Annotated in this window: 53 protein-coding genes and 1 pseudogene; 35 read left to right on the plus strand and 19 right to left on the minus strand. The window is 57.9% G+C overall.

What is annotated here, in order from left to right; genetic code table 11:
• Nucleotides 1–130: 130 nt before the first annotated feature.
• From SMC7_RS04695 to SMC7_RS04720, 6 genes are all read left to right on the plus strand, one after another.
• On the plus strand, nt 131–1,468 hold the full coding sequence (locus SMC7_RS04695) for an HD-GYP domain-containing protein (RefSeq protein ID WP_119089194.1): 1,338 nt from the start codon (nt 131–133) through the stop codon (nt 1,466–1,468).
• A gap of 1 nt (nt 1,469) precedes the next feature.
• Nucleotides 1,470–2,048 (plus strand): DUF5317 family protein, encoded by a 579-nt coding sequence (locus tag SMC7_RS04700; RefSeq protein WP_119089195.1) that lies wholly within the window; start codon nt 1,470–1,472, stop codon nt 2,046–2,048.
• Between the two features lie 132 nt (nt 2,049–2,180).
• Nucleotides 2,181–2,777 carry a DUF5317 family protein gene (locus SMC7_RS04705; RefSeq protein WP_119089196.1) on the plus strand — a complete coding sequence of 199 codons (597 nt, stop codon included), beginning with the start codon at nt 2,181–2,183 and terminating at the stop codon, nt 2,775–2,777.
• 95 nt (nt 2,778–2,872) lie between these two features.
• Complete coding sequence (locus tag SMC7_RS04710) at nt 2,873–3,979, plus strand: Nif3-like dinuclear metal center hexameric protein (protein ID WP_119089197.1); 1,107 nt, start codon at nt 2,873–2,875, stop codon at nt 3,977–3,979.
• Nucleotides 3,980–4,213: 234 nt separating this feature from the next.
• Nucleotides 4,214–5,371, plus strand: a complete 1,158-nt coding sequence (gene alr / locus SMC7_RS04715; protein ID WP_119089198.1) for an alanine racemase — start codon at nt 4,214–4,216, stop codon at nt 5,369–5,371.
• A complete protein-coding gene (locus tag SMC7_RS04720) occupies nt 5,368–6,204 on the plus strand; it encodes a serine hydrolase (RefSeq protein ID WP_119089199.1) in 837 nt (278 codons plus the stop codon). The genes alr and SMC7_RS04720 overlap by 4 nt, the downstream gene beginning before the upstream one ends.
• Here SMC7_RS04720 and SMC7_RS04725 read toward each other — a convergent pair.
• The 5 genes and pseudogenes from SMC7_RS04725 to SMC7_RS04745 form a co-directional block, all read right to left on the minus strand.
• Nucleotides 6,201–6,905 (minus strand): anaerobic ribonucleoside-triphosphate reductase activating protein, encoded by a 705-nt coding sequence (locus tag SMC7_RS04725; RefSeq protein ID WP_119089200.1) that lies wholly within the window; start codon nt 6,903–6,905, stop codon nt 6,201–6,203. The genes SMC7_RS04720 and SMC7_RS04725 overlap by 4 nt on opposite strands.
• 103 nt (nt 6,906–7,008) lie before the next feature.
• A pseudogene (nrdD, locus tag SMC7_RS04730) lies at nt 7,009–7,161 on the minus strand (anaerobic ribonucleoside-triphosphate reductase); the annotation flags it as partial.
• An 84-nt stretch (nt 7,162–7,245) separates the two neighbouring features.
• Complete coding sequence (locus SMC7_RS04735) at nt 7,246–8,679, minus strand: hypothetical protein (protein ID WP_119089201.1); 1,434 nt, start codon at nt 8,677–8,679, stop codon at nt 7,246–7,248.
• A gap of 14 nt (nt 8,680–8,693) precedes the next feature.
• Nucleotides 8,694–10,745: a ribonucleoside triphosphate reductase gene (locus SMC7_RS04740; protein WP_119089202.1), complete on the minus strand. Its 2,052-nt coding sequence runs from the start codon at nt 10,743–10,745 to the stop codon at nt 8,694–8,696.
• Between the two features lie 192 nt (nt 10,746–10,937).
• Nucleotides 10,938–11,198, minus strand: coding sequence for a DUF4129 domain-containing protein (locus tag SMC7_RS04745; RefSeq protein ID WP_119089203.1), 261 nt, complete (start codon nt 11,196–11,198; stop codon nt 10,938–10,940).
• A 276-nt stretch (nt 11,199–11,474) separates the two neighbouring features.
• On the opposite strand from SMC7_RS04745, the gene SMC7_RS04750 reads away from it, so the two are divergent.
• Nucleotides 11,475–12,317 carry a DegV family protein gene (locus tag SMC7_RS04750; protein WP_119089204.1) on the plus strand — a complete coding sequence of 281 codons (843 nt, stop codon included), beginning with the start codon at nt 11,475–11,477 and terminating at the stop codon, nt 12,315–12,317.
• A 130-nt stretch (nt 12,318–12,447) separates the two neighbouring features.
• Nucleotides 12,448–13,314, plus strand: a complete 867-nt coding sequence (locus tag SMC7_RS04755; RefSeq protein ID WP_119089205.1) for a DegV family protein — start codon at nt 12,448–12,450, stop codon at nt 13,312–13,314.
• Here the strand turns inward: SMC7_RS04755 and SMC7_RS04760 are convergent.
• From SMC7_RS04760 to SMC7_RS04780, 5 genes are all read right to left on the minus strand, one after another.
• Entirely contained in the window at nt 13,274–14,173 is a 900-nt protein-coding gene (locus tag SMC7_RS04760; protein ID WP_119089206.1) for a DMT family transporter, read from the minus strand. The genes SMC7_RS04755 and SMC7_RS04760 overlap by 41 nt on opposite strands.
• Nucleotides 14,174–14,317: 144 nt before the next feature.
• The gene (locus SMC7_RS04765) at nt 14,318–15,760 is read right to left on the minus strand and encodes a sigma-54-dependent transcriptional regulator (RefSeq protein ID WP_207798715.1); all 1,443 of its coding nucleotides are present in this window, start codon (nt 15,758–15,760) and stop codon (nt 14,318–14,320) included.
• Nucleotides 15,761–15,796: 36 nt separating this feature from the next.
• On the minus strand, nt 15,797–17,194 hold the full coding sequence (locus SMC7_RS04770) for a sensor histidine kinase (protein ID WP_119089207.1): 1,398 nt from the start codon (nt 17,192–17,194) through the stop codon (nt 15,797–15,799).
• A gap of 25 nt (nt 17,195–17,219) precedes the next feature.
• Nucleotides 17,220–18,179: an ATP-dependent 6-phosphofructokinase gene (locus SMC7_RS04775; RefSeq protein ID WP_119089208.1), complete on the minus strand. Its 960-nt coding sequence runs from the start codon at nt 18,177–18,179 to the stop codon at nt 17,220–17,222.
• Nucleotides 18,180–18,181: 2 nt separating this feature from the next.
• A complete protein-coding gene (locus SMC7_RS04780) occupies nt 18,182–19,201 on the minus strand; it encodes a 6-phosphofructokinase (protein ID WP_119089246.1) in 1,020 nt (339 codons plus the stop codon).
• Nucleotides 19,202–19,574: 373 nt separating this feature from the next.
• On the opposite strand from SMC7_RS04780, the gene SMC7_RS04785 reads away from it, so the two are divergent.
• Complete coding sequence (locus SMC7_RS04785) at nt 19,575–20,228, plus strand: flavodoxin family protein (RefSeq protein ID WP_119089209.1); 654 nt, start codon at nt 19,575–19,577, stop codon at nt 20,226–20,228.
• Between the two features lie 115 nt (nt 20,229–20,343).
• Here SMC7_RS04785 and SMC7_RS04790 read toward each other — a convergent pair whose 3' ends face one another.
• On the minus strand, nt 20,344–20,907 hold the full coding sequence (locus tag SMC7_RS04790) for a flavin reductase family protein (RefSeq protein WP_119089247.1): 564 nt from the start codon (nt 20,905–20,907) through the stop codon (nt 20,344–20,346).
• 166 nt (nt 20,908–21,073) lie between these two features.
• Between SMC7_RS04790 and SMC7_RS04795 the strand changes: the two genes are divergently transcribed.
• On the plus strand, nt 21,074–21,517 hold the full coding sequence (locus SMC7_RS04795) for a VOC family protein (RefSeq protein WP_119089248.1): 444 nt from the start codon (nt 21,074–21,076) through the stop codon (nt 21,515–21,517).
• 73 nt (nt 21,518–21,590) lie between these two features.
• On the opposite strand, the gene SMC7_RS04800 is transcribed toward SMC7_RS04795, so the two are convergent.
• A complete protein-coding gene (locus SMC7_RS04800; RefSeq protein WP_119089210.1) occupies nt 21,591–23,039 on the minus strand; it encodes a copper amine oxidase N-terminal domain-containing protein in 1,449 nt (482 codons plus the stop codon).
• A gap of 320 nt (nt 23,040–23,359) precedes the next feature.
• Here SMC7_RS04800 and SMC7_RS04805 point away from each other — a divergent pair, with 320 nt between their 5' ends.
• The 14 genes from SMC7_RS04805 to SMC7_RS04870 all read left to right on the plus strand — a co-directional run bounded on the left by SMC7_RS04805 (nt 23,360) and on the right by SMC7_RS04870 (nt 35,593).
• Entirely contained in the window at nt 23,360–24,046 is a 687-nt protein-coding gene (locus SMC7_RS04805) for an SdpI family protein (protein WP_207798716.1), read from the plus strand.
• Between the two features lie 13 nt (nt 24,047–24,059).
• Nucleotides 24,060–24,593 carry a PH domain-containing protein gene (locus tag SMC7_RS04810; RefSeq protein ID WP_119089212.1) on the plus strand — a complete coding sequence of 178 codons (534 nt, stop codon included), beginning with the start codon at nt 24,060–24,062 and terminating at the stop codon, nt 24,591–24,593.
• 17 nt (nt 24,594–24,610) lie between these two features.
• Nucleotides 24,611–25,144, plus strand: coding sequence for a PH domain-containing protein (locus tag SMC7_RS04815; protein WP_165845146.1), 534 nt, complete (start codon nt 24,611–24,613; stop codon nt 25,142–25,144).
• A 106-nt stretch (nt 25,145–25,250) separates the two neighbouring features.
• Nucleotides 25,251–25,979, plus strand: a complete 729-nt coding sequence (locus tag SMC7_RS04820; RefSeq protein WP_119089249.1) for a class II glutamine amidotransferase — start codon at nt 25,251–25,253, stop codon at nt 25,977–25,979.
• A 125-nt stretch (nt 25,980–26,104) separates the two neighbouring features.
• The gene (locus SMC7_RS04825) at nt 26,105–26,920 is read left to right on the plus strand and encodes an undecaprenyl-diphosphate phosphatase (RefSeq protein ID WP_165845147.1); all 816 of its coding nucleotides are present in this window, start codon (nt 26,105–26,107) and stop codon (nt 26,918–26,920) included.
• A gap of 74 nt (nt 26,921–26,994) precedes the next feature.
• Nucleotides 26,995–28,698 (plus strand): formate--tetrahydrofolate ligase, encoded by a 1,704-nt coding sequence (locus tag SMC7_RS04830; protein ID WP_119089215.1) that lies wholly within the window; start codon nt 26,995–26,997, stop codon nt 28,696–28,698.
• A 102-nt stretch (nt 28,699–28,800) separates the two neighbouring features.
• The gene (gene rbr / locus SMC7_RS04835) at nt 28,801–29,379 is read left to right on the plus strand and encodes a rubrerythrin (RefSeq protein WP_119089216.1); all 579 of its coding nucleotides are present in this window, start codon (nt 28,801–28,803) and stop codon (nt 29,377–29,379) included.
• Nucleotides 29,380–29,472: 93 nt separating this feature from the next.
• The gene (locus SMC7_RS04840) at nt 29,473–30,144 is read left to right on the plus strand and encodes a peptidylprolyl isomerase (protein WP_243620303.1); all 672 of its coding nucleotides are present in this window, start codon (nt 29,473–29,475) and stop codon (nt 30,142–30,144) included.
• A 9-nt stretch (nt 30,145–30,153) separates the two neighbouring features.
• Entirely contained in the window at nt 30,154–30,639 is a 486-nt protein-coding gene (locus SMC7_RS04845) for a peptidylprolyl isomerase (RefSeq protein ID WP_119089217.1), read from the plus strand.
• Nucleotides 30,640–30,658: 19 nt separating this feature from the next.
• On the plus strand, nt 30,659–31,501 hold the full coding sequence (locus SMC7_RS04850; protein WP_119089218.1) for a DegV family protein: 843 nt from the start codon (nt 30,659–30,661) through the stop codon (nt 31,499–31,501).
• Between the two features lie 64 nt (nt 31,502–31,565).
• Entirely contained in the window at nt 31,566–32,408 is an 843-nt protein-coding gene (locus tag SMC7_RS04855; protein WP_165845148.1) for a DegV family protein, read from the plus strand.
• A 64-nt stretch (nt 32,409–32,472) separates the two neighbouring features.
• Nucleotides 32,473–33,315 carry a DegV family protein gene (locus SMC7_RS04860; protein ID WP_165845149.1) on the plus strand — a complete coding sequence of 281 codons (843 nt, stop codon included), beginning with the start codon at nt 32,473–32,475 and terminating at the stop codon, nt 33,313–33,315.
• Nucleotides 33,316–33,417: 102 nt separating this feature from the next.
• Nucleotides 33,418–34,266: a DegV family protein gene (locus SMC7_RS04865; protein ID WP_165845150.1), complete on the plus strand. Its 849-nt coding sequence runs from the start codon at nt 33,418–33,420 to the stop codon at nt 34,264–34,266.
• A gap of 22 nt (nt 34,267–34,288) precedes the next feature.
• Nucleotides 34,289–35,593 carry a tetratricopeptide repeat protein gene (locus SMC7_RS04870; protein ID WP_207798717.1) on the plus strand — a complete coding sequence of 435 codons (1,305 nt, stop codon included), beginning with the start codon at nt 34,289–34,291 and terminating at the stop codon, nt 35,591–35,593.
• A gap of 75 nt (nt 35,594–35,668) precedes the next feature.
• On the opposite strand, the gene SMC7_RS04875 is transcribed toward SMC7_RS04870, so the two are convergent.
• On the minus strand, nt 35,669–36,175 hold the full coding sequence (locus SMC7_RS04875) for a hypothetical protein (RefSeq protein ID WP_119089222.1): 507 nt from the start codon (nt 36,173–36,175) through the stop codon (nt 35,669–35,671).
• A gap of 199 nt (nt 36,176–36,374) precedes the next feature.
• Here SMC7_RS04875 and SMC7_RS04880 point away from each other — a divergent pair, with 199 nt between their 5' ends.
• Entirely contained in the window at nt 36,375–37,034 is a 660-nt protein-coding gene (locus SMC7_RS04880; RefSeq protein WP_119089223.1) for a hypothetical protein, read from the plus strand.
• 12 nt (nt 37,035–37,046) lie between these two features.
• Nucleotides 37,047–37,787, plus strand: a complete 741-nt coding sequence (locus SMC7_RS04885; protein ID WP_165845151.1) for a hypothetical protein — start codon at nt 37,047–37,049, stop codon at nt 37,785–37,787.
• Between the two features lie 114 nt (nt 37,788–37,901).
• On the opposite strand, the gene SMC7_RS04890 is transcribed toward SMC7_RS04885, so the two are convergent.
• Complete coding sequence (locus SMC7_RS04890; protein ID WP_119089224.1) at nt 37,902–38,294, minus strand: protease inhibitor I42 family protein; 393 nt, start codon at nt 38,292–38,294, stop codon at nt 37,902–37,904.
• A gap of 147 nt (nt 38,295–38,441) precedes the next feature.
• Here SMC7_RS04890 and SMC7_RS04895 point away from each other — a divergent pair, with 147 nt between their 5' ends.
• The 3 genes from SMC7_RS04895 (at nt 38,442) to SMC7_RS04905 (ending at nt 41,798) form a co-directional block, all read left to right on the plus strand.
• Nucleotides 38,442–38,768 carry a cupin domain-containing protein gene (locus SMC7_RS04895; RefSeq protein WP_119089225.1) on the plus strand — a complete coding sequence of 109 codons (327 nt, stop codon included), beginning with the start codon at nt 38,442–38,444 and terminating at the stop codon, nt 38,766–38,768.
• Between the two features lie 198 nt (nt 38,769–38,966).
• The gene (locus SMC7_RS04900) at nt 38,967–40,859 is read left to right on the plus strand and encodes a phosphoenolpyruvate carboxykinase (GTP) (protein WP_119089226.1); all 1,893 of its coding nucleotides are present in this window, start codon (nt 38,967–38,969) and stop codon (nt 40,857–40,859) included.
• 180 nt (nt 40,860–41,039) lie between these two features.
• Nucleotides 41,040–41,798, plus strand: coding sequence for a class I SAM-dependent DNA methyltransferase (locus tag SMC7_RS04905; RefSeq protein WP_119089227.1), 759 nt, complete (start codon nt 41,040–41,042; stop codon nt 41,796–41,798).
• A 94-nt stretch (nt 41,799–41,892) separates the two neighbouring features.
• Here the strand turns inward: SMC7_RS04905 and ptsP are convergent, their stop codons facing one another.
• The 4 genes from ptsP to SMC7_RS04925 form a co-directional block, all read right to left on the minus strand.
• Nucleotides 41,893–43,518, minus strand: coding sequence for a phosphoenolpyruvate--protein phosphotransferase (gene ptsP / locus SMC7_RS04910; RefSeq protein WP_119089228.1), 1,626 nt, complete (start codon nt 43,516–43,518; stop codon nt 41,893–41,895).
• Nucleotides 43,515–43,784, minus strand: a complete 270-nt coding sequence (locus tag SMC7_RS04915) for an HPr family phosphocarrier protein (protein WP_119089229.1) — start codon at nt 43,782–43,784, stop codon at nt 43,515–43,517. Before SMC7_RS04915 ends, ptsP begins: the two co-directional genes overlap by 4 nt.
• A 131-nt stretch (nt 43,785–43,915) precedes the next feature.
• Nucleotides 43,916–44,971 carry an amidase domain-containing protein gene (locus tag SMC7_RS04920; RefSeq protein WP_165845152.1) on the minus strand — a complete coding sequence of 352 codons (1,056 nt, stop codon included), beginning with the start codon at nt 44,969–44,971 and terminating at the stop codon, nt 43,916–43,918.
• Between the two features lie 136 nt (nt 44,972–45,107).
• A complete protein-coding gene (locus SMC7_RS04925; RefSeq protein WP_207798718.1) occupies nt 45,108–46,385 on the minus strand; it encodes an Nramp family divalent metal transporter in 1,278 nt (425 codons plus the stop codon).
• Between the two features lie 215 nt (nt 46,386–46,600).
• Between SMC7_RS04925 and cas6 the strand changes: the two genes are divergently transcribed.
• From cas6 to SMC7_RS04955, 6 genes are all read left to right on the plus strand, one after another.
• Nucleotides 46,601–48,253 carry a CRISPR-associated endoribonuclease Cas6 gene (gene cas6 / locus SMC7_RS04930; RefSeq protein ID WP_119089231.1) on the plus strand — a complete coding sequence of 551 codons (1,653 nt, stop codon included), beginning with the start codon at nt 46,601–46,603 and terminating at the stop codon, nt 48,251–48,253.
• 157 nt (nt 48,254–48,410) lie between these two features.
• On the plus strand, nt 48,411–49,871 hold the full coding sequence (locus SMC7_RS04935) for an MATE family efflux transporter (RefSeq protein WP_119089232.1): 1,461 nt from the start codon (nt 48,411–48,413) through the stop codon (nt 49,869–49,871).
• A 9-nt stretch (nt 49,872–49,880) separates the two neighbouring features.
• Entirely contained in the window at nt 49,881–51,353 is a 1,473-nt protein-coding gene (locus SMC7_RS04940; RefSeq protein WP_119089233.1) for an MATE family efflux transporter, read from the plus strand.
• A 119-nt stretch (nt 51,354–51,472) separates the two neighbouring features.
• On the plus strand, nt 51,473–52,696 hold the full coding sequence (locus SMC7_RS04945; protein WP_119089234.1) for a magnesium transporter: 1,224 nt from the start codon (nt 51,473–51,475) through the stop codon (nt 52,694–52,696).
• A 9-nt stretch (nt 52,697–52,705) separates the two neighbouring features.
• A complete protein-coding gene (locus SMC7_RS04950) occupies nt 52,706–53,983 on the plus strand; it encodes an Nramp family divalent metal transporter (RefSeq protein ID WP_119089235.1) in 1,278 nt (425 codons plus the stop codon).
• Nucleotides 53,984–54,055: 72 nt separating this feature from the next.
• Nucleotides 54,056–55,378: an MFS transporter gene (locus tag SMC7_RS04955; protein WP_119089236.1), complete on the plus strand. Its 1,323-nt coding sequence runs from the start codon at nt 54,056–54,058 to the stop codon at nt 55,376–55,378.
• On the opposite strand, the gene SMC7_RS04960 is transcribed toward SMC7_RS04955, so the two are convergent.
• Complete coding sequence (locus SMC7_RS04960) at nt 55,318–57,600, minus strand: PAS domain-containing sensor histidine kinase (RefSeq protein ID WP_165845153.1); 2,283 nt, start codon at nt 57,598–57,600, stop codon at nt 55,318–55,320. The genes SMC7_RS04955 and SMC7_RS04960 overlap by 61 nt on opposite strands.
• Nucleotides 57,601–57,671 lie beyond the last annotated feature (71 nt).

Raw genomic sequence — 57,671 nt, forward strand, 5'->3', positions numbered from 1 at the left:
GCCAACATGAAGTGGCATTAGCCGCCAAGCTGACAGATCGATAGCTCTGACGTCGTTGACAAACGGCAGACTGGCAGCACAATTAGAGGTGCTGGTCGATGCCTGACGTCGCATCGGTGGAGGTCTGCCATTGAGTGACCGTGTTTCTGCTCGCGGGATTGTCTATATATGTGCGGTTGCACTGATAGGCGTAGCCGTGGTTGTGTTCAGCCCGAGGCTTTTGGGGGCCACACCGCTGTTTTCCTGGTTCTGGGCTGCGTTCTTCCTTGCAGTCGCAATCCTCGCGGAGACGTTCCCTATCGTGTGGCAGGCTTATGGTGTGTCGAAGATGGAGATCTCGGTTTCCATGGCTGTCACCTTTGCAGCCGCCTGTCTGTTTCCACCCCAAGTTGCTGCAGGCATTGCCGTCGTTGGGACACTGGTGGGCGATCGGCTGACGCACAAAGAGGGGATCAAGACCATCTACAACATGGCCGAGTATGCCATAGCAGTTGGCGGGGCAAGTTTTGTTTATCATCGTTTTGTAGACGTATCGCTGGACTTTCTGGCCATAGAGAACGGGCGGGCACTTGTGCTCTCGGCCGTCTGGTATCTTGGAAGCGAGTACCTGCTTCTTGCTGGTTTGTTTTTACTGCTGTCTCGTGGTAGCTTCGTCCGTACGTTGGGTTCGCTTGTGAGGACGACATGGCTCACCAACCTGACGTTGCTTCTTCTCGGGATGGTCATCACCGTTCTGTACTGGCAGGACCCATGGACTGTCCTGTTTCTGGTTCCTGTCTTCGTCGTACTGTCCTATGCTCTCAAAAGAGAGCAGACCCTACGAAGCCAAACACAGACGATTCTTGAGAAGTTGGTTGATGTCCTGGAAAGCAAGAGCCCCGAGACCGCACAGCACTCGAAGCGCGTGCGGGCGTGGGTTGAAGATATGTGTGATGAGCTTGGCATGGAGAGTGGCGAAGCGGACATGGTACTGCAGGCTGCCGTGCTGCACGACCTGGGGAAGGTCGGGCTGGACGACAACTTGCTGCGCAAACCTGGTCTCAGTGCAGAGGAGTTCCATCAGATCATGGAACATCCCGCGGTGTCTGCCGGCTTGCTTGAGGGGCTGACGCTGTTCCAGGGCGGACGGGACATTGTCCTGCACCACCATGAGCGATACGATGGCAATGGTTACCCGGACCATCTCGCGGGCGAGAGCATTCCTCTTGGTGCGCGTATCATTACTGTTGCAGATTCATTCGATGCCATGGTGAGTATGCGACCCTACCGGGCCAAGAGCCTCACAGTCACTGAAGCTCTGAAGATCCTGGACCACGAGCGCGGGGCACAGTTCGATCCAGAGCTCGTGGTCACATTCACGAAGCTTGTTCGTGAACACCTTGCGACAGGAGACATGACCAATTTTCCCTCCGCCGTTCAGATCGACTCGACGGACGAAGTCAGCATCGCAGCGGGCGCTCAAGTCTAGCATGCTGGTTCTGGCTGTCCTGGGTGTTGCACTGGTTTCCAGTCTGCTCACCGGGGGACGGCTGGAGTATGCCCGAAACTGGCAGCTCAAGGGACTATGGATGGCTCTGGGGGCGTTTGCGGTCCAGACAGCTCTGTTCACTCAGTGGGGAACAGGTTTCGTCGGCGAGGCGCTGGTCCCTGTCGTTTACGTCGTCACGCTGAGCGCTTTGGTGGTATTTCTGGTTGTCAATCGACGTGTTCTGGGTGTTCCGATTCTCTTGGCCGGGTTGATGCTCAATATGCTTGTCATCAGTGCCAATGCTGGACGGATGCCTGCTTCTGTGGCGGCACTTACCGGAGCGGGCCGCGTCGAGGAGGCGGATTTGCTGCGATTGCGTGGAGCAGCTGCCAACTGCATCCTGATGAGTGATTTCACAAGGCTGAACATGCTGGGGGACAACATCGTGATTCGACTGGGTGGGCCAGTCGGTTCAGCATACAGCGTCGGTGATCTGGTTGCACTTGCTGGTGAAGCCGTGGTCGTGTTCGGCGTGTTGAGAGCGAAACCGGCAGGTCATCAATCGGAAGAAAGGGTGTGACTAGCCTACTTTCACTATAGCGACGGAAACTGTTCGGAAGTTCTACCATATCGGAGAAAACTGGGGTGCGAGGATGATGACTGAAAACGCGTTTCTTGTGAGTGATGCTGTTCCAGCAGGGGAAGGCTAACCGTGTTTGTCCTTGTCGTTCTCGCGTCTGCCCTCTCCCTGAGTCTGGTTACCGGCGGACGGCTGCGCTACATCGAAAACTTTCACCTGAAGGCCCTGCCTCTCGGAGTGGGGGCGTTCGTGGTTCAGCTGCTCATTTTTACGTCCCGCGGGGAATCTCTGCTTGGCACGCTGCTTCCCGCAGTCTATGTCCTGACCCTTCTTGCGCTCCTGGCGTTTCTGCTGGTGAACCGCAGGGTTTTTGGCGTTCCGTTCCTCCTGGCCGGGCTGGTGTTGAACGTCGTTGTCGTCGGCGCAAACCATGGGCGTATGCCGACTGATCCGCAGGCACTTGTCGCCACTGGACAGGGCTCCCATGCAGAGGAGCTGGTCAGGGATGGTGCCGCAGCCAACGTTGTTCTCATGAGTGACCGGACGCACCTCAATTTTATGGGAGACTATATCGTCCTGCCGTTTCTCGGCGACATGGGTTCGGCCTACAGCGCGGGCGATCTTCTGGCTCTTGCGGGAGAAGCCGCTCTGGTGTACGGGATGGTACGAGCGGGCAGAACAGCACACGCTGGTTCAACCGAGGACCGGCTTTCTGAAACCGGAAGCTAGTCCTGGGTCTTTTCCCCTGGCAGGTCGCTTGTCGGTTCGGCCGTTCGTGGCGTATACTCTTGTCGAAAGCAATGTGCTGACACAGGAGGTGCGCAATGCGCATCCGGGAATTGTATGATCTCATCGATATTGTGGCCCCGTTTCGGCTGCAGGAGGAGTATGACAACGCAGGACTGATCGTCGGTTCAATGGACGACGAGGTACGTGGGGTCCTCCTTTGTCTGGATGTCACGCACGAGACGGTCGAGGAAGCGGACCGGGTTGGCGCCAATCTCATTCTGTCCCATCATCCCCCCATCTTCAGGGCGATCAAGAAGCTGGACCCGATCCAGCACTCGGCGCTGTTGGCCGCCATTCGTATGGACATGGCTCTGTTGGCAGTACACACGAACTTCGACGCTGCGCCGGACGGTCTCAACACATTTGTGGTGCGTCAGATGGGCCTCACTGACCTGTGTATCCTTGAGCTTCACGAGTCGGAACGGTTGTACAAAGTCGTCACCTTTATTCCTCCCGAATTCAGGGAACAGGTCCTGGAAGCGATGTTTGCCGCCGGGGCAGGGCACACCGGTTCCTATTCGCATGCGTCGTTCCGGGCCACTGGGACGGGCGGGTTCGTGCCTGACCCCGGGGCGCATCCCTTCGTGGGTGAGGAGAATGCTATGACCAGCGTGGCCGAGGACCGCGTCGAAACCATCGTGTCCGGCCGGGACCTGGCATCTGTCCTGAAGGCCCTGCGCGGGGCTCACCCATATGAGGAGCCGGCAGTCGACGTTTTCGAGGAACATCTTCCCGGGGGCCCAGTTGCTGGGTTCGGACACATGGGGAGGCTGCCTCATGTCATGGATCCGGAAGAGTTCATCACGTTCATCAAGTCGTTCTTCGCTCTTGCGGTGTTGCCGGTGGCGGGGACTCTACCGAAGGCCATCGAACGCGTGGCCTTCTGTTCCGGAGCGGGATTGTCGCTTCTCCCAGCTGCAAGCAGAGCGGGAGCCCAGGTACTGATCACGGGAGATGTCACATATCACGAGGCGCTCGACGTGTCTCAGGGAGGAGGCTGTGTAGCTATTGTCGACCACTACAGCTCTGAGTGTTTCTTCGCAGCTGCGATGGAAGAAGCGTTGCGGAGCGCGGCAGGAGACAGGGAGTTGCCACCACTGCACCAGTCGACCATAGACTATCAGCCCGTCAGGTTCTGGTAGGACGGGCAGCAAAGAAAACAGCCCGAAGCGCGATTGCGGTCCGGGCTGTTTTCGAAGGAGGGCATGTAACCGATAACAAAGTTACCGATTACACCGCTACTATACGGAATACCTGATTCTTGTCAATGGCAACGTTTGCATAGTTGGCGGTGGCCATGGACAGTATGCCTGCAGAGTGTGTATCAGTGAGTATTCTTGTGTTGAACGCCCTCTGAATCGTGCTATGGTTTTGTCATGAAGAGAGAGGACAGTGTTTTAGTCGAGCAATTCGGGCGTCCTACGTGGCTGGAGATCGATCTGGCTTGCGTACGGGGTAACTATCATGTCATCCGTGGGATGGTGCCGGCGAAGACCCATGTTCTGTGTGTCGTCAAGGACGATGCCTATGGGCATGGGGCGGTAGATGTGGCGCGAGTCCTCCAGGAAGAGGGTGCCGACTGGTTCGCGCTTGCCACGCTGGAAGAGGCTCTTGAGCTTCGACGGGCCGGCATCAAAGGTCACATGCTCGTGTTTGGCTATATCCCCGCATCAGGAGTTCAGGAGGCAATCGCTCAGGGTATTACACTCAGCATCCCCAACGACGACGTGGCACGCGAACTCGTCGGAGCAGCTGCCGGAAAGCAGTTGACGGTCCATCTCAAGGTGGATACGGGCATGGGAAGAAACGGCGTTCTTGCAGAAGGGGCGCTGGACGTGCTGCACAAGCTGAACGGCATGAAAGGTCTTGTGGTAGAGGGGATCTATTCGCACTTTTCCTGTGCGGACTCTGACGAATCCTACTCGTCCATGCAACTGCGCAGGTTCGAGAAAGTTCTCCATCAGTCGACCGTGGAGGGCATGCGCCCTCCTGTTGCCCATTTCTGCAACTCGGCAGGCATCCTGACCATGAAGGCTGCGACCTTCGAAGGGGTTCGTCCGGGGTTGCTGCTCTATGGTTGTTCGCCCCTCGAAGGTGTGCCGATCGCGGGATTGCGGCCCGCGATGTCGATGAAGTCCCGGGTGATAGCGTTCAAACAGGTTCCTGCCGGCTACGGCATCAGCTATGGGCGCAGCTACTTGACCTACAAGCCGACGATGGTGGGAATCCTTCCAGTCGGCTACACGGATGGGTATTCCCGCATGTTGTCCAACAAGGCCTCGGTGCTCATCCGTGGCAAGCGAGCGCCGGTCATAGGACGGGTGACCATGGATCAGACCATGATCGACCTGTCGGACGTGCAAGGTGTGACGGTGGGCGACGAAGCTGTGCTCATGGGTGAAGCCGGAAACCAGCGCATCACCGCGGGTGATCTGGGATCACTCGCCCAGACGATCAGCTACGAGGTCCTCTCCACAGTCGGCAAGCTGGTTCGCCACGTATACCGCGACCGGCCGAAGCCCGAGACGGAATGAACCAGGACACCCGGTACCTTCCCGTTCAGAAAGCGCTTCGAGGGGTTCTTGCGACGGTGGCATTTCCATGCGCCGTGCACGCTGAGCTCTTGAGCACAGAAGACCGCTGTCTCATCTTCTCTCAGAACAGCAATCTCCCGTTCGGAGCTGCGTCGATCATCAAGCTCCCGCTCCTGGTCTGCGTTGCGCAACTGGTGGAACTGGGTGAGCTAGCATGGGACCGGGCTATTCGTCTGACAGTAGCAGCCCCTCACGGGACCGGCCTTCTCGAGTATCTGGACAAGTCTGGCCCGTGGTCGGTCCAGGATTTGTGCATCATGATGATGGGTGTGTCCGACAACATGGCCTGCAACCAGCTTATCGAGGAGATCGGCATAGAGCGTCTGAACGATGTCCTGCACGATCTTGGGTATGAGGCGACAAGTATCCGACGTCAGATGATGGACCGTGAGACGCTCGCTCGTGGAATCGACAATAGCGTGACCGCCGCCGATATCGCCGACATGCTGGCGCGACTACATGCCCATCGTCTGGTCTCGAACGCGGCGAGTGAACGCATACTTGGCTATCTGCGCATGAACCAGCTGAGAGACCTGGTCGCCTGGCCGCTTCCTGGCAGTGCTGCCCTGGCGGGAAAGACGGGTGGCATGAGTGGTTCGCTTCTCGACGCAGAGCTCATCACCGTGTCGGGAGGACCCACTTATTCGCTCTGCGTTTTTGCGTCAGGTTTTGAACGGGCCGCTCAGGCGAAACGCGTCATGGCCGAGGTGTCGGAGATGATCTACAGCGCCGTCTCAGGCAGCAGGAGCGGTGAACGAGCCGGCTCAGCCTAAATGCCGCCTCGTGTGCTGATGTGGAGGAGAGGGTAGAGCAAGCGCGTGTGGTCCGCAATGGTCTCGAGGTCTCCGGGCTCAAATCCTCTGGCGTGGAGAAGGTTCGGGTCGAGGGTCTTGGTAGGGACGAAGTTCTGGATGACGTAGCGCGATCCAGGGGGCAGCATGCGGGCGATATTGTCGACGTCGACTTCGCTGAACAGCAAAGGCAAGATGGTCGTCCGGTACTCATGGACGGTGTCACATTGGGCCAGAAGCCGTATTGAGGTCTCCGCGAGGACGAGAGCATACGGGTTGCCCGTCACGTCACTGTATCGTGAGGGAGGGGCTTTCACATCCATGGCAACGTAGTCCAGAGAGCCTGTTTCCAGAAGGTGCCCAAGCGTCTCGGGGTTGGATCCGTTGGTATCCAGCTTGACAGCGTAGCCTAAAGCGCGGATGCGGCCGACGAATCCGGCCAGATCGGCATGAAGCGTCGGTTCTCCCCCGGTGATGCAGACGCCGTTGAGTTTGCCCCTGCGGCGTTCGAGAAAAGCGAAGAATGCGTCTTCAGTCAGTTGCGGCGTATCCTCCATCGCGGTGACGAGCTCAGGGTTGTGGCAGTACGGACATGTGAAGTTGCAGCCGACCGTGAACACGGTTGTGGCCAGTCTACCCGGGAAGTCACTGAGCGATAGTGGTTCATAGTGCGCCAGTCTCATGTCTCTGTTTTCTCACCAATGGGTGCTTCCCGCGTGACGATATGAAAACGTCGCTGACAGTCCTGCAGGAGGACCATGTCCAGCGGCGTTTCACCCATTACGTTCATTGTGCCGTGTTGTGTTGGGTCTTGACCTCGAAGCATATTCTGTCGGCCCACTCCGCCTTCTTTCCCTTGTTCCACTGGGAAACAGGCCTCAGATAGCCAACCACGCGGCTGTAAACCTCAGTCCTTGTACGCCTGCACGCTGGTACTGTCATTCCATTGTCCAGCAACAGGTCCCCATTCTCTAGTTCCTTCACTCGCCACCTCCTCTCACCGAGTAGAGTATAGTCAGAACGTCAATTGGATACAGTGACACTGCCCGTTGCTACGAACGCCTTCGTTCCCGACGGCAGCAGAATTTGGATTGCCCGTTTGTCCGCAGTCATTCCCAGCGCAACGACGTTGTCGCCTTTTGCAAGTACTGTCGTAGCCGTTCCGCTGAGACTCTCGTCGAGGTAGACCTTGACGGATGTGGAGGCCGTCACCCTGGCAAACGGCACATACGTTGTCGATCCACGCGTTATTCTGGCGTATCCGCCATAGACCCAGCCGGTCTTTCCCTTCGCCTGACCGAGTCCCTTCGCCTGAACCCAGCCCTGGCCCAGCCCAAGTGCAGTTCGGGTCTCCGTGGGCGCGGCTACTTCGAGGACGGTGCTGTCGATTGTAATGGGTCGGTCCCTGAACATGAGTCCCGTTTCGGTCGTGAGCGTCGCGCCCGGTTGCTTGCCGGCGGCAACGGGTGCACTGCCGCCCGTGAACTGATAGGCGAATAGCGATGGGACGCTGCTCTTGACGATGAGCTTGGGGCTGCGGGAGCCCTCGACGTACTGCCATGTCTCATAGGTCAGCGGGGCGGTCTTGCCATCGGCGCTCGTGCCGGAACCGTAGATGCCAAGTTCGTAGACAAGTGTCTTGCCATCGGTTGTCCGTGACGCGCCACGGACGAACGGCTGGAGGATTCCGGTTGAGGTGGGCGGGGGAGTCACGCTCGTGACCTTGCCGTCCTTGGTCTTGATGCCGAGGAACGTCCCCTTCGTATCCTGCATGGGGCCAAAGAACGTGCCGTCGGCAAACGTGACTCCTGTGGGGCCGAGAAAAGTATGAGTCGTGTCGAAGCCGAGGCTTGAGGTGATGATAGTGATAGTCCAGATGCCGCCGGGAGAGACGATGAGAGGTGTCGATCCGTCCAGAATCAGTCGCGTGGTCCGATCAAACTGCTCTTTTGTCAGTGGAACCTGCGTCCAGAATGAGCCATTGGTCGTGCCATCATAGCTCACAGAGGTTATGTTCAGTTGCAGCAGCCGCGGAGTCGTCGTCGACGAAGCCTCGACCAGCAGGACGCCGCTTGAGGAGCACAGCACCTTGGGCGACATCTCGGTTTTTCCTTGGTAGATTACCAGTTCCTGCTTGGACGCGAGCTTGCGGTCGACAGCCTTGTACGAACCGTCGGCTTCGCTGGTCATGTAGACGAGCTCTCCTCCGGCGGGGTGCCAGTCGAAGGCGATGATCGTGCCCACCTTGGTCAGCTGTGTCTTGCGCCCATTCACCCATTGCCAGAGGTCGCCCTTGTCCAAATACACGCCGACATCGTTCTTCGAGGGGCTTGCCGTGGTCCCTGGTGTGCTGTTCGAATTCAGGTTGTGTGCGACGAGGAGCACAGAGACAGTAAGAAGCAGAACGGCGACGGCAAGGAAAATGGCTTTCTTCTTGAGACGACGAAATCTTCTCATGGGAAAAACACCTCTTAGCGTTCAGGACGGGTTGCAAACGAGACGTCTCCAGAGGCAGGGCCCGCAGCCACCTTTTGTGCCTCGACGACCAGCTCTTCGTCGCACCTGGGGCAAAATGGATGGTTGCCGACGATGTACCCGTGTTTGGGGCATACGGAGAACGTGGGTGTAAGCGTGAAGTAAGGCAGTCGGTAGCTGTTCGTGACTGAGCGGACCAGCTGCTTGGCCTGGTCTGCGCTTTCCAGGCGTTCGCCGAGGAACAGATGGACGACCGTGCCTCCTGTATATTTGACCTGAAGAGGATCCTGGAGGTCAAGCGCTTCGAACGGGTCGGTCGTGTACGCCACGGGCAACTGCGTGGAGTTCGTGTAGTAGGGGTCAGCACCGTTCTTGACGGCCTCTTCGTTTGCCACGAGGATGTCCGGGTACAGAGCCTTGTCTTGTTTGGCCAGCACATAGGTTGCTGATTCGGCGGGAGTCGCTTCAAGGTTATAGAGTTGTCCGCTTTCGTGCTGGAACTCCTCGAGCTTGCCCAGCATGAAGTCCATGATCTCAAGCGCCAGACGTCGTCCATCGGGTTCGGCAATCGTGACGCTGGCGAAGTTAAGGAGGAGTTCGTTCATACCGTTGATGCCGATCGTGTTGAAATGGTTGGTCCAGTAAAGCCCGTTGCGCTGCTTGACTGCATCAAGGTAATGACGCGAATAAGGGTAGAGCCCTGCCGCCGTCAGGTTCTCGATGATCTTGCGCTTGATCTCGAGCGATGTGCGAGCGACGTTCATGACGTGGGACAGGCGCTCAAACAGTTCGTCCTTGCTGTGAGAGAGGTAGCCGATGCGCGGGAGGTCGATGGTGACCACCCCAATGGAGCCGGTGAGAGGGTTGGACGCAAACAGTCCTCCTCCTCTCTTCTGCAGTTCGCGCGTGTCCAGGCGAAGCCTGCAGCACATGGAGCGTGTGTCGTCCGGATCCATGTCGCTGTTCACGAAGTTGCTCCAGTACGGGATGCCGAACTTGGCGGTCATCTCAAAAATGGGGTCGTAGACAGGGTTCTGCCAGTCGAAGTCCTTGGTAATATTGTACGTGGGGATGGGGAACGAGAAGACACGGCCCTTGGCGTCGCCGGCAAGCATGACTTCGGCGAACGCACGGTTGAACATGTCCATCTCTGGCTGGAAGTCCGCGTAGGTCTCGGGAACAGGCTTTCCGCCGATGATAGCTGCCTCGCGGGCCGTCGCGCCGTGCGGGTGCAGATCCAGGGTGATGTTGCTGAAGGGGGACTGGAAGCCTGACCGTGTGGGGACATTCATGTTGAACACGAATTCCTGCACGGCCTGCTTGACCTCGTCGTAGCACAGGCGATCGTAGCGGATGAAGGGCGCGAGATAGGTGTCGACCGAGCTGAACGCCTGTGCGCCGGCCGCCTCGCCCTGCATGGTGAAGATAAAGTTGACCATCTGCCCGAGCGCCGAGCGGAAATGCTTGGCAGGCTTGCTTTCGACCTTACCGTACACGCCCCCGAGTCCTCTCAGGAGAAGGTCCTTGAGGTCCCAGCCGACACAGTAGGCAGCCAGGTACCCCAGATCGTGCATGTACATGTCGCCGTTGACGTGCGCATCCCGTACTTCCGGCGGATAGACCTCGTTCAACCAGTACCGGCTCACGACACTGGTTGCAAGGTGCATGTTGAGCCCCTGAAGAGAGTAGCCGGTGTTGGAGTTCTCGTTGACCCGCCAGTCGAGTTTCTCCAAGTACTTCTGGATGGTCTCGCGTGGGTCGAGAAGCGTTTTGAGGTCGCGCAGCTTTCGGTGCTGCTCGCGGTAGAGGATGTAGGCTTTGGCTGTCTTGTGATGGCGCGACTCCATGAGCGTCTGCTCGACGAGGTCCTGGATCTGTTCGACCGTGGCGATGTCGTCGGGGATTTGGGCGACGATGATGCGCGTCAGGCGTTCCGGTTCAGTTTCGTCGAATTCTTTCGTAGCCTTTCCGGCTTTCGTGATGGCCATGCGAATTTTGGCTTGGTCGAAGGGTACTTTCTCACCTGTGCGCTTGATTACATATCGCATGCGTATCGCCCCCAGCTACTGTTGATGGTCTTGACTTATTCTGCGCCAGATACTTCAGACTGTCGCACCCTCAGCAGGCACATCACCATTTTATGGTGGCAGGGGAGTGCGTCAAGCATTGTGAAGAGGCGGCTCGGGGGCTTGACAGAACCAAAATACCTGTTCTGAGAAGGACATCCCGCGCTGAATTATCTACTTGATTGTGACGACGCGCGAATCGGAGGACCGCTTGCTCTCAATCTCGGTCTTGACGGCGGCGGCGACGAGACTCCTGTACGCATCCCGGCACGCGATAGCCTGCTGGGGCTGAACGTCCTGATCGGAGTAGCGGGCCAGGTAGAATGCCGTCACAAGGAGGTCCAGAAAGGAAGCGACGGATTCGGACTGTTCACGGGCCCGTATCACCAGCTCTTCGGGGGTCTCGCCGCAAGCGAGGATATAAGGATTGCGCATCCTGCGACGCGGAGAATTCTCCTCATGCCGCCCTCACGCGTCCACGCCCTGCCTTGTATATAGTCCCGAGTGCCTCATGCCACGACCACCTCTTTGCCAGTCGGTCACGTGCTGCAGACTACGGGTATTGTACGGCGCCGGGGCTGATTTGCAATGCTGGAGCGGTGTAAGAGGATGTCACAGTGGCACCGGGGGCGAGTTCCCAACCTTGGCTGGTTGTTGTGGATCGTCTTTTCTGGTAAACTATACAAGTAAATACGCGGAGGTGAACGACACATGATACGAGTTGTCATGGACACGACGACAGGCATGACCAGACAGGAGTTCGACCAGTCCGGCATAACGATGATCCCTCTCTACGTCCGGGACGGTGACAAGCTCTACCGGGAACAGATGGATATTTTTCCCGACGAGTTCTACCGGCGGGAAAGGGCGGGTCTCATTTATGAGACCGCTCAGACGAATCCTGCAGACCTGGTTTCCGTGTTCAAGCCCATCGTGGAAGCTGGCGACGAAGTCGTATGTGTGCTCATCTCAAGCGCCATTTCGGGTTCTGTGAACGCAGCACATGTCGCTGCCCAGATGCTCGGGGCCGAAGAAAGGATCACGATCGTAGATTCTCTGGAATCCGGCTACGGTGAGGCATACCTTGGTCACACGGCAAAGAACATGGCCGATGCCGGCGAAAATCGCGTGGAAATTGTTCGGGCTCTTGCCGACATTCGGAGTCGGACGCGCACGTACTTCATCATGGAATCACTCAAGTGGCTGTTCCACGGGGGTCGCCTGACGGGAGCACAGTACTTCGTTGGATCCGTGATCAAGCTGAACCCGATTGTCTGGTTCGACGAGGCTGGACGCATGACGTCCTACGACAAGACACGAACCATCAAGGTTGCCAAGGATCACATGCGCCAGCTTGTCGCAGACTGCGGTAAGAACGGGGTCGAGGCTGCGACCCTGCATTGGCCGGACAATCTGGATGAGGCTCAGGGGTTCCACGCCGAGATGGAGGAAATCCTCCAGGCTCCCGTGTCATATACCAAGCTGTCGTGTGTACTGGGCGTGCACACGGGCCCTGACCTTCTCGGGCCTTGCATCGTCATGAAGGCGTCGTGACCACATCATCCAGTCGGACCAGCCGGCGACGCCGACCCTCATGCTGTCGTGTAGCACGATGGACGCGTTTGCAAGTGACAACAGAAAATGGTGACAGGCGGTCCATAGAGGGGCCCTGGAAAGGAGTCGAATGATCAGAATCGTCATGGACTCGACGTGTGGCATGACTATCGAGGACTTCGAGAAGGCAGGCATTGTCATGGCGCCTCTCTACATCCGTGAAGGAGAGACTCTCTATCGCGACGGCGTGGACATGAAGCCGGCCGAGTTCTACAAGAAGGAGCGGGAGGGCGTCATCTTCGAGAGCGCGCAGACCAATCCTGACGATTTGGTGCGGATCTTCGGGCCAATCCTGGAGGTTGGAGACGAGATCGTCTGTGTCATGATATCGGGAGCAATTTCGGGGTCCGTCAATGCGGGGCGCGTTGCCGCCCAGACGCTGGAGGCCGAGGATCGGATTTCCATCGTGGACTCTCGCCAAAGCGGTTACTGCCAGCTTACGATGGGCAGGCTGGCCAAGAGCATGGCAGATGAGGGCAAGAGTCGTGCTCAGATCGTCGAAGCGCTCAGCGAGCTGCGGGACCGCACGTGGGTCTACTTCATAATGGAATCGCTCCACTGGCTATACAAGGGCGGCCGTCTCACAGGGGCGCAGGCCCTCATCGGGACGATCATCCAGCTCAAACCTATCGTCTGGTTTGACGACCTTGGCCGCATGGTAACACACGACAAGATTCGCACAATCAAAGCGGGCAAGGAACGGCTCAAGGAGCTGGTTCTGGAAATGGCCTCGTATGGTGTAGTGTCTGCAGGGTTACACTGGGCCGACAACTGGGATGAAGCCAAAGAGTTCGGAGACTGGATGGAATCGGTGCTCCACGTACCAGTCGAGTACAACAGGGTCTCCTGTGTCGTCGGCTGTCACGTGGGGCCGACGGTTCTGGGGCCCGTCGTCGTCATGAAGGAGAAGCCAAAAGCGAAGAATCGCGTAGACTGAGCAGGACGCCCAGAAGGACGACGGCTCCGCCGGCCAGCTGCATCACTGTCACTGTTTCGTGCAGCACGACCCAGGAGGTCAGCACACCGAAGACCGGGATAAGGTTGAGGATGTTGACCGCTTGGGTCGATGCCATTCGCGCGACCCCATAGTTGTACAGGGAGTACCCTCCGACCGAACAGAAGACCGCCAGATAGATGACAGCCCAGACAGCTGCGGCGGGGACTGGGAAGACCGGCCGCTCGAATACCCCTGCCAGAGGAAGCAGGACGACACTGCCGAACGCCATTTGAAACATCGCAGTCCTGCTGGCTGAGCTGTTTGTGGACAGGTTCTTGACCAGGATGCTGTAGAATGCCCAGCAGATGCCCGAGAGGATAATGAGTCCATCGCCAAGCAGGCGTTTCCCTCCCAGGGTCCCTCCCAGCGAACGTGGGTCGACGATGAGGACGACGCCGACGACGGACAGCGCAATGCCCGCGACGGTGGTATGGGAGAACCTCCTGTGGTACGCCAGACCCTCCACCAGGAGTGACAGCACGGGAAAGACGCCCATCATGAGCGAGATCTCGGAGGCCGTCGACAGGACAAGTCCCACGTTCTCGAAGAGGTGGTTCAGCGCATAGCCCAGAACTCCTCCCAGCATCATGGCGCCGAATGCCCGGCGGTCCAGGCGGAGGTTTTCGTGACGAAAGAGCAGCCAGACGAGCAGGATCGTGCTTGCAAGTACGAAGCGTATCCACGCGAGCCAAAGCGGGGGAATAGAGCGCAGAGCCAGCTTGGAAACGGCGAAGGACGTTCCCCAGACGAACGCCGATCCAACGACGGACGCTATGCTGCTGGTTCTGCTTGTTCGCATGATTGAACGATGGTACCTCTCTCAGCAGCTCTTGTCAAAGAGTAGGACGCAAGGCTGCACCTGCACTGCCGAGAACGAGAGAAACCCCGGCGGTTCATGTTCGGGGCTTCGTAGTGTGAGGAGATCAGTTGCAGGATGTTGTCGCTACTGGTCCCGCTCCTGCAGCTTGTAGTCCCGGATTTTGTTGAACAGCGATTTGCGGGAGATGCCGAGGATCTGGGCGGCCTTGGTCTTGTTGCCGCCGGATTCGTGCAACGCCTTGCGAATCATATTGATCTCCATTTGCTGGATGGCGTCTGACAGGCGAAGCCCACCGTTCCCGTCTGCGGCGACGGGCTGCGGCTGCCCGGGTTGTGCCACCAGCGGCTGATCCTGAGGAGCCGGAGACTCCTCGCGCCGGCGCAGAATAGGCTGAGAGCAAAGGTCCACTGTTTCGGGAAGGAGCACGTGTGCCTGGGAGATGATGACTGCCCGGGCGATGACGTTTTCCAGCTCCCTGACATTCCCTGGCCAGTCGTATGCATCGAGGCGCTCCAGGGTTTGATCCGCAATCTCGGTGACATCGCGCCCGTACTTGGCGGTGTATTTTCTGAGGAAGTGGCGAGCCAGCAACGCGGTATCACCGCGCCGGTCGCGCAGCGGGGGAAGCCGTAGCGTAATCACGTTGAGCCGGTAGAACAGGTCCTCGCGGAACTTGCGTTCAGAGACTAATCTGGTCAGGTCCTGGTTCGTGGCCGCGATGACGCGTGCCGAAGACGTCAAGTGCTCTCGGCCGCCGACGCGTTCGAAGCCTCCGTCCTGCAGGATTCGCAGCAGTTTGGCCTGAAGTGGCAGAGACATGTCGCCGATCTCGTCGAGGAAGATGGTGCCACTGGATGCTTGCTCGAACTTGCCGATGTGTGTCTCGAAGGCATCAGTGAAGGCTCCCTTTTCGTGACCGAACAGCTCGCTCTCGAGAAGGTTCTCCGGGATGGCCGCGCAGTTGACGACGACGAACGCACGGTCCTTCCGATGGCTGTTATTGTGAACAGCCTTGGCGACCAGCTCCTTGCCTGTGCCTGACTCGCCGAGAACAAGAACGGTCGCGTCCGAGCTGGCGACCTTGCCGATCTGCTTGTAGACTTCCTGCATGAGTGGACTCTGGCCGACCAGCTCGTCGCTGTTGATGATGGGAAGGTCCTCGGGGCGGGTCCGTCCTGAGAGGGATGACAGCTCGCGAAGCTCGAGAGCCCTCTTCACCTTGATTCTGACCTCATCGATGTCAAACGGTTTGGTCAGGTAGTCATAGGCGCCGGACTTCATGGCGGAAATGGCGAGATCCGACGAGCCGAACGCTGTCAGGAAAATTACGGGGAGATCGGGCTGGGACTCCTTGATCTTGAGAAAAGCATCCATGCCGCTCATGACGGGCATCTTGACGTCCATCAGGACGGTGTCCGGACTCATGGCTCTGACCTTCTCGACTGCTTCCTGGCCGTTCTTGGCGACGTTGACGCGATAGCCCTCGTCTTCAAGTGATTCGCGGAGCAGTTCGCGTATGTTTTCCTCGTCGTCTACGACCAGAATGAGCTTGGTTTGGATTTTCATAGGCAATTGCATAGTTTACCGGTTTCGAAGTTCGAGTCAAACATCAGGATTGATGATTCGCTGCATGTTGACAGTGAAAGTGGTGCCTGCTCCCTCCGTACTCTCATAGGTGATGGCTCCATTGTGAAAGGACGCGATTTTCTGGGAAATGGGAAGGCCAAGGCCTGTGCCGTGTTCCTTGGTCGTGAAGAACGGGGTGAACATCTTGGGCCTGTCCTCATTCCTGATACCGACACCGACATCGCATACCTCGAGGATGACGCGATCCGCTTCGGTTTTTGCAGTGACGGTAACGGTTCCGCCGTTCTTGTCCTGCATCGACTGTATGGCGTTCTGCAGCAGGTTCATGAACATCTGCTCGGTCTGGCGCGCATCCCAGGTGACCATGACGTGTGGCACCTGGAGGTCGAGCGTCGCGTGGCCGTCCTCGAACTGCTGTGCCATGAGCTCTCCCATCGATTCGAAGAACCCGCGCAGGTCAAACTCGACCGGCTGCGGCGGCGCAGGGCGCCCGAAGGTGAGGAGGTCCTTGACCAGCAATTCGAGACGGTCGGCTTCGTTGCGGATGGGGATGATGTACTTGGCTTCGGGACGCCCCTGCAACTTCTTCTCCAGAAGACTTGCATATCCCTTGATGCTTGTGAGCGGGTTGCGTACCTCGTGGGCGATGCCGGTCGTAAAGATGCCGAGCGTCTTGAGGGCCTCGGTCTGTTTCGCTTCTTCGATACTCCGCTTGAGTGAGTGTGCCAGGTCGGCGACAGCGCGCGAGATCTCTCCCAGCTCCCCTCCACCGCGTGGCACGCGCGTGTCCAGGTTGGTCTTGAGTCGGACGACGCTGCGGCGCAGAGACAGCAACCGTATCAGGAAGAAGGTCAGCAAGACTATTGTCGCTGCGCCGCTCAGCCCGATGGAGACAGTTGAAGTCTTGAAGGCCTCGAAACGGACGCGCTGCAACGGAGCGAGGACCTGAGGCATGTCCCTGTCGACGACCAGATAGCCGATAGTTTGTGTGCCTGCCTTCAAGGGAAGAGCGACGGTCAGCCTAGGTAGTGGGTTGCGCGACCCGTCGGTCAGGTAGACGAGACTTGGTGTGAAGAGGTTGATCTGGTACCCGATGCTGATACTGGGGAAGTTGTCCTTAAAAACGTTAATGTAGTCATAATAGGGCTTGGAGAGGAAGATGCTCACCAACTCGTTCTGCTTGTTCTGGCTCAACTTGTCGAACTTATAGCTGTTGGACAGTTCGCGGTACATTCGGTTCCAGCGGTCGACAGCCTGCGACCCTATAGCCTGGAGGGTCTCGTTTTCCTTCTTGATGAGCTCGTCCTGAAACTCAACAATGAGGCGGTTGCTCAGAATCGCCATCGAGACGCCCACGATGAGCAGGGCAGTCACAATAATCTGGAAGGTCAGCGACTTGAAGACTCGACCCAATTGGTCCTCCCGGGATGAAGCAAGACTAGATGGATACTCTCTTCAGTAGTTCCACAAGCTCTGGCTTGAGAAGGTTGCGCCGCGTGACTGCTTCGAGTGTTTCCTGAAGGACAATATGTCCGTCGCGTGTTCCTGCGACGACACCCGAGTGGCCTTCATTGAGGGCGACAACAGCCGCTTCGCCCGATGTGCTGGCCAGGATGCGGTCGAAACGTGTAGGGCTCCCTCCTCGCTGGACGTAGCCAAGGACGGTCGCCCTGCATTCCACCGGCAGGTTGGCGCTGATGTAATGAGACAGCTCTTCCGCATGTCCTGCGCCTTCTGCCATGACGATGATGTGGTGTTTCTTGTGTGCCATGACGTCGTCGTGCAGGCGTGTGATGAGTTTGGGTATGCTGAAGGGTAGTTCTGGGGTCAGAACGATGTCGGCGCCCGTCGCCAGAGCGGCTTCGAGTGCAATGGAGCCGTTGTCTCTGCCCATGACCTCGACGACGAACACGCGGTCGTGAGACTCCGCCACGTCGCGAATGCGGTCGATGGCATCAATGGCAATGTTGACGGCAGTGTCGAACCCGATGGTGTAGTCGAATCCATACAGATCATTGTCGATGGTCGACGCGACCCCGACGACGGGAACGCCCAACTGACCGAGCAGGTAACCACCAGTCTGTGAGCCATTGCCCCCAATGATGACCATGCCGTCCAGCCGGTTCTGCTGGACGACGAGGGCCGCCTGCTTGCGACCTTCCTCAGTTCGGAACAGTTCACTGCGGGCACTCTTGAGCATTGTGCCTCCGAGTTCCAGGATGCCGGAGACGCTGCGTGCGTTGAGTTCTACCCATGTGTTGGATACCAGTCCGTCGTAGCCGCGCTCGAACCCGACAGCCTCGACTCCCATAGACGCCGCCGTGCGTGCAACTGCGCGGATGGCAGCGTTCATGCCGCTGGCATCGCCGCCGCTCGTCAGAAGTCCGATGCGTTTCATGACTACTTTGAGAAGACCTTCAGGAGGTCGACCCACTCCTGAGGGACTGTCTTGAGCTTGCCGACAGCCTCGGTGAGCGGAATTGCGATCACTTCGGTGCCGCGGAGGGCTGCCATCTTGCCAAAGTCGCCGTCATGGACCATCTCGACGGCTTTCACACCGACGCGGGATCCCAGAATGCGGTCGAACAGAGTGGGGCTGCCTCCCCGCTGGATGTGCCCTATCGTGGCCGAACGCGTCGAGACCCCCGTCTTCTCCTCGAGGATCCTGGCCACTTCTGGCCCCACACCCCGGTTCTGCAGCAGCATGTGGCCAAAGTCGTCCAGTTTCTCGACGCTGGCCTGCGTCGTGACTTCTACTCCCTCGCTCACGACAATGAAGGCGTACTTCTTGCGCTTGTAGGCGGTCATGACCTGTCGCACCATGACATCCCAGTCGACGGGGACCTCGGGGATGAGTGTGTAATCGGCTCCTGAGCCGATGCCGGTGTAGAGCGCAACCCATCCGGCGTGCCTGCCCATGACTTCCAGGACGATGATGCGCCGATGGGACAGTGCAGTGTCCTTCAGCCTTCGCGAAGCGTCGAGGGCAACATTCACTGCCGTGTCGAATCCGAATGTGAAGTCCGTTCCTGACAGGTCATTGTCCATCGTCTTCGGAACGCCGACGACCTTGACGCCCAGCGCTGCAAGCTTGGTGGCTACACCCAGCGTATCGTCCCCGCCGATGGCGATGACGGCATCCAGACCCAGGGCCGCGATGTTGGTGATCGTCTGCTGGACAAGAGTGGTGTCCTTGAACGGGTTGGTCCTGGAGGTGCCCAGAATCGTGCCACCCCGGTCGATGATCTCGTCGACGCGGACCAGGTCAAGGGGCTCCGTCTCACAGGACAGCAGTCCTTGCCAGCCTTCAACGATACCGACACACTCGTCTCCATAGTCGAGCGCTCTGAACACCGCACCGCGTATCGCCGGGTTGAGCCCGGAGCAATCCCCGCCACCTGTCAGGATTCCGATTTTCATCTGTAAGTCGACCCCCATTCGTACATACAAATAGTAGATGTAACGCGCCTCCATTGTAGGGTAGCGTCAGGATGAGTCAAGGCGACGTTGTGTAGTGCGAATCTCGTGGTCGATCGTCGGTCAAAGGGGCGTTCATGTCGGTTGGGGAGGTTGCCACGAATTGTAGATGGGTTGTTCTGGTCCTGCTCATAATTACCGCAGCAGGCTGCAGACCAGGGACCGTACGTACCTAGGTGTAGTGCATGTTGTCCCTTGATCCTAACTCAAAACTCAAGGCACAAAATGCATCCTTGCCTCTTTGTTCCTTACCAGCATAATGATATTGTCGATCATAACGTAAATTAGGCGTATTGACAGAAGAGGGTGAATTGCTATGAAAGTAATCGCCGTCAACGGAAGTCCGAGAAAAACCTGGAATACCGCTACATTACTACAAAAAGCTCTTGATGGAGCCAGATCTGTGGGAGCGCAAACGGAATTCATCCATTTGTATGACTTGAATTTCAAGGGTTGTATCAGCTGTTTCACCTGTAAAAGGAAGGGCGCTGTGCATGCTGGGCGCTGTGCTATGCGGGATGACCTGACGAATGTCCTCGAAAGAATTCTGGGATGTGATGTTCTCCTGCTGGGTTCACCCATCTATTTCGGCAATATCACCGGAGAAATGGACTCTTTCTTAGAACGCCTGCTGTTTTCAAATCTTTCTTATAACAGCACCAGTCATCGATCCGTTTTTCAAGGCAAGCTGTCTTCGGGTTTCATCTATACGATGAACGCTCCGGAGGAGTTCCTGAAACAAACCAACTACCAAGAAGCGGTATTCCACCATTACAGAGATCTCCTGCAAAGATTATTCAACGGAACTTCAGAATTCTTGCTCTCCACCGATACCTATCAGTTTGTGGATTACTCCAAGTATGAAGCATCCAACTTCAACGAAAAACATAAGTCTCAAGTGAGAGCGGAACAATTCCCAATTGATAGTCAGAAAGCCTTTGACATGGGTGTCAGGCTGGCAAGCATCTAAGACCTAGGTGAACAGGAGTTTTCACTAAATCCTGCAACCCGCCGAGGGTTGCGGATTGAACCTGTCATTTGACCTATCTGCTCGCTTTTGTATAAGATTAAGACCGCGCGAGCGGTCACACGTAGGTTGGCCACTTCACCATTTTTCTCTTGAGGTTGATGGTTCTGCCGTCGACCACGAAGGTGCCGTCCCCGTTGTGATGGATCGTCCGGCGTTCCTTGCGCTCCGGATCAGTCCAGGCCTTGACTACTTCCAGGATGAAGAGATTGTACTTGTCGACCAGGCTGTTGTCTGACACCCGGCATTCGAGATTGGCGAGACACTCGGCCACGAGTGGCGACTTCACCTTTTGGGCTGACACCGGCGTCAGACCAAAGGCATCGAACTTGTCGACGTCATCACCCGAACAGTTGCCGATCTCGACCACTTTGGATGCGAGATCGACCGTGGGAACAGCGATCACGCATTCTCCGGTCGTGCATAGTGCCGTGAAACTGTGATCCCAAGGTCCGATGCTGCAGCCGATCAAAGGCACGCTGCCGTCCTCGCTGCCGTCCTGTATGATCATGTAATAACTCATCGTCATGATGTTAGTGTTCCCTTTATACGCAGTCGTCACCAGTACGACCGGACCCGGTTCAAGGAAGCGGTATGCCTTAGATAAAGAAAGTTCGTTCATAATGACCATCTCTCTTTCGACCTCAGTTATGAAATAATCGTAACAGCGTAAGAGACAAATTACAATTTTGGGGACACACCTGGTTTTGTAACATTTATAAATTGCATGCCAGGGGCTCCATGGTAGGATGCTTGTGGAACATTCGCAGTCCGGCAGAGGTGCCTATATGAAACCAGTTATTGACCATATTCATGTTACTGTTGCTGATCTTGAACGCGCAGAGAGATTCTATGATAGGCTCCTGCCGTTGCTGGGATTTGATCTGGCGAACAAGGAACGCAACGCTGTTCCTGAACACGAATACGCCATCGTCGAATACCACCACAGTAGTTTTTCCTTCGGCATCGTCAGCCCACGGTCTGCATACACCAATGAAACGATAAGTAGAAGGAAGCCGGGTGCGCTCCATCACCTTGCATTCCATGCAGACTCGCGTGCGGAGGTAGACAGACTTTATCTGCAAGTAAAAGCCCTTGGTGCAGAGATCGTCCATGAGCCGCGGTTGTATCCGGAGTATTGCAAGGATTACTACGCTTTCTTTTTCAAGGATTCCGAGGGCATCGAATATGAGATCGTGCGTTTTGATCGGGCAGACTATTTTCCCCTGTAACATTAACTAGCGGAGCAGCAGCGATCTTGACACATGCCGGCGTCTGAAGACAAAGGGCGTAGCTGCTGTTAATCTAGTACGCTAGGTAGGTTATCGTGATCGTTCTGGCTGTCTGGTTGTAGCCAACAGTGGCCCCCAGCGATTCTGCGACAAAGCGGACTGGAAGGAGCATACGTCCTGCGACGATGAGCGGGACGACCTTCGTATTTGTATCGATAGGAGTGTCCAGACCATTGACAATGGCGGTTGCTTTGCCAAGGGTCAACTTGAGGGTGCTTATGCCTCCTGTTATGGTCGCGGTGCGCGCTGTTGCATCCCAGGCGACGGTGACGCCAAATGCTTCAGCGACAGCCCGCAGAGGCACCAGCGTTCTGTTGCCTGTACCTAGGAGCGGGGCGGCATCCAGCGTTGTTGTCGTTGCACTTCCATCCCGCGGGGCCACGGTCATTCGCTTGTCGTTCAGGATAAGTGTCAGAGTAACGTCAAGCGAGGGAGTCATCACGGCGGCACGACGGAAGAGCTTATTGTCGTCAGTCCTCCAAGCATAGGCGGTCGCGTTGGATCCTGTTCCAACTGTCATATTCCATAACCATATGTTCTGCGCCGTCAGGCCCGTGAAGGCGGAAGCCCAGTGACCGCCGTTGTCGTCGGAGCGAACAATACCGGCTGCCGTCGCTGCATACAGTGTGCGATCTCCTTTCGCGTCGACGGCTAGATGGAGAAGGATCGATTGACCCCAGATTCTTGTCCAGTGAGACCCCTGATCATCCGAGCGGAGGATCGAATAGTCTCCCGGTGGGGTCGACGTCCCTACGTAGATGGTAGCGGGCTTCACGGGGTCGACAACGATTTGTGCAACATATGTGGGGCCAGACGTGCTGAGCCGTTTCCAATGAGCACCCCGGTCCGTAGACCGCAGCACGCCCATCTGGTCTCCAGCATAGATTGTTGTTGGCGTTGTGGGGTCGACGGCCATCACGTCTGCCGATATGGCTGTCCAATGGGTACCGCTGTCGGTAGATCGCCAGAAGAGGGCTCCCTGTGTACTGAGCGTCATAGCGTACAGAACAGCGGGCGTCAATGAGTCAACGACAATGTCATTGATGTTCTTCCCCTGAAGGCTGCCCGAGCAGTTCGTCCAGTGTGCCCCTTGATCTGTGGAACGGAAGATGCCCTTGTCTGTCGCCGCGTACATTGTGTTTGGCTGTGTTGAGGCAGCGGCAATAAAGCCGACCTTCCCTCCTGTAAGGCCAACCGAGATATTCGTCCAGTTGAGGCCACCATCATCAGAACGGAAGGCAGCAGCACTTGTCCCGCTCGAACCTCCGGCATACAGCCTATCCGAGTTCGTTGGATCGGCTGTCAACGTCGTCAAAGACGTGACTGGAACTGTCGAAACCTGCTCCCAGTGGTCGGCAGGAGTAGCCTGTGCTGCCAGAGCAGTAGTGTTCGGCAATAGCAAAGCGCCGGCGAGTACGAAAACCAAAACAACCTGCAAGACCCAAAGAATTTTATGTTGCATGTGTTCCGCCTCCTTCGTGTATCTCAACTCTTCTATATATTACAGGGAGTGTTTTAAGTCAAGTAAAGCAAGCATAAAGTGATGAAGACGGATGGCTTGGATACACCGTCTCCAACCACTTTGGTGCATGTGTCAGAGCTCTGATACATATACAACTCCTTTCCTCCGGGACTTGGCGAAGAGCCCCGGAGGTCTTCGTTTGCAGGAGTCATCGTGGTTTCCACGCCAAGGATGTGTATAGTAATATATATAATGTCAGGTGGACGTGATGAGCAAGCACCATGTCGGGGTCCGGGGCTCCGGCGAGGAGATGAATGCTGATGGAGAATGTTCTAGCAAGCCTTGGGCTGGCGCTGCTGTTTATAGTTCTTGGGGTTCCACTCATGCTGGGCAAGGTGAAGCGCAACAGCCTGTACGGCGCCCGGTTCCCTGCCACTATGGCGGACGACCGCGTCTGGGACGTCGTGAATCGGAAGACGGGACTTATGTTTGTCGCGGGGGGAGCGGTGGCAGGGATCGTCGACCTGCTTGCGGTCGCCGGGGTCGTCACGCGGGATGTGGGGCAATACGTTGTAGGAGCTCTTGTCGTGTACATCCTCATCGCGAGTGTCTGGTTGTGGCGCTATTCCGAACGGGTCGCGCGGGACAGGGGCGTTACTGCGCGTGACATGGAGGTCGGCAGGACCACACCTCTCCTGGTCGCCATCGGCTGTTTTGCCGTCGCCGTCGCCGGGGTTCTGTCAGCATTCTCTACACCCAACCCATGGCTTGGGTTTCGCGTGCCTGCGACGTTCGCCGATCCGGCTGTCTGGCATCAGGTCAACCTCAAGGCAGGCCTGACTCTTTCCGTTTTGTCCGGCGTCTTCGGGTTCATGTTCCTCGGCCTGCGCAGCATGACTGAGAGCGAGCGCAAGCGGCTGTTCTCGGGACTCTTCATCGGCTGGCTCGCCGCAATCCTCCTCGTGGCAGTCGCCGGCACCTTGTTTGCAAACAGCCTCGCACGCTGAGAAGGAGACTACTATGCGCTTCGGGCTATCACTTAGTGGTGGTGCTGCGGTTGTGGCGGCATTTTCCATTGGCTTGCCGCTCCTCATCTGCCTCGCGACAGTATTCAGCCTGAGAAGCATCCCGCGGTCCCAGCGTATCGCCGTGACCACGTTTGTCGCCTGCGTCACCTTGTCCGTCGGTGCTCTCGGTGCGTTCTTCCTGGTCGGTGAACTCCGTACGGGAGTCGTCGTCGGTGACCAGATGGTCGTCGAGACCCCTCCGTTTGCCTCGGTCAGTGTCGAGCGGGCCAACATCCTTCGGGCCTATATTGTAGCCGATCGGGCGCAGGAACCGGACTTGGCCATTGCCATCAGAACAAACGGCACGGCCGTCGGTTCGTATCTCGTGGGGAACTTCAGACTCGAGGACGGGCGCTCTGCTGTCCTGATGCTGTCTGGACCAGCATGTGTTGTGATCGAGCTTAAAGACAGGGTCCTGATGCTGGCTCCTGACGACCTTGACGGGTTTGTCCGGGCATTGCGGGCATGGGGAGTCCTGGCGCTGTGACCGGGGAGGAGACAGGCATGGTTGAACTGACAGAGGAGGGCCGCGTCTTTCGTCCGCGCGTGAGTGGATGGACCCATGCTTCCACCTGGCTGCTTGCAGTCGTGCTGACAATTCCGTCCATCAGCCTCATCATCGCGGCGCATGATGCCTGGGGCGAGGTATGGTGGGCGGTTCTCATGATAGCTGTCATGGCGGTCGCCGCGATCGCGGTGTCGGTGAATACGGTCGGCGTCGTCCGCACGCTGCGCTACATCCTGACCACAGAAGCAGCGGAGATACGTGCGGGGCGCAATCTGCGCCGGATACCATACAAGGACATCGTCCGCGTCGAGGTGGTCAATCTCGCGTTCAACCTCATTTCCAGCTATCGTCTTCCCGGTCTGGCACTGTATGATGTTCTCTATAGTGACGAGGGCATCGTGACTATGTTTTCGACACACGCCCTCAGGGACGTCGTCCTCATAGAGACCGCCGATCATCACAAATACGGCATCTCGCCTGATGACGAAGCCGAATTCGTGACTGATCTGCGTTCCCGACTCCAATTGTGAACACCATTGTACCAGGTACTTTCGGTATTCACAATTGTACTATGACGCTGTCGACGTATCCTGAACGCAAGGCGGCCGTGGATAGCCTGCCTGTGGAGGAACGCTGATGTGCAGGATGTTCGGAATGGTCACCACGACACCACAATCCATAGCTCCATGGATGACTGACACTCAGCCCTCACTACGTTCACTGGCGGTTGCCGACAAATCTGGTGAGGCCAATCCTGACGGTTGGGGTATCGGATGGTATGACGGTGAACAGGACTGTCCCCATGTTGTCAAGAATCCGGAACCTGCCGACGAATCGCCGCTCTTCGAGCTGACCGCGCGCGAAGTCAATGCTCGCATTGCTCTTGCTCACATCCGCCGCAGCAGTGGTACGTCTCGCCGGCTGGTCAACACGCACCCGTTCGTCGCGGGACGCTGGACATTCTGCCATAACGGGCACTGCTCGCGCGAACGTCTGATGGAGCATCTGCTGCCCAGGTTCAAGAATGGCATCAAGGGTGAAACCGACAGTGAAGTCTACTTCGCGTTGCTGTTGCAGCACCTTGAGTCGGCGACCGACCCCCTCAACGCTCTGAGAAGTGCTGTCCGCGAGGTGGCGTCCGTCGGGGACTTCACCGGCCTCAACTTCCTCCTGTGCGACGGACGACGCATGTACGCCTTCCACTACAGCACCGATCCGGACCGACATAGCATGTACCTGCAGCATCAGAGTGGCAAGGAACTCGTGGCCAGTGAACCCCTTGGCGCCGGTTCCTGGGAATGGTTGCCCAACGGCTCGCTGGCTGTCCTGACGCCCGCAGGTCATACACTCGTCTCGCTGGTCTGAAGCTAGGCCACAGGGGCCGGCCTGCAGAAAGATTCGGCGGTTTCCTGGAAGCTGCGCCTTTGCTTTTTGGAAGCGTTTGTCTACCATATGTCATGTGGTTGACGTCATACCTGGAGGCACCACTGATGGTACTGTGGAAAAGCATTGTGCTCGGAATTGTACAGGGGTTGACCGAATTCCTGCCTGTCAGCAGCTCGGGGCATCTGGTCGTGTTCTCGGGACTCCTCAAGGCCGGTTCGACGCTGGCCTTTGACGTGGCTTTGCACTTCGGCAGCCTGATCGCACTGGTGATCTTCTTCTGGGGTGACATTGCGGGCTTGTTCCGGGGATTCCTTTGTACCTTCCGCGGCAAACTGTCTCATGAGGAAGCGCGCAAGCGCAACATGTTCTGGCTCATTGTCGCGGCCATTATTCCGTCTGGAGTTATTGGTGTCATGTTCAGTGCGACCATAGAGAAGGCTTTTGCCAGTCTGTATGTCGTGGCGGCCATGTTCCTGGTCACTGCCGCCCTGTTGTTTCTGCAGTATTTTGCGTCGACGACCAGAACTATCCGTGAGGTCGGCTGGAAGGATGCACTGGCCATCGGAATCGGCCAGGTATTTGCGCTGCTGCCGGGTCTTTCGCGCAGTGGCACGACGATGTCCGTGGGCGTCTACAGGGGTCTCAAGCAGGAGGATGCCGCCCATTTCAGTTTCCTCATGGCCATCCCGACCATCGCGGGCGCTGCGATCTTCAAGCTCAAGGATTTCCTGCAGGCGGGGATGTCCTCAGGTGCCCTCACCGAAATCGGCACCGGTGTCGTCGTCAGCGTACTGACTAGCCTCGTCGCGATCGGGTTGCTGCTCAAGGTTGCGCGGAAAGGCAAGATGCAATGGTTTGCGCTCTATTGTGTTGCCGCGGCAGTTTTCACGTTTGCAGCTCACTATTTTGGATTTATCTGAGTCCTGCCCGGTGCGCAGGAACCGGATTGAAGGTACAATAATGAAACGTACCACGTGAAAGGGGAGTGTGACCTATGTTTGAAAAGGCAACTGACAAGAAAGACATTGGCAGTCTTGCGCTGTCGCTCGGTATCCGTGATGAGGAAGTCGATTTCTTTGGCAGGTACATGGCCAAGATCGATTACCATATCCTCAATCGCTTGCAGGATAAACCGGATGGCAAGTACATCGATGTGACAGCTATCACGCCGACACCGTTTGGTGAAGGAAAGACCGTCACAACCATTGGGCTGGGCATGGCGCTGAACAAGCTTGGATTCAAGACGGTCAACACACTGCGCGAACCGTCCATGGGTCCAGTCTTTGGTATCAAGGGCGGTGGAACAGGTGGTGGTAAGTCGTCTCTCTTTCAGATGGAGCAGATCAACCTGCACTTCACGGGGGACATCCATGCAGTAGAGACAGCGACCAACCTGCTGGCCGCCGTGGTGGACAACCACATCTTTCAGGGAAACGAACTGGACATTGATCCTCAGAGCATCAGCTGGCGCCGGACCATGGATGTAGAGGACCGGTCGATGCGCAAGCTCACGATTCAGTTGACAGAGAAGAAAGATGGCGTCAAGACGGAGACGTCGTACGACACCGGTTTCGACATTGCTGCCGCTTCGCCGATCATGGCCATCATGGGCCTGACGACAGGATTTGAAGATCTGCACCAGCGTCTATCGGAGATTGTCGTTGCGCACAGCCGCAGTGGAAAGGTCATAACGGTCGCGGACTTGCGGGCAACCGGGGGCCTGACTGCTGTCCTCAAGGATGCTATCTATCCCAATCTGGTTCAGACCGAAGAAGGCACGCCCTCCTTTGTTCACATTGGACCATTCGCCAACATCGCTTTTGGCAACAACTCGGTGCTGTCCGACCGTATTGCACTGAAACTTGGTGACTATGTCGTGACAGAGAGTGGGTTTGGTGCCGACATGGGTTTCGAGAAACTCATGGACATCAAGCTTCGACAGGCCGGTATGAAGGCGCCTGACTGTGTGGTCATCGTTGCTACGATCCGCGCGCTCAAGATGCACGGCGGTGCGTATACCATCAAGCCAGGCAAGAAGCTTGATCCTGCTCTTGTTTCAGCAGTCAATATGCCGGCACTCGAGCTGGGCTGTGAGAACCTTCGGGTGCATATCGAGAATGTTCGTTCCTATGGCCTGCCAGTTGTTGTCGCTGTCAACAGATTCCCGGATGACACGGCCGAAGAGGTAGCGATGGTCCAGGCCAAAGCCCTGCAGTTTGGTGCATTGGCCGCCGTTCCGCACACGTTCTTTGTGGATGGCAGCGAGGGTGGTCTGGAGCTGGCACGCGCTGTCCAGGAAGCGGCATCGACATTCAAGGTGGGCGCTGTCCACTATCCATATGAATTGACCGATACCATCGAGGACAAGATGCGCAGACTGGTCCGCATGATCTATCGTGCCAGTGATATCGATCTGACGCCTGTGGCGGCCGAGCGCATCAAGGAGTTCACCGCGGCCGGCTATGACAAGTGGCCCATCTGCATGGCAAAGACACATCTGTCTATCAGCCATGATCCCGATGTCAAGGGCGCACCCTCCGGGTACCTGTTCCCAATTCGCGACATTCGTGCTGCGACCGGGGCGCGTTTTCTGTATCCATTGGGTGGAACGATGCAGACGATGCCGGCACTCTCCAAGGTCCCTGCACTGGTGAATATTGACGTGACCGGAGACGGGGTCATCACCGGCCTTCGCTAACCGGTAGAATTGTGCCTGGTACCATGAAGGATGGCTTCTGTGCCAGACGACCGGACTGTGTATACTGTTTTCAGTACTAGAGCTATGACAAGGAGGTTAGCGTTGAAACAGACATTTCTCAATCTGGGTGCAGCTTTTGTAGGTGAATCCATGGCTCGCAACCGGTATACCATGTACAACAAGGTGGCCCGGACCGAGGGATATGAGCAGATAGCTGGGATCTTCGCCGAGACAGCTGATCAGGAACGGGAGCATGCCAGCATCCTGTTTCATTTTCTCCAGGACATCAAGAAAAAGAACGGTGGCGAACTGAAGCTCGCAAACGTGGAAGTTCCGCTGGTGCTGGGGACAACGGCCGAGAACCTGCAGGCGGCCATCGACGGTGAACACTATGAGACGACCACGATGTATCCGGACTTTGCAGACGTCGCCGATCAAGAAGGCTACAAGGCAATCGCGGAGCGCCTGCGCGCCATTGCGGTAGCCGAGGCCCACCATGAGGAACGGTACAGGAAGCTCCTCAAGGAAGTCAAGGCCCACTCCGTTTTCAAGAAGGGGCACAAGGTGGTCTGGGTCTGCCGCGAGTGTGGGTATGTTCATGAAGGGGTGGAGGCACCGGATGTGTGCCCGGCGTGTCACCATGCGCAGAGCTTCTACCAGGTCAAGTCGGAGGACTACTAGCGTCAGAAAGACAGTCATGGGGCCTGCAGAAGCAGGTCCCTTTGCGTCAGACCGAAATGGTCAACTTGGAGACTGTCAGGAGCACAACCACGGATGAGTACCAACAATAGGAAAGCTACACCGAAGACGAGTCGGACGCAGGAGCTGCAGAAGAAGTATCCGGACCACAAGCCCATTCCGCTGAGGACGCGGACAGTAGTCATCACGCTGGCAGCGACAGTCATCGTGTCGATGTTGCTGGTATTCGCCTTCCTCGAGGAGGCTCAGGCCCCACAGGTGGTGGGCAACAAGTACGTTGTGCTGGAGACAAGCATGGGCACGATCAAGCTTGAACTCTACGGGGACAAGGCTCCCAGGACCGTCACCCAGTTCCTCGAGAACGTCGTGGCAGGCAAGTACGATGGACTTACCTTCCATCGGGTCATGAAGGGATTCATGATCCAGGGCGGGGACCCAAATGGCAACGGTATGGGAGGCGGAACGGCCTCCTTTGAGAAAACCGGCATCAGCCACGTCCGGGGCGTCATCTCCATGGCAGCGTCACAGGCTGGCATAACGCAGTCGGACATGCAGTTCTTTATCATGCAGGGAGACACAACCTCTCTGGATGGGAAGTATGCTGCGTTCGGCAAGGTCATCGATGGTATGGATGTCGTCGACAAGATTGCGAATGTGCCGGTCGGAGAGAATCCCAGTGTACCCGGCGAGATGTCGGCCCCTCTCACCAAGATCACCATCATCCGGGCGACCGAAGTCGCCAACTAGGAGCGTCACATGGAAGAAAAGAACAGAGTTGTCCGTATGGAGACGTCCAAGGGCACGATGACACTCGAGCTGTACGCCGCTCGGGCGCCCAAGACCGTCGAGCGGTTCATGGCGGCTGTCAACGCCGGCAAGTATGACGACCTCAAGTTCCATCGCATCATCAAGGACTTCATGGTTCAGGGCGGCGACCCACAGGGCACCGGCATGGGTGGCGGCAACGTCAAGTTCGAGGGCTCCGATGTCAAACACGTTCCCGGAGTCATCAGCATGGCGGCTCAGCAGGCCCACGTTGACCAATCCGACATGCAGTTCTTCATTATGACCAGCACGTCTGACCAGCTGGATGGCAACTATACCGCGTTCGGACACGTCACTGAAGGTATGGACGTTCTTGGGGCCATCGCGGCGACACCCGTCGCCCAGGCGCAGCGGGGCGAACGTTCACGTCCCGTCGAGGACGTGTGCATCGTTAAGGTGTCCGAGATTCTCGACTAGGAGGAATTGGAAGACCCTTATGGCTATTCAGATTGTAACGGACTCCACAAGCTATCTTCCCATTGGTTTTGCCGAACAGCACGACCTTCCCGTCGTGCCGCTCAAGGTTTCGGTTGACGGAGTATTCTTCCGCGAGTTCGTGGAGATATCTGCTGATGTCTTCTACGCGAAGCAGAGAGCTGGAGCCAAGTCTGGCACCACGCAGCCCGGCCCTGAGGAGTTCATCGCGGTCTACACCAGGTTGCTCACAAACCCGGACGACCAAGTGCTGAGCATTCATCTGTCATCCGGCATGAGTGGGACACTCAACAGCGCGTACATTGCAGCCGAGCAGACCGATCCCACGCGCATCCGTCTCTACGATGTGCGGACGTCAGGTCTCGGACTCGGGTTCATGGTCATGCAGGCCGTTAAGCTTGCTGCGAGTGGAGCCGGCATCGACAGCATCATCACGATGCTGGACGGGATGCAGCCACGCACGCACCTCTACTTTCTCGTTGGCACAATGAAGTATCTCATCGAGGGCGGGCGCATCGGCAAGGCAGCGGGCGTCGCAGCCAGCATTCTGCAGATCAAGCCCATCCTCACGGTCAAGGACGGTATCGTTGACGTCTTCGAACGGCCGCGCACCATGCGGACAGCCCGAGACCGCATGTGGGCACTCATCGACCAGGCGGTCGTACGGGGCATCGAGCACATTGGGTTCCACTATGCGGGTAACAGAGCCGAGGTCGAGGCATGGCAGACTGAGTTCACGAGGCGCACAGGTATTCCGTCCGTCCTCAGCCAGCTGGGCCCTTGCATCGGGTGTCACACGGGGCCCGAGGCCATGGCAGTCGTCATTGTTGATAAAGCAGTCTGAACAAGAAGGTCAACGTGGGCGCAGCGGTGAGTACAGACAACGTGGGTCGGAGAAGGGGCCGAGCGTGAACATTCATATTGTAACAGATTCAACGAGCTATCTTCCCATTGGTTTTGCCGAACAGCACGACCTTCCCGTCGTGCCGGTCAAGGTCTCGGTCGACGAAGTATTCTTCCGCGAGTTTGTGGAGATATCTCCTGATGTTTTCTACGCGAAACAAAAAGCTGGAGCCAAGTATGGCACCACGCAGCCCGGTCCTGAGGATTTTATCGCGGTCTACACCAAGTTGTTGGCAAACCCGAACGACGAAGTGCTGAGCATTCACCTGTCATCCCGCGTGAGTGGCACGCTCAACAGCGCGTACATTGCAGCCGAGCAGACCGATCCTAGGCGTGTCCATCTCTATGATTCGCGGACGTCCGGTCTCGGGCTCGGGTTTATGGTCATGCAGGCCGTCAAGCTTGCTGCGAATGGAGCCGGCATCGACGACATTATCAAGGCGCTGGACGGGATGCAGCCACGCACGCATATCTACTTCCTTCTCGGTACCATGAAGTATCTCATCAAGAGCGGGCGCATCGGCAAGGCGGCGGGCGTCGCTGCCAGCATCCTGCAGATCAAGCCCATTCTCACGGTCAAGGACGGTATGATCGATGTGTTCGAGCGGCCGCGCACCATGCGGGCCGCCCTGGACCGCATGTGGGCACTCATCGACCAGGCGGTTGTACGGGGCATCGAGCATATTGGGTTCCACTATGTGGGCAACAGGGTCGAGGTCGAGGCAATGCAGACTGAGTTCACGAGGCGCACAGGCATTCCGTCCGTCCTCAGCCAGCTGGGGCCAGGCGTCGGGTGTCACATGGGGCCCGAGACCGTGGCAGTCGTCATCGTCGAAAAAGCAGTCTGAACAAGATGGCCAACGTGGGCGCAGCGGTGAGTGCAGACAACATGGGTCGGAGAAGGAGCCGAGCGTGAGCATTCATATTGTAACAGATTCAACGAGCTATTTGCCGGGGGGTTACGCAGATCAGCACGGAATCGACGTTGTTCCCCTCCGGGTTACGATTGATGGGGTGCTTTACCGGGAATTCGTGGACATCGCTTCAGATCAATTCTATGTGAGACAGAAGTCCGGCGCGAAGGCTGTAACATCGCAGCCGGGACCGGAGGATTTTGTCGGGCTCTACAAGAGGTTGTTGCAGAACCCGGAGGATGAGGTTCTCAGTATTCATATCTCCAGTCTCATGAGTGGAACACTGAACAGTGCGCATGCTGCAGCCGCGATGATAGAGTCGCAGCAGGTGGTCCTGTATGACAGCAGAATGAGTGGCCTGGGTCTTGGATTCATGGTCATGGAAGCCGCTCATCTGGCTGAGACGGGAGCAGCCGTGTCTGACATTGTGGCTGCGTTGGATGCGATGCAGGCTCGCATACATATCTACTTTCTGGTGGGCACACTGGAATATCTCGTGGCGGGGGCTCGTATCGGCAAAGCGGCCGGAGTCGCGGGCAGCATCCTGCAGATCAAGCCAATCCTGACGATCAAGGACGGCATGATCGATGTGTATGACAGGCCGCGCACCATGCGTGTCGCGAGGGAGCACCTCTGGGTGCTTATCGACGACGCGGTTGGGCACGGAGTTGAGTATGTGGGATTTCACTATGCGGGCAACCGTGCCGAAGTCGAGGCTCTTCAACAGGAGTTTGAACGCCGGACAGGTATTCCGTCTATCCTGAGCCAGCTAGGCCCTGTCGTCGGCGGCAATACGGGACCTGAGACGTTGGGCGTTGTCATCGTCGAAAAAGCAGTGTAATGTGAAGCGAGGGGAGAGAAGCCTTCCCCATTCAGGGGCACGTGAGCAGTTCCGTTGTCTCCGCCGGCGGGACAAATGCGCAAGCGGAGAAAGGAGTCGACAATGGCCATCCACGTCGTAACAGACAGCACGGCGTGTCTGCCGCAAGGGTATGCCGAAGAGCACGGTGTCACCGTCGTTCCACTCAAGGTTTCACTCGATGGCGAGTACTTCCGCGATGGCGTCGACATTGCAAACGATGAGTTCTACCGCCGTCTCGTGGCAGGCGCAAAAGCGGGCAGCACACAGCCGTCACCCGAAGAGTTCGCCTCGGCATATCGCGCCATTCTGGACAAAGATCCCGAAGGAGACATCGTCTCGCTTCACATCAGTTCCCGCATGTCGGGCACGCTCAACTCGGCTCTCACCGGGCGCAACCAGCTGGACACGGTTCACGTTCGGCTTGTGGACACTTGGAATGCTGCTCTCGGTGTCGGATTCCCGACGATGCGAGCAGTGGAGCTCGCCGAAGCAGGGGTGCCGTTGTGGCAGGTCGTCGCTGAGGTGGAGGCGCTGTGTCTGCGGACCCATACCTACTTCGTGCTCGACTCCCTCAAATATCTCGAGAGGGGCGGGCGCATCGGAAAGGCCGCTGCTATCGCCGCCAGCGTCCTGAAGATCAAGCCCGTCCTCACCTACATCGAGGGGGTCACAGATGTCGTGGACCGTCCCCGTACCAAGAAGGTTGCGCTGGAACATCTGTGGGCAATCATTGACAAGTATGCGCAGAAGGGGATCGAATACATCGGGTTCCACTATGGCGCCAACCGGGTCGAGCTGGAGGACTTCCAGTGTGAGTTCACGACCAGGTACAACCTTCCAAGCATTCTGACCCAGCTTGGGCCTGTGGTCGGGACGTATTCGGGGCCCGACATGATCGGAGTCGTCATTACGGAGAAGAAGTCACAATAGGCGATAACGGACGGGAGAAACCATGATGTACGCCATCGCCTCGCTGTGCGACTGGTTTGGCGCCAAGCATGTCGCCATGCGATTGTTCGCTGCTGCTCCACGTTCAGACTATGCCGCATGGTGGGGTGCGGTCGGTCTTATGCAGACCGGCAAGGACGAGGAGGCACTAGGCCTCCTGACACGTGTACGTGCTACTCATCCCGGATGGAAACGCAGCAAGCGCCTTCTGGCAACACTGTACCTTCGTCGCGACCCCGAGAAAGCCGTCCAGCTCTACAGTCCTCCGATGGGCATCTGGGAAGAGGTCTTCCTGGGTGACATGCTGTACTTTTTTCTTTACCGCGAGAACGAGGGAGCTCAATGGTGGCGCAAGGCGTATGAGAGGGTGGACTGGAAGAGCGCCCGCGAACTGGATAATCCCGCGCGTCTCCTGCTCAAGAGGCTGTGTCGCGTCACCAGAGACCCCGTGCTGCTCGAGCGGTTTGCGGAGCTGGACACCGACAACTTCCGCCAGCAGGACATCGTTGCCTACGCTGACATCCTGGCATCACGCGGCGAGATGGACAAGGCGAGGGAGATGCTCGACCGTGGTTTCTACCTCTATCGCGGGGACTCGATGCTGACAACGTGCTGGGAGAGGCTCGGATTCGGCCAGCTTCCTCCGTACAAGGTGAAGACCTCGGGGACGGCGGCCATCCGACATAATGTGTACACCGGGTTGCTCACCGAGGCGAGCGATCTCTCGTCGATCGTGGACAGGGTCCACCAGGAGCATCCGACGGGCGTCGTTACGATTGCGAGCAGTGTGATGTCCATGTGCGAGGGGACGCTGATGTGGATTGGCACATTCAAGCCGTCACGTCTCGCCCGGTTCCTCGGCCCGTACACGGGGCATGGGAACGGCACCTTCGTGCACTGGTACAGCTATCCAAAGGAGGCGGCGTGGAAGGTGCAGGCGTACATCGAACTCGCGGGGACGTTCCGCGTCCTTCTTGGGGCGGGCGCCACAGTACTGGGGAAGCTGCTGCACGGCAAGGGATGGTTCTATGCGGTCGTTGGTCCCGTGGCCAAGGCCGTGGACAGCGATAAGGTCATGCCCTACGATGCGTGCCTCGTCCCCGGCCCGCTCGACGTAGAGAAGAGTATTGCCGCCCTGGCATGCAATGGAGCTCACATCAGCGTGGTCGACGTCAATGATGTCTTTGGCGCGGAGATCGTCGCGTCGACTGAAGGCGTCGACGAGGACTGGCTCAGGCGCTCGCTGGAGGACAATCCGGCGGGCAACGACGACTCGATGACACCTATCGTCGTGGTGATGCCGGAGTAGCCGACACGGAATATGCGCAATGAAAAAGGCGGGAGCAGCGATGCCCCCGCCTTGTGCAGTTCCTGTGTCGTGAGGTCAGTTGGCGGCTGAGGTGCTGGGCAGGACACCGGCATAGACGACGAGTTGGGTTGCCTCCGTCGTCGTGCCGTCGGACGATACCGGCGTCACAACCAGGACCACGAGCGAGTCCTTGGCATACCCCTCACAGACCGTCGTGTCGCCAAAGCTGTTGTTTTCGGTGTCACCTGCAAAACCTTGCTGGCGCAGCCAGGCATCGATGTTCACGGCTTCGTCCGAGGTCGCCGACTTGGCCATCATGACGACGCCCGAGAGGCTCAACTGTGTCGGGTTGCCCTGGCCGTTGGCGACATACCAGTCAAAGCCGTGCGGCACAGCCATCGAAAATTTGAGGCTGCTGTTCGCTTTCAGGTCGCTCAGGAGCTGCCGTGCAGGTGTGATGTCTGTTGTCGGAACCTGCGTTCCTGGCTGCTGGCCTCCGTGGCCGAGCATGTACCATGCGACCCCGGCTGCAACGATCAGCACCACCAGCAGAACGACTAGCACCTTGATTGCGATTTTCATACAGCAAGACCCCCAGACTCTTGTCAAATGGATGGTTCATTGTACCACATCCACCACCGCTTCAACCTTGGAAAAGCGATGATGCTCCAATGACATTGACGTTGCCCGGGGCGCTAAAGTTCCACAGCGACGTGTTGACGTTTTGTCCAGCAGGCCTAGCATAATTGGTACAGGCCTGTCGAAGGCGGAGGTGTATCGCATGCAGATCGAAATGGCGTGGCGCGACGAACGGGTCAACGTGTTCGCTCTGAGTGGCGTGAGCATGGGCATACGTCTGGAGCCGCAGTTGTTCGTGTGCAAGAAGCGCCCCATCGGACACCGTGGCCCGTTCGTCCTCGACCCGCGCAAGGGTCGCCCTCGGTTTCAGTTGTCGCAGCTCGGCGCCACAGCTCAGGAGACAGCCAATCAGACCGAGTATGTCCTGTCCTACTTGGCCGAAGTGGACAGCTACCTGCATATCCCCGTCACCTACGACGTATTTGCGGGACTGTGCGCTGAGGGCTGGTTCTCATTGTGGAACCCGTCGGCGCCGCTAGCCTACTTTGAAGATCTGCATGACGGTTACCTCGCGCTGATGCGGGTCTCACGCCTGGATGCGGAGATCCCCGAGCAACTGCTCGAGCATGGCAGGTCGGGTGCCAACTTTGTCTACTACCTCGACCCACCTGTCACCGTGCAGAAGCTGCACCCCGTCCTCCGTCCCGACATGTATGAGCGCCGCAAGGGCGACCTCAAGGCCTTCCTGTCTGGCCACAACTGGCTCCTCGGCGAGGAAGGTCCGACTGCGTCAGGAGAACTGGAGACAGAAAGCTTGTTTGACGCGTCGGAGTTGCCTGAGAGACCTGCTCGAAGAAAATAGGAGAGGACCAACATGAAGCAGCACGAAGCCGTTATCGAGGCGATGGAGCGCGAAGGTGGATATGCGACACTCGGGCGACTCTATCAGGTCGTACCAACCATCACAGAGTGCACATGGGCGACAAAGACGCCCTTCGCATCGATTCGCAGGATCGTACAGGACCCGCGTTTCTTCTTCAGAATTCGTCCGGGCCTTTGGGCACTGAACGACTGGCGAGATCGCCTGCCAAGAAGCATCCTGCCATCCGGGAAGACCCCTGTCGCCAAAGTGAATGAGAACACTCATGCATACTACCAGGGCCTGCTGGCCGAAGTTGGTGCGATGCGCCACATGGAGACTTTTGTGCCCTTGCAGGACAAGAATAAGCCGTTCATGCGACGAACCTTGGCATCGGTCACAACTGTTTCGGTAATGTACAAGTTCACGTATGACGAGATGCTGAGAAAGGCTCAGACCGTGGACGTTGTGTGGTTCAACGAAAGGAAGATGCCTGACGCCTTCTTTGAGGTTGAGAACTCGACCGATATGCTGAATGCACTGTCAAAGTTCGTTCAGTTGCAGGATTTCGCAGCCCGCTTTTTCATTGTGGCTGACGCCTTGCGGCGGCGCGAATTTACGGACAAGATCGCTTTGACAGCATTCCGTGACATGCGCAGTCGAGTTCTGTTTGAAAGCTATGAACATGTTGCAGTTCTACATGCAAAGCTCTCTGAGTTGGCCCTCCTCGGACAAGGCGAGCAGCAAATACTGTAACAAGCTGGCTTGCTTCTCCGGCTGCCAGTGTTCGGCTACGAGCATGCCAAGACGTTGCGGCAAGCTGCCATGCCCCGCAACTTGCGGCTGCGGGGTACGGATCTCGTGGTTGTGCTATTTGACCGTGACCGTGATGGTCCTGGTCTGGGCAGGGGGGACGCTCTCCCATGGGCGGGCGTAGGCCAGCGTGATTGTTGTCGTTCCCTTGCCGACAGCCTTGAACGTGAAGGTGTCGGTGCCGCCTCCTCCGACAACCTGAGGGTCGGTGGCTGTTGCCATATATGCGTTGTCGACGTACGCAACCACGTTCGTGTCCTTTGTCGTCTGACTCCAGTTGTATCCGGTGGAGGCGTTCGCGTCGAGTGCGATGGTGAACGTCTTCCCGGTGGTTGTTTCGAAGGTGTCCCCGGTGACCTTGTTCCCTCCAGAGGCTCGGGTCAGCACCAGGGTGACGACGACGGCAACCGCCACTACAGCCAAGACAACAACCAAAATTCTTCTCTTCATCCCTTCATCTCCTTGAACCAGTCTGTATTTCCGACTGTCATCCGTAGGACGTAAGGAGTGCCGGCACGGTTCCCGGGGAATACCTTGACAACCGTGGACTCTGACCGAACCTGGTATATCCTGATAGCATCTGACAGGAGGTGTTCCATGGCGACGAACGAACTTCACGGTAAACCGGCACGGCTGGTCGATCTCATTGTAGTCCAGCCGGGGGCAGTTGTCAGCAAGACGCTGGTCGACCGTCCAACGGGAACCATTACGCTGTTCGCGTTTGACAAGGGGCAGAAGCTGAGTGAGCACACGGCTCTATTCGATGCACTGGTGACGGCACTGCAGGGGAGCGTCGATATCATCCTGGACAGCGTGCATCACACCTTGACAGCGGGAGACGCCATCATCATGCCGGCCGGCGTCGTCCATGCCGTCGATGCGCTGGAGCCATGTATCTGGCTGCTGACGATGATCCGGTCCTGACACCTGGAAGAGACTCAAACCCGTTTTACGATATCACGGCCCCCGCCGTCTTCGCACGTGAACTCAATCCGAAAGTGCTTGCGAACTGATGATTCGACTGGTCAGTCGATAGCTGTGCTCTGTGCGTTTCCGCACAATGGTGTACGATATTGAAGTAGTGACAATGGCCGGTGGGCCAATATCGACGGAGGTGTGTACATGGACGACAACGTCGCCAAGTTTCTGAAGGAACGGCTCGGCGGAGAGCAGTACGCGAAGCTCAGCAGGATCTCAAATGGGAAGCTGTACGATTTCATTGCCCTCTTCATCAAGTTGCTCGATCCAGCGAGTGTCTTCGTCTGTGATGACTCGACCCAGGATCTCTCCTACATCAGCGAGAAGGCCATCCACGATGGTGAGGAGCAGCGCTTGGCAATGAATGGCCATACGATTCACTTCGATTCGCCTCTCGACCAGGGCCGCGACAAGGAGCATACGAACATCCTGGTGGATCCGGGCGAAGAGATGGGTCCCGACATCTCCACGCGTGATCGCACCGAGGGTCTCAAGGACATAGGCGAGGTCATGGACGGCATCATGCGCGGACGTCAGATGCTGGTCGTCTTCGCTACGCTGGGGCCGAACGGTTCCACGTTCGCCATCCCTGCAGTTCAGCTTACCGACAGCCCCTACGTCGCACATTCGGAGAAGCTGCTGTATCGGCCGGGCTATGAGGAGTTTATCCGACAAGGTCAGCAGGCACACTTTTTCAAGTTCGTGCACTCCGAGGGCGAGCTGACCGAGAGCAAGACGACGAAGAACATCGACAAGCGCCGCATCTACATCGACCTCAAGGATGATACTGTCTACAGTGCCAACACGCAGTATGCCGGCAACACGCTGGGCATGAAGAAGATGGCCATGCGCCTTGCCATCCACCGTGGGTCGCAGGAGGGCTGGCTGTGCGAGCACATGCTGGTCATGGGCATCCACGGGCCTCATGATCGTGTCACCTACTTCACGGGCGCGTTCCCTTCGATGTGTGGCAAGACCTCGACCGCCATGCTGGACGGAGAGAGCATCATTGGCGACGACATCGCGTATCTCCGCAAAATCGATGGCGTCGTGCGAGCAGTCAACTGCGAGCACGGCATGTTTGGCATCATCCTGGGCATCAACAGCAAGGACGACCCTATCCAGTGGAAGGCACTGCATGCGCCCGGTCATCAAGTCATCTTCAGCAACGCTCTCAAGACGGATGACGGCGGTGTGTACTGGGATGGCAAGAACGCGGCAGTTCCGGACCATGGTGTCAACTTCAAGGGCGAGTGGACCCCGGACAAACTCGACAAGGACGGCAAGCCCGTTCCCGCCTCTCATGCAAATGCCCGCTTCACGCTGAGCTTGAGCATGCTTGAGAACCTGGACAAGAATGTGGACAATCCTGATGGTGTCGAGGTCAGCGCATATGTCTACGGCGGTCGCGATTCAGACACATGGGTCCCGGTACAGGAGTCCATCGACTGGGCTCACGGCATCGTCGCCTTCGGCGCTTCTATCGAGTCCGAAACGACAGCTGCAACCATTGGCAAGGCCGGCGTACGTCAGCACAACCCGATGTCCAACCTGGACTTCCTGTCTATCCCGCTGGGCAAGTACCTGCAAGTCAATGTCGATTTTGCCAAGGGAGCCAAGCGGCTGCCAAAGATCTTCGGCGTCAACTACTTCCTCGAGAGCCGTGACGGCAAGTTCCTCAACGGGAAGAATGACAAAAAGGTCTGGTACAAGTGGATGGAGCTGCGCTGCAACGGTGACGTCAAGGCTATCAAGACCGCAACGGGCTGGATCCCGGAGTACAAAGACCTTGCCCCGTTGTTCAAGGACATCATCGGTCGCGAGTACACGCACGAGGAGTATGAGGCCGAGTTCTCTCTCCGCATCTCCGAGAACCTGAGCAAGATCGACCGCGTCATCGCGAGTTGGAAGAACAGCACGCACGACACGCCCGAGGTCCTGTTCACCGAGCTCGAGGCCCAGCGGGCGCGTCTGCTGGAAGCACAGAAGACCTTGGGCGACGAGGTTAAGCCGTCGCAGTGGAGTGTGATCGCCTAGCCTTGTAACATGGGGGACAGATCGTATCAGTATCACAGCGCCTCTCCGTATGGAGGGGCGCTGTGATCATCTCTGGTCGGCACCTTCTGCTGATGCGAACTGGTCTGTCAGCGTGATCGGTGTTGACCCAAGGGCGGGCTGGTGCTAGATTGGCTGAAAGCGCACTGGCGGGAGGTTTGCATGGAGTCGTCCTACACGGCACCATTTGCACAGGCATACAATCAACGATGGACCGGGTTCGTGACGCTGGTCGGGCCGAAGCTGCGGACCTTGTACGAACAGGTCTGCTCCCGGGGCGAGCGGTCGGTGCTCGACGTCTGCTGTGGCACTGGACAGCTGGCGCTGCACTTCCTGCAGGCGGGGTATGTCGTGACGGGCCTGGACAATTCGGAACCCATGCTAGCTCATGCGCGCATCAATTGCGCTTCGTTCGTATCCTCTGGCGAGATGTCCTTTGTCCAGGCTGACGCCGCTGACTTCTCGCTGTCCTCGCGGTTTGGGTTTGCTGTGTCGACGTTCGATGCCCTCAACCATCTGTCCGGCATCGACACCTTGCTGTCCTGTTTTTCCTGTGTGCACCAGTGCCTGCTGCTGGGAGGCCTGTTTGCGTTTGACCTCAATACGGTGATGGGACTGCGACGCTGGAACAATGTGACCGTGGAGGATGCCCCGGACGCCATGGTCATCAACCGCGGCATGTACGACGAAGACAAGCGTCAGGGACGCATCAAGATCTCCGGATTTGTCCGGCAGGAGTTGGGCAATTGGCTTCGCTTCGACGAGACATTTGTGGAAAACGCGTGGCCAGTGCGAGAGGTGACCACGGCGCTGCTGGAGGTCGGGTTCAGTGCGGTCTACCAGGCGCGTGCCGCAGACCTGACCGTACCTCTTGCCGACCCGGAGTCCGAGCCCCGTGTCTTCTTCGTCGCTCGGGTGTAACGGAGGTGAGGTCTGCCCCCATTGTTTCACTGCAGTAGCAGAACCGGCCCCGCCTTTGAACGGAGCCGGTTCTGTTCCACGAGAAAAGAGGCAGCTAGAGGGACAGGATGATCTGCTTGGCGCGAGGGATTTTTGCGGAGGACATGGACAGTTGGTCGATGCCCATGGCGATGAGAACGGGGATCGCCTGCGGGGCTCCCGCCAATTCACCACAGATGCCCGCCCATTTGCCATGGGAGTGTGCTGCCTCGATGGTCATGCGGATGAGGAACAGCACGGCCGGGTGCAGCGGCTGGTATAGATAGTTGAGGTCGCGGTTCGTTCGATCGGCGGCAAAGGTGTACTGTGTCAGGTCGTTGGTACCGATTGAGAAGAAGTCGACCCTGTCCGCAAGACGCTCCGCATCGAGCGCCGCAGACGGGATTTCCACCATGACGCCGACCTCGAGGTCATGGTCATAAGGGATATCTTCTGCGTCCAGTTCCTTGCGCACGCTCTGGAGTAGAAGATTGGCTTGTTCGATCTCTTCAGCGACGGCGATCATCGGGTACATGATTCGCGTCGTGCCAGCCGTGCTCGCCCGCAGAATGGCGCGCAACTGAGTCTTGAACAGTGTTGGTCTGCGCAGGCCAAGGCGGGTCGCGCGCACGCCGAGGAACGGGTTGGCCTCGGCGGGCAGGTGCAGGTATGGAATCTGTTTGTCTCCTCCGATATCAAGGGTCCGGATGATGACAGGCCTGCTGCCAAACGCAGTGAGAACAGAGCGGTACGCTTCGACCTGCTCTTCCTCGGTGGGTGGGCTGTCCCGGTCGAGGAACAGGAACTCCGTGCGATATAGGCCGACTCCGTCCGCGCCGAACCGCAGGGCCGTGGCGACGTCACCAGGGCCGCCGATGTCGGCAGAAACCTCAATGCGCTTGCCGTTCCCGAGGACTGCTTCTTTATCCTTGTACTGGGTCAGGAGCTCCTGTTCTGCTGCAAGGGCGCGGGCGCCTTCTTCGAGGGTCGCACGTTCCTCGGGGGTGGGGTCCAGAACAACCGTCCCGGCGGCTCCGTCGACGCCCAGGCGTGCGTGTTCATCGACGTCTGCAAGCGCTGTGCCCAAGCCGACAACGGCGGGAAGGCCGAGTGCCTGAGCAAGGATAGCCGTATGGCTTGTTGTGCTACCCTGTTCTGTCACAAAGCCCAGCACATTCTCGCGGTCGACGGATGCGGTATCCGCTGGGGCAAGGTCACGTGCAACGACGATCGCCGGGTATGGCAGGGCGCGCAGGTCGGCCTTGGGCATCCCCAGGAGGGCACGGACCACACGATCCCCGACATCCCGGATATCCTTGGCCCGCTCACGGAAGTAGGCGTCGGCCAAGTTGTCCATGAGCTGAACACTGTCCTCATAGGCACGGTGTACGGCTGCTGCGGCGCTGTATCCTTCCCGCACATACCGTTCCATGGCCTCTTGCAGCGTCGGGTCGTCCAGAAACATCTCATAGGCGGAGAAGATCTCGGCTTCCTTGCTCTTGCCCTGTTCTTCCATATGTGCGTGCAGTGCTTTGACCTGATGATGGACGCTCTCGGTCGCCAGACTGATTGCTTTGAGTTTCTCCTCCACGGAGACTGAGTCGTGAGATTCGAGATCCAGGATGACGTCGTCCGGGCGGTAGATGTACACGCGACCGATGGCGATTCCTGCCGATGCAGCGATTCCTTTGAGAGTGCTCATTCCTCTTGGCCAATGCCCGTTGTCAGCAGAGTCTCCAGAGCGTCGAGTGCCGCACTTTCGTCAGCCCCTTCAGCCTCCACCTCGATGACTGAGTTCTTGCCGGCGCCGAGGGAAAGCACACCGAGGATGTTTTTGGTATCTACTGTACGGCCTTCACGGGTGACTTCGATCTTCGACTTGAAGCGCGCTGCTGTTTGAACGAACAATGTGGCAGGACGTGCATGCAACCCAGTCTTGTTGTGAACAGTAAGCGTTCGCGCTGTCATCGTGCTGTCGCCTCCCCTGGCTTTCCCCACGTTTTCCGTCGTGGTGGGGCGTCGACTGTCAGTGTACTTCCGAGGCAGGAATTACAACGCAGAATCGTGAACAGCAGCGAACGGCCGTTGTCGGCCCGCCCTCAGTCTTCGTGTATAGCTGCGCGCGGAGCCGCTGGGGTCCGGAACGTGGTATCCGACCCTGTCGTGAGGCTGCCATCTGGTGCGACCCGCACCAGGCGCGTGTGATACAGCGTACTTGGTTTGAGCCCCACAACTGCAAGGTCGACATTGTAAGTCATGTTTCCGAGGAGTGGACCTTGCTTGTCCGTGGCGTAGTTGTAGATTTCGGAAACACCATATTCGAAGAACCAGAGGGCCGGTTCACCATCAGGCTTGATGACTCCGTTCAACACTACCGACGCCGACGTTACCGATGAAGGGACAAGTGTCGTGGCAAGGCTTTCGAGCTCGACTGGAGCGGACTGAGGCGTGAGAATCGTCGCGGGGACCGAACTTCTCGTTGTCACGGCAGGTTTGGCCACGACGGCTGTTTTCGCCGAAGTCGCAGGTTTGGTCACGACGGCTGTCTTCACTGGAGTTGCAGGCTTGGGAGCTACTGCAATAGTGATCGGCGACTTGACGATGTGGTAGTATGTGACGTACGTCCAGCCGCTGAACAGCCAACCGAGGGTTGTCCTCTTCCGATCATACGTGTGGGCGTTGAAGAGGGGTTGGCCGTTCGACTGCTTGGCCGAGACAAACACGGCGTGACGCTGGCCCAGCCAGTTGCCAAAAATGGCAACGTCGCCAGGTTGCAGGCCGGTCGGCGCACGTAAACTCGAGGACGTCTTCCAGACAGTGGCTTTGAGGGTGTTCGTCAGGAAGGCATCCAGGTTTGTGCACTGCGCAATGCTTCCGCTCTTGTCGACCGAAGGGCTTGTGCGCAGGTTGAGGCCGCCTGCGATAAGGCACTGTGAAACGAAGTTGGCACAATCATTGAAGCCGTAGCTCTGGAACTTGGGATTGCGCTTGTTCCACCACTGGTCGGCATACTGGATGGCTTTAAGAGGGTTATACGTCCCAGCGCTGACGCGTGGGGCAGGAGAGAGAACCATCGCGGAGGCGGTCGCCACGATGATGGCCAGGACGACGACGATCTGCCTTCTCCACCGTGCACCTGGTTTCGAGTTTATCACAGTACAACTCCTCTCTTCCCGCGTGGTCGGACTTGGGATGGCCAGATAAGGGGTACCCTTCCCTTCTGCCGAGTTCATTAAAGCCGAGCCGGTTGTCTTGTCAAGAGTGCCAGGGTACGATCTGCCGCTTCCGTCGCTAACGAAGGAGATTGCGAAGCGTGTCGACCAGGAGAAGGACGTTGAGGCCACTGACGACGACGGTCGTCGTCCACAGGAAGACGCGGTCGAGTACAGTGTTTACATGCTTTCCCATCACACGCGGGTTTGAGGTGAGCAGAATCTGCAGGACGATCGTCCACGGTAGCTGAATGGAGAGTGCTATCTGGCTGAAGATCAGGCCCTTGAACGGGTTGGTGATCACGAGTGTAAACAGCAGAGCCCCAAGCAGTGTTATCATGATGCCCAGCTTGGTATGATTGTCCGACGGATCATAGGGTTCCCCCGACATGCCGGCAACAATACTGCCGCCTGCCATGCCCGCAGTGACCGAAGATGAGAGGCCGGCCATGAGCAGTGCTCCACCGAAGACGATGGCGGCTGCCCGGCCCAGCATCGGCCGCAACATGGCTTGAGCCTGTCCAAGTTCTGTGACGGCGGTTCGGCTGGCAAAGAAGGTCGCTGCGGCAAGGATGATCATGGAGCTGTTGATGGCCCAGCCGATCACCATGGAGTTCAGGGTGTCCACGAACTCGAACCGGAGTTGCTTTTCTATGACGTCTGCGCCCTTCTGGTTCAGCTGGCGGCTCTGGATGATCTCGCTGTGCAGGAAGAGATTATGCGGCATGACGACCGCGCCGAGGACACTCATGATGACAGGAATGGAGCCCAGGGGTATGGCGGGGGTAACCCATCCGGTCGCCACCTCTGCCCAGGGGATATGCACAAGCGACAACTCATACAGGAAAGAAAGCCCTATCAGCGACACGAATGCGATGATGAGCTTCTCGATACGCCGGTAGCCGTTGCTGAGAAGGAGCCAGATGACAGCGGCCGACACGAGAATGGCGCCGATACGCAGAGGCAGCTTGAACAGCAGGTTAAGCCCGATGGCGGCTCCCATGATTTCCGCAAGGGCCGTGGAGATGCAGGCGGCAACGGCCGAGCCCAGAACAAGGCGGGCGAACCAGGGACGCATGAACTTCGTGGCTGCCTCGGAGATGCACAGGCCCGTAACGATGCCAAGGTGGGCGGCATTGTGTTGCAAGACGATAAGCATCAGTGTCGACAGTGTCACCATCCACAGGAGGCGGTAACCATAGAGGGAGCCTGCAGCAACATTCGAGGCCCAGTTGCCAGGGTCGATGAAACCCACGGTGACGAGAAAGCCGGGACCAATGTACTTCAGGAGCTCCAATGCCTGAAGACGCGGATTGTGACCACTGAATGCTTCCTGGATCTGTGTGCGCAGACTCATGACCTCAGTATACGTGGTCCAAGTGTGCCATCAAGCGTCTGCAGGCGGGTTGTGTCCGTTCCTCTTGAAGTTGTGGTTGTACCGCGCCTGACAACTCCTATAATAATATATCTACGGCAGGACGTTCGAACGAGCACCCCAGTGGATGGGGCGCTTCATGGCCATAATGGCTCACCTTTCCGGTTGTCTGTTCTCTGAATTGAGTGGAGGTTTCTATGCGTATCAGGATCGAAGTACAGAGCGCTCTCGACAAGTTCATTTTACCTCAGGGGTACAACCCCTATGTGCAGGGGCTTGTCAATGCGTGCATCCCCGAAGACATCAAGTGGTCTGGCATCGCGACGGGCACGGAAGAAGCCCATTTCAAGCTCTTCACCTTCTCACAGCTGTATGCGAAGTCGGTGGAGCGTATCGATATTGCCCCGCGTGATGGAGTTGAAGCGGACGGACACGTTCACTATCAGCTGGTGATGTCATCACCTGCCTGGTTCTACCTGTCGTCGCCCAGTCCCGAGTTCATCGAGGCGCTTGTGCCTCGCCTGGAACAGGCCCATGACCTTCACCTTGAGCGGAACCTAGTGCAATCGGTACGTGTTGTCGCAGCCTACCCCGTTACCATCCCCACTCACGGGCTGGTCACATGGCGAATTCGCACCATCAGCCCCATCACCGTGTACCAGAGCGAGGGCAAGGATAACAACTCCGCACACTACTTTGCGCCCGATGACCCGTTGTTCGCCAAGCTTGTCCTGGATAATGCCGTTCGCAAGTACTACGCCTGGACACAGGAGAAGGCCCCCAGCGATGGGTTCAGCATCAGTTGTCTCGACCATACACCGCATCTTGCCGTCATTTCGTTCAAGGACACGCCTGTGCATGGCTATACCGGACGTTTCCAGTTGACTGGAGATGCCAAGCTGTTGTCGTTCCTGTACGAATCCGGCCTGGGAGGCAAGAACTCTCATGGCTTCGGGATGTTCGACATCGCGCCTGAGGGAGAGGACGACGCTCATTGGCATCGCAGGACAGAAGAAGACACTCGTGAGGTGCACAGGACACCTCCGACGCCTATGGCTGCGGCCGACCAGGAAAGACCGGGCCGCCATGAGCGGTCGGACAGTCGTGGGCAGGAAGGACACGTGTGGCACGGCGAGCATCACAGTGCCACCGGCGAGAGCAGCTCCTCGAGGAGCACAGGGTCCAGAGACGACCGGACGCATGCCAGCCGCCCGCATCTCCAAGGTGAGCATTCAGACCGCCCGTATTCAGACAGGCCGCATACAGAACGGTCTGCGTCGGACCGTCCACATACAGATAGACCATATTCGGATCGGGCGCGCACCGACAGGCCGTACTCTGACCGGCCCAAGGCGGAGGGACCTCGACTCGACGGCACGCCAGGGACGAGCCGCGGAACGGGACGTCCAGGTAAGGACAGTCGAGGGTCTCAGGCTTCTCCGCGCGGTGGTTCTTCTGATCACAGAGGTCCTCGTGGCACAGAGGAACCGCGTCGCAAGTTTGTCAGCCGCTATGCTCCCGACATCAAGCCGGTGAGCCACGAGAAGGCGGCTACCGGTTCCTACAGCATCTGGGATGGCAAGGCGAAGACCGAACTGCCGCGGTTCGTCCGTCCGGACGGCACCGAGAGCACCGGCGGTCCTCGTCCAAACGAGCATCGTGGGGGACCTCGTCCTGGTGTTTCTGGTCGTTCTTCAAGCGGAGACGCGCGTTCTCAGAGCGACAGACGTGGTGGGAGTTTCGGTGCTTCGAGACCAGGCGGAAGCCCCGGTTCGGTGCACCGCCCCAGCGGAGGGCACGGTGATCCGCGCGATCACAGGGGCAGCAAGGGCGGTCCCTACAACCACTAGCTTCGATCGAGATTGAGTTGACCAAGGGAGGCGCCATACGGCGCCTCCCTTCCGTATGTGGGATCCATGCCATTTCTTGTTCGTAGTACGAATAAGGGTATACTACTAGACGTCTGAAGCAGGTGTGGGTTCGTGCCCCCGCCGTCTGGAGGAGTCTGTGGCAAGAACTGCATCAAGAAAAGAGATACTCGAGGGACCCATCGTCCGGACCATGTTCAGACTGGCATGGCCGTTGATGATTTCCAGCCTGCTGCACTACCTGTATAATATGGCCGACACCTTCTGGGTAGGCCACTTGCCCGTGTCGGAGAATGCCTCCGCTGTCGCCGGACTCCAGATAGCGGGCCCGGTCATTTTCTTCCTCATGGCATTTGCCTTCGGGTTCAACTCCGGAGGGCTGGCGCTCGTGTCCCAGTACATGGGTGCTCATCGAAAAGAGGAAGCGAATACGGCAGCCGCCAAGACGCTTTCCCTGTCGATTGCCTTCGGGCTGTTCATCATGGTTACAGGCGTCATCTTCTCGCCTGCCCTGCTGAGGCTCCTCACCTCAGACCCTGCTGTCGCCCGCGCCGGAATGGTCTACACGCGTATCATCTTCATAGGCATGCCCTTTGAGTTCGTCGCCGCGGCGTACGCCCAGGTCATGGCAGCCTACGGGGATACGATCACGCCCATGCTCGTGAACCTGGCGACCGTTCTCGCCAATGTCGTCCTGGACCCATTCATGATCTTCGGTTGGGGGCCCTTCGCGCGCATGACGGTTGCAGGGGCTGCGTGGGCGACCATTATCTGCCAGGCGCTCGCCGCCGCCATCTCGCTGGTCGTCCTGTTCCGGGGACGACACGGTCTTCGCGTCGACTGGCGGAGCCTTCTGCCAGACTGGTCCTGGTACAGGCGTATTCTCAGGATCGGCCTTCCCGCATCTATTGGGATGTCCGGAACGTCATTCGGATTCCTGGTTCTGACGGGCATCATCGGCCGTGTGTCCAACGCGACGGTAGCACTTTCGGCGTATGGCATCGGGGACCGCTTCATCAACATCAGTTTCATTGCCATCGATGGTCTGTCACTGGCCATCTCGACGATGGTTGGGCACGCTTTGGGCGGGGACCTGCGGAAACGAGCCAACCGTGTCGTATGGACCGGCACAGCGCTGATGTTCGGCATGCTTGTGGGTGAAGGGGCCCTTCTGTGGATACTTACGCCATGGTTATTCAGGGCCTTCATTCCGACACAACCGGCGATCATCAGCGAAGGCATCCTGTTCATGACCCTGTTCCTGCCCTCGATTCCGTTCTTCGGCATCGTCAGCGGGGTCCAGGCAGCATTTCAGGGTTCAGGACACAACGGGCCGCCCATGATCATGCAGCTCGTACGTCTCTGGGGTCTTCGCGTCCCGCTGTCATGGTTCTTCGGGTTTGCCCTGCACATGGGATCGCGCGGCATCTGGACCGGCATGCTGGTCAGCAACGTCCTTGCGGCCATACTCGCTCTCGTGTTCCTGGCGACAGTCGACTGGCACCACAAGGTAATTGAACACTCTCCCTCTGTTGCGGGCGAAGTCTCTGAGGGAGGAACCCCTGACGTGTCGGCTGTCCCAGCTGAACCCCAGGCATAGAAGAAGGGTATGAGCGATCGCTCCAGAATGCCCACGCGCGAGGAGATCCTCCACGGTCCGGTTGTCAGGACCATGTTCCGTCTCTCGTGGCCTGTCATGGTAAGCTCCCTGCTCAACATGGTGTACAACATGACCGACACGTTCTGGGTCGGGCACCTTCCAAAGGCCGAGAATGCGGCGGCAGTCGCCGGGCTGCAGGTGGCAGGACCGGTCGTATGGTTCCTCGTCGCATTTGCGTTCGGATTCGGGTCCTCGGGTCTCGCTCTCGTTTCCCAGTTCATGGGAGCGCACAACGAGGTTGATGCGGAGAAGGCGGCCGGTCAGACCATGTCTCTGGCAATCATGCTTGGATTTGCCGTGGCGGTCATCGGCGTTGTGCTGTCGCCGATTCTTCTTCCCGTCCTGACTCCAAACCGCGCCATTTCAGCGAACGCGATAAGTTACACACGGATCATCTTCATCGGAATGCCCGCCATCTTCGTCTCGGCCGTGTACGCGCACATCATGAATGCCTATGGAGATACAGTGACGCCGATGCTTATAAACGCGATCACTGTCGGTCTGAATGTCTTCCTGGACCCACTGATGATCTTCGGGTGGGGCCCGTTCGCCCACATGGGGGTAGCCGGCGCCGCTCTTGCGACCGTCCTGTGTCAGGTCCTGTCCGCCGTTATCTCGCTCCGGGTTCTCATGACCGGGAGACGAAAGCTGAGAGTGACCTGGCGCGACCTGCGTCCTGAGACAGCTTGGGTCAAACGCATCCTTCGCATCGGCCTTCCCGCTTCAGTCGGGGCATCCGGCACGTCCTTTGGGTTCATTGTCCTGACGGGAATCATCGGCCGGGTTCCCAACGCCACGATAGCGTTGTCCGCCTACGGGATCGGGGACAGGATGTTCAGCATTACCTCCCTCATCAACGACGGGGCAGGTGTGGGCATTGCCACCATGGTGGGACAGGCGCTGGGTGCCGGCATGAAGGACCGGGCCACAACCGTCGTGCGGCAGGGAACGATCGCCATCGTCGGCCTGATGGGGGGTGCGAGCGTTCTTCTGCGCCTCATCACGCCCATGGTGTTCCGGGCGTTCATCCCGAGCCAGCCGGAAATCATCGCCGAAGGAGTCCTCTTCATGTCCATCTTCCTCTGGGCCAATCCGTTCTTTGGGCTCATGATGGGTGTCCAATCGGCGTTCCAGGGCTCAGGGCACAACGTTCCAAATATGATCCTTGACCTGGTCCGGTTATGGGGTCTGCGCGTGCCGCTGGCGTGGCTTTTCGCCATGGTCCTGAAACTCGGATCACGTGGCGTGTGGATTGGCATGACTGTGAGCAACGTGGCGGCGGGCCTGCTCTCGCTCATTCTCATGTTCGCAGTGGACTGGCGCCAGAACGTCATCGAGCACTTGCCTCTTCCTGAGGCTCTCCTCATGGGTGAGGAAGCCATATCGTCCGTCTCCGGAATTGAGGTCGACGACCGTCTGTAGGTCATCTGCACCTGCGTTCGTCGACCTGATTGTCGCGTTGCCATGCGTATGCTTGACACCAGAAGCCATCATGCATAGCATACAGGCGCTGCGTTATTCTCTCGCCCCAGGAGGCGCGAATGTTCTACCTCAGCAACATTCTTGGCATGCGCGTTCTGGATCGAAAGCAAGCCGTAGTCGGCTCGATAGCTGATCTTGAAGTGGCGACCGGCGAGAAGTTCCCGGCCGTTATGGCTGTCCTCGTCACGACGCGGCGGGGCTTGACGCGCGTGGCATGGCACAACGTGCGCGGCTTGGGCATCACAGAGTGCACTCTCAAACTCGCTGATGCAGAACTTCAGCCTAACTTCAAGCTGGAAGACACCTCCATGCTGTTGCTCAACCATGTCCTCGACAAACAGATTGTCGACATCCAAGGTGCCAAGGTCGTACGTGTGAACGATATCGAGTTGGCGGAAAGTCATGGGCAGCTGCGTGTCATAGCGGCCGATGCCGGGTTCCGGAGCTTCATGCGCAGGGCTGGGTTCGCATGGCTCATCCATGTTGTCGAACAGAGACGCCATCACAAGATTGGCGAGAACTCGATTCCGTGGAGCTTTGTGAAGCCCCTTGGGCGTGATGTTCGCAGCGTGCAGGTGAGGGCGACCTGGAAAGAGCTCTCGAAACTGCACCCTTCGGACCTGGCGGACATTGTGGACGACCTGGATTTCAACGAGCGCGACGCTTTGTTCAAGGCGCTCAACGACGAGCAGGCGGCCGATACGCTGGCCGAACTGGAGGACGACAAGGTCAAGGTCACCATCTTGGAACGGCTCGGCGTAGCCCGCGCAGCCGACATTCTCGAGGAGATGGACCCGGATGACGCTGCGGACATCCTGCAGGACACGCGGGCTGAAACGCAGGAGGCGATGCTTCAGGAAATGGAGCCGGAAGAACGTGCGGACGTTCGTGAACTGCTTGCCTATGATGAGAACACGGCCGGCGGCCTCATGACCAACGACTATCTCGAGATTAGACAGGAAATGTCGGCCGCGCAGGTCATCGAGCTTCTCCGTCGGGAAGCTCCAGACACGGAGACCATTTACTACCTGTACGTAACTGACGATGACGGGCATCTGGCGGGGATCCTGTCGCTTCGGGCCCTGATTGTCGCGCAGCCCGGCACCATCGTGGCTGACATCATGCAGAAACGCACCGTTTCACTGTTCGTGGACGACCCGAAGGGCAAAGTGGCCGAGATCATCGGAAAGTACAGCTACCTTGCGCTGCCGGTTGTTGACCACGAGGGCGTCTTGCAAGGCATTGTCACGGTCGATGACGTCCTCGACCAGGCGATGGATTAGCCTGGCGCCATGGCACGAATCTGGGAACGCGTCAGGGGCAGGGCCCGGCGTTTCGCGCTGACGCTGCCCATCATGCTCGCCGTTCTTGGACCCGGCATCATCACGGGCAACGTCGACAACGATGCAGGGGGCATTACTACCTACAGTGTCATCGGGGCCAGGTTCGGGTACTCCATGTTGTGGATGCTCGTGCTGATTACGTTCACGCTGGCCATGATCCAGGAGATGTCCGCCCGCATGGGCGTCGTCACGGGCAAGGGACTGGCAGACCTGATCCGTGAACGGTTTGGCATTCGCGTGACCATGGTCGTCATGCTGCTGCTGGTGTTTACCAACCTGACCAACACCATGGGAGAATTTGCTGGAGTAGCGGGAGCCAGCTCGATTCTGGGCCTGAACCGTTTCCTCGTCATTCCTGTGGTTGCATTTTTCGTCTGGCTTCTAGTCGTCAAGGGTTCATATCGCGCTGTGGAGAAGGTTCTACTCGTGTTCTGTATCCTGTTTCTGACCTATGTCATCAGTGCTTTCATGGCACATCCCAACTGGGGGGCCGTTGCCAGATCCACTGTCGTTCCGAGTTTCCAGATGAACCCCGAGTTCATCTCGCTGTTCATCGCGACAATAGGAACCACGATTGCGCCCTGGATGCAGTTCTACCAGCAGTCTTCGGTCGCGGAGAAGGCGATCGACCTGAAGCACTACCGCTATGAGGTTCTGGACACCTATATCGGCAGTTTCCTCACCAACTTCGTCTCCTTTTTCATCGTCGTCGCATGCGCGAGTACTCTGTTTGTTGCGGGCGTCCGGGTCAATACTGCGGCAGAAGCGGCAGGCGCGCTGGCGCCACTCGCGGGAAAATATGCGTCGATTCTCTTTGCCGTTGGCCTGATCAACGCCTCGATCATGGCCGCTGGGGTCCTTCCTCTCTCGACGGCGTATTCCGTGGCCGAAGCATTTGGCTGGGAGTCGGGGGTCGGAAAGTCATTCCGTGACGCCCCTCTCTTCTATGGTCTGTATACGGCTCTCATCGTTCTGGGTGCGGGAATGATCATGTTCGTACCGGAGAGCAAGCTCATCGGCATCATGCTGTTTTCGCAGGCGGCGAACGGTGTTCTGCTTCCCCTGATACTCGTCCTCATGCTGAAGCTGATCAATGACAAGTCATTGATGGGTGAATACGTCAACAGTCGAGGCAAGAACATCGCGGTATGGGCGCAGGCGATCGTCATGATCATCCTGGCGGCAACGCTGACGGTCCAGACCATGCTCCAGATGGTGAGGAACTAGGTTCTTGATTCTACAACAACGAGAGTAGACTGTAACCATCGGATAATTCGGTTAGCGAAAGGAAGAGACTGAGTGAACATTCGAAAGCGGCTGCCGGCTTTTGAGTCCAAAGACTACCGGCTCTGGTTTGCCGGCCAGAGTGTATCTCTTATCGGCACGTGGCTCCAGACCACCGGACAGTCCTGGCTGGTTCTCAAGCTGACAAACTCACCCCTCAAGCTCGGGCTGCTGACCAGCATCCAGTTTCTCCCATCTCTGATCCTCTCGGTGTTCATTGGACCAATCATCGATCGTTATCCAAAGCGCTCGATCCTGTTGTTCACGCAGATCATGTTTGCACTGGCTGCTGCTGCTCTGGCCGTGGTGGCGTTCGGGGGTCATGCGCAGTACTGGCAGGTGCTGGTTATTGCCACTTTCACAGGTTTCATCAGTGTTATCGACTGGCCGACCAGACATTCGTTCGTGGTCGAACAGGTGAACGACAGGTCCGCGGTCGCTAATGCTGTTGCGCTGAACAGCACGATGTTCAACATCGCCCGTGTCATCGGTCCTGGCATCGGCGGGGTCCTGATCGCTGCCGTGGGCATCCCGTGGACGTTTACCCTGAACTCGATCAGTTTCATTGCCGTTATCGTCAGCTTGCTCCTGATGAAAGCAGGCCGCAAGCCGACCAAGAGCAACAAGGGGAGCTATGCCCAGGAGATCCGCGAGGGCACCCAGTATATTGCCAGAAATCAAGTCATCATGAATCTCTTGACGATAGCGGGCATCATCAGCCTGTTCCTGTTCAATTTCAACATCTTCATCCCCAGCTTTGCCAAGCTGACTCTTGGTCTGCAGGCAGATGGCTACGGGGGACTGCTGTCGGCAATGGGGGTCGGGGCGCTGGCGGCAGGAGTGCTCCTGTCCCTCGGTGGAGCACGCTTGGAACCGACCCCTGCTTATATCTATGGTTCGGGGTTTATCCTCGCGGTTGCGATGGTTCTCGTCGGAATACAGCGAAATTTCTACGTGACCAGCCTGCTGCTCGTCTTCTGTGGATTCGGTATGTCGATATTGTCGACGACATGCAACACCGCGCTCCAGTTGCAGTCGCCCGACAGCATGCGCGGCCGCGTCATGGCTGCCTTCAACCTCGTTCTCGTTGGTTCGACCCCCATTGGCGCGCTCTATGCGGGCAAGATCTGCGATGCTCTTGGCGCCAATATGGGCTTCTTCGTCAGCGGCGTCATTGGCGTCGTGTTCCTTGGTGTGATGATGGCCTTCGTGACCCGCCGCACCTTCCGGGGTCTGCGAACATTCGCTGTGGCTAGCGCATCCGTCGGAGGTGGTTCTCAGACGGTCGGTTCCTCCGACGGGTTGGACGCCCGAGCGGCTGGGGTGGACAAAGACTGACGCACACGTGTGGCCAGTTCCTGAAGCGTGTAAGGTTTCGGGATGAAGGCCACGAATCCCGTACTGGTGAAAGGAGTGTCAGTCGCATCATAGCCGGACATCAGGATTGCGGCCACCGATGGGTTGATCTCACGAAGCTTCTCGAACAGGTCCTTGCCATTCATGTGTGGCATCATCATGTCGATCAGGACCAGGTCGATAGACCGCCATGAATCCTTGTAGATGGCCAGCGCGTTCACTGGATCGGCCGTGTCGGTGACATGATATCCGAGACTCGAGAGGACCTTGACGGCGACACTGCGGACAACATCTTCGTCATCCACGATGAACACCGATTCTCCCCGGATAGACCTTGGCAGTGATCCGAAGATGGGCGTCTGGCGGGCCCTTTCTTGTGCTTCGGCCCGGGAAACAGCCGGAAGGTATAGCGTGAACGTCGTTCCCTGGTTTGGCACTGAAGCCACCGTGATGGTTCCTCCGTGGTCGTGCACGACGCGCCAGACGATGGACAGTCCCAACCCGGTTCCTTCAGGCCGCGTCGTGAAGAACGGTTCGAACAGGTGATCCCTGGCCTCAGGTGATAGACCGCACCCGGTGTCTGACACCCTTATCTGCACGTAGCTGCCGTTTGGCAGGACAGGAACGCCGTGGCTGGTGCAGAAGGATTCGTCGATGATAACGTTGCAGGCGTCGACCGTGAGCGTGCCATCGTGGTGTCCCATGGCATCGCGGGCATTAATGACCAGGTTCAGGATGACCTCTTCCAGCTGCGTCCGGTCACCGGGAACATATGCCAGATCTGGAGAGATGCTCTGCACCAGGACAATGCGTTTGTCGAAGCCCGGCATGGCGATCGAGAGCGTATCCGCCAGGACCCCGCCGACATCGACGTCGGCGATGGTCGGCGTGCCGTTGCGCGAGAAGGACAGCAACCGGTGCGTCAGTTCAGCGGCGCGCCTGGCGGTGTGTTCAATGGTGTCCAGTCCCTGGTAGAGTTCGGTCCCTTCCGTAGCGTCGACCCTGAGCAGCGACGCATGCCCCATGATCCCGCCCATGAGGTTGTTGAAGTCGTGTGCGATTCCCCCTGCGAGTCTCCCGACCGCTTCCATCTTCTGTGACTGCAAGAGCTCTTTTTCCAGCTGCCGCGCTCGTTTCTCTGTGAGTCGCTGTTCTGTGACGTCCCGGAAGATTCCTTGGACAATGGACGCCCCGGCAGATGGTATGGATTTCAGGGAAGCCTCACAGATGACCTGACGGCCGTCATGGGTGACAAAGGCCCAGTCAAACCGCTGTGCCTGGCCGGCAAGGGCCTGGTCTTCGAACGTGCGCATGGCGTCACCAGATAGACGACCGTCGGGCTGTACAGCGGGACTGATATCGGGGACGATCTTTCCCATCAACTGTTCGGTTGTGGTGCCAAGAACTCGCCCTGCGGCGGTGTTTGCCTGTGCAATGACATAGTTGCTGAGGATCAGAATGGGATCGGGAGCTTCGTCGAACAGGGCGTGATACTGCTGGTACGCCGTGCGAACGGTCTGTTCGGCTTTGAGCTGATCCCGCAGGTCACGGGCGACGATGAGCGCACGTTTGCTGGGACCCGGCAGGTTTGACATCATGACTTCGACAGGGATGAGGGATCTGTCGGATGCGACAAACTGCCACCGCGTTGACGTCAGACTTCGGTCCAGCAGAGACGTCAGAGTTTTCGACATATCTGCCTGTCCGACGAACATGATGGACCCCAGTGTAGCGCCGAGCAGGTCAGAGTCCTTGCGAGCAAGCAGAGTGCACAGGGCTCCATTGACGGCCTCGATGCGCAGCTGTCCGTCAGCGTCGTCCACAAGCAGAGCTGGTTCCGGGACTGCGGCAAACAGCTGCTGATAGTAAGCGGCCCGGTCACGGGCGGCACGCGCCGCGCGTTCACGTGAAGCAAGCAGGAAGACGGCGAGCAGGACGAGCGCGATGCCCCCGAGCACTAGCAGTGTCGTTCTCAACCGATCGCTGCCGAGATTCACGAGATCGACGTCGAATCCGACCAGATGGCCGTCACGCGGAAAAGCCAAGGGTTCGTAGACGTTCGCGGCAACCACCAGCTGGGGAGAAGCCGAGACCGGAGTGGTGGCATGGACCTGGGATGTTGGTTCGAGAAGGAGGACTGCGACGGCAGCAAGCGCGACTATTCGATGCAGAGCGTACTGCGTCCCAACTGCTTCCCGCCGCACGGAACGACCAGTATTTATCGAGGTTTCCCTCCCTGCTCTGCCCGCTGTCAACACATATATATGATACCCCG

The sequence above is a fragment of the Candidatus Cryosericum terrychapinii genome (assembly GCF_003570925.1).
Classification (GTDB): Bacteria; Caldisericota; Caldisericia; order Cryosericales; family Cryosericaceae; genus Cryosericum; species Cryosericum terrychapinii.

What these genes read in the sequence shown, in the direction of transcription:
- SMC7_RS04700 (WP_119089195.1), top strand. Translation starts at nt 1,470, where the DNA reads ATGCTGGTTCTGGCTGTCCTGGGTGTTGCACTGGTTTCCAGTCTGCTC.
- SMC7_RS04710 (WP_119089197.1), top strand. Translation starts at nt 2,873, where the DNA reads ATGCGCATCCGGGAATTGTATGATCTCATCGATATTGTGGCCCCGTTT.
- alr (WP_119089198.1), top strand. Translation starts at nt 4,214, where the DNA reads ATGAAGAGAGAGGACAGTGTTTTAGTCGAGCAATTCGGGCGTCCTACG.
- SMC7_RS04720 (WP_119089199.1), top strand. Translation starts at nt 5,368, where the DNA reads ATGAACCAGGACACCCGGTACCTTCCCGTTCAGAAAGCGCTTCGAGGG.
- SMC7_RS04725 (WP_119089200.1), bottom strand. Translation starts at nt 6,905, where the DNA reads ATGAGACTGGCGCACTATGAACCACTATCGCTCAGTGACTTCCCGGGT.
- SMC7_RS04735 (WP_119089201.1), bottom strand. Translation starts at nt 8,679, where the DNA reads ATGAGAAGATTTCGTCGTCTCAAGAAGAAAGCCATTTTCCTTGCCGTC.
- SMC7_RS04740 (WP_119089202.1), bottom strand. Translation starts at nt 10,745, where the DNA reads ATGCGATATGTAATCAAGCGCACAGGTGAGAAAGTACCCTTCGACCAA.
- SMC7_RS04745 (WP_119089203.1), bottom strand. Translation starts at nt 11,198, where the DNA reads ATGCGCAATCCTTATATCCTCGCTTGCGGCGAGACCCCCGAAGAGCTG.
- SMC7_RS04750 (WP_119089204.1), top strand. Translation starts at nt 11,475, where the DNA reads ATGATACGAGTTGTCATGGACACGACGACAGGCATGACCAGACAGGAG.
- SMC7_RS04755 (WP_119089205.1), top strand. Translation starts at nt 12,448, where the DNA reads ATGATCAGAATCGTCATGGACTCGACGTGTGGCATGACTATCGAGGAC.
- SMC7_RS04760 (WP_119089206.1), bottom strand. Translation starts at nt 14,173, where the DNA reads ATGCGAACAAGCAGAACCAGCAGCATAGCGTCCGTCGTTGGATCGGCG.
- SMC7_RS04765 (WP_207798715.1), bottom strand. Translation starts at nt 15,760, where the DNA reads ATGAAAATCCAAACCAAGCTCATTCTGGTCGTAGACGACGAGGAAAAC.
- SMC7_RS04775 (WP_119089208.1), bottom strand. Translation starts at nt 18,179, where the DNA reads ATGAAACGCATCGGACTTCTGACGAGCGGCGGCGATGCCAGCGGCATG.
- SMC7_RS04780 (WP_119089246.1), bottom strand. Translation starts at nt 19,201, where the DNA reads ATGAAAATCGGAATCCTGACAGGTGGCGGGGATTGCTCCGGGCTCAAC.
- SMC7_RS04785 (WP_119089209.1), top strand. Translation starts at nt 19,575, where the DNA reads ATGAAAGTAATCGCCGTCAACGGAAGTCCGAGAAAAACCTGGAATACC.
- SMC7_RS04790 (WP_119089247.1), bottom strand. Translation starts at nt 20,907, where the DNA reads ATGAACGAACTTTCTTTATCTAAGGCATACCGCTTCCTTGAACCGGGT.
- SMC7_RS04795 (WP_119089248.1), top strand. Translation starts at nt 21,074, where the DNA reads ATGAAACCAGTTATTGACCATATTCATGTTACTGTTGCTGATCTTGAA.
- SMC7_RS04800 (WP_119089210.1), bottom strand. Translation starts at nt 23,039, where the DNA reads ATGCAACATAAAATTCTTTGGGTCTTGCAGGTTGTTTTGGTTTTCGTA.
- SMC7_RS04805 (WP_207798716.1), top strand. Translation starts at nt 23,360, where the DNA reads ATGGAGAATGTTCTAGCAAGCCTTGGGCTGGCGCTGCTGTTTATAGTT.
- SMC7_RS04810 (WP_119089212.1), top strand. Translation starts at nt 24,060, where the DNA reads ATGCGCTTCGGGCTATCACTTAGTGGTGGTGCTGCGGTTGTGGCGGCA.
- SMC7_RS04815 (WP_165845146.1), top strand. Translation starts at nt 24,611, where the DNA reads ATGGTTGAACTGACAGAGGAGGGCCGCGTCTTTCGTCCGCGCGTGAGT.
- SMC7_RS04820 (WP_119089249.1), top strand. Translation starts at nt 25,251, where the DNA reads ATGTGCAGGATGTTCGGAATGGTCACCACGACACCACAATCCATAGCT.
- SMC7_RS04825 (WP_165845147.1), top strand. Translation starts at nt 26,105, where the DNA reads ATGGTACTGTGGAAAAGCATTGTGCTCGGAATTGTACAGGGGTTGACC.
- SMC7_RS04830 (WP_119089215.1), top strand. Translation starts at nt 26,995, where the DNA reads ATGTTTGAAAAGGCAACTGACAAGAAAGACATTGGCAGTCTTGCGCTG.
- SMC7_RS04840 (WP_243620303.1), top strand. Translation starts at nt 29,473, where the DNA reads ATGAGTACCAACAATAGGAAAGCTACACCGAAGACGAGTCGGACGCAG.
- SMC7_RS04845 (WP_119089217.1), top strand. Translation starts at nt 30,154, where the DNA reads ATGGAAGAAAAGAACAGAGTTGTCCGTATGGAGACGTCCAAGGGCACG.
- SMC7_RS04850 (WP_119089218.1), top strand. Translation starts at nt 30,659, where the DNA reads ATGGCTATTCAGATTGTAACGGACTCCACAAGCTATCTTCCCATTGGT.
- SMC7_RS04865 (WP_165845150.1), top strand. Translation starts at nt 33,418, where the DNA reads ATGGCCATCCACGTCGTAACAGACAGCACGGCGTGTCTGCCGCAAGGG.
- SMC7_RS04870 (WP_207798717.1), top strand. Translation starts at nt 34,289, where the DNA reads ATGATGTACGCCATCGCCTCGCTGTGCGACTGGTTTGGCGCCAAGCAT.
- SMC7_RS04875 (WP_119089222.1), bottom strand. Translation starts at nt 36,175, where the DNA reads ATGAAAATCGCAATCAAGGTGCTAGTCGTTCTGCTGGTGGTGCTGATC.
- SMC7_RS04880 (WP_119089223.1), top strand. Translation starts at nt 36,375, where the DNA reads ATGCAGATCGAAATGGCGTGGCGCGACGAACGGGTCAACGTGTTCGCT.
- SMC7_RS04885 (WP_165845151.1), top strand. Translation starts at nt 37,047, where the DNA reads ATGAAGCAGCACGAAGCCGTTATCGAGGCGATGGAGCGCGAAGGTGGA.
- SMC7_RS04890 (WP_119089224.1), bottom strand. Translation starts at nt 38,294, where the DNA reads ATGAAGAGAAGAATTTTGGTTGTTGTCTTGGCTGTAGTGGCGGTTGCC.
- SMC7_RS04895 (WP_119089225.1), top strand. Translation starts at nt 38,442, where the DNA reads ATGGCGACGAACGAACTTCACGGTAAACCGGCACGGCTGGTCGATCTC.
- SMC7_RS04900 (WP_119089226.1), top strand. Translation starts at nt 38,967, where the DNA reads ATGGACGACAACGTCGCCAAGTTTCTGAAGGAACGGCTCGGCGGAGAG.
- SMC7_RS04905 (WP_119089227.1), top strand. Translation starts at nt 41,040, where the DNA reads ATGGAGTCGTCCTACACGGCACCATTTGCACAGGCATACAATCAACGA.
- ptsP (WP_119089228.1), bottom strand. Translation starts at nt 43,518, where the DNA reads ATGAGCACTCTCAAAGGAATCGCTGCATCGGCAGGAATCGCCATCGGT.
- SMC7_RS04915 (WP_119089229.1), bottom strand. Translation starts at nt 43,784, where the DNA reads ATGACAGCGCGAACGCTTACTGTTCACAACAAGACTGGGTTGCATGCA.
- SMC7_RS04925 (WP_207798718.1), bottom strand. Translation starts at nt 46,385, where the DNA reads ATGAGTCTGCGCACACAGATCCAGGAAGCATTCAGTGGTCACAATCCG.
- cas6 (WP_119089231.1), top strand. Translation starts at nt 46,601, where the DNA reads ATGCGTATCAGGATCGAAGTACAGAGCGCTCTCGACAAGTTCATTTTA.
- SMC7_RS04940 (WP_119089233.1), top strand. Translation starts at nt 49,881, where the DNA reads ATGAGCGATCGCTCCAGAATGCCCACGCGCGAGGAGATCCTCCACGGT.
- SMC7_RS04945 (WP_119089234.1), top strand. Translation starts at nt 51,473, where the DNA reads ATGTTCTACCTCAGCAACATTCTTGGCATGCGCGTTCTGGATCGAAAG.
- SMC7_RS04950 (WP_119089235.1), top strand. Translation starts at nt 52,706, where the DNA reads ATGGCACGAATCTGGGAACGCGTCAGGGGCAGGGCCCGGCGTTTCGCG.